This is a genomic window from Aeromonas sp. WP2-W18-CRE-05 (assembly GCF_014168615.1).
Classification (GTDB): Bacteria; Pseudomonadota; Gammaproteobacteria; order Enterobacterales; family Aeromonadaceae; genus Aeromonas; species Aeromonas caviae.
The window spans coordinates 675,172-730,658 of the sequence record NZ_AP021917.1 but is presented as its reverse complement, the minus strand read 5'-3'; the positions used below and the strand labels follow the sequence as shown (position 1 = coordinate 730,658).

Here is a 55,487-nt window from a genome sequence, read left to right as displayed (position 1 = left end):
GCTTGGTCATGGCCTGGTCCGGCTTGCCCTGTTTAAGCAGGATGGTGGCCAGCTCGATCCGGCTCCAGGCCAGGATCCCTTCCTGGTTTGACCCCAGATAATAGATCTCCGCTTCCACCATCAGGGGCAGCGCCTTGTCGTACTCTTCGGTGTCGATGTAGAGGAGTCCCTGCTGGCTGTGAATGTCCACCAGGTGCTCCTCGTCCCCGAGCTGCCGGTAGTCGTGCTCCAGCTCGTTGAAGTAGCTCTCGGCCCGCTCATAGAGCCCCATCCTGCGATAGGCATTGGCAATATTGGCGAGCACCTCGCGCCCCTTGGCCTCCTGCCCGAGCGCCTCGTAGCGCTGGTGGGCATCAATGAGATCCATCAGCCCCTCCGCCAGCTCCCCCTGGTAGGAGTACATCTCCCCCCGCAGGCTCAGGATGTCGGCACGCTGACGCTCATCCCCGAGTCGGCGAGCCAGGGTCAGGGCGGCGTCGTAATCCTCCCCGGCCCCGGCCATGTTGCCGAGCAGTTGCCGGTGATAGCCGCGACAGGCGAGCAACCCCACCTCGGTGACCCTGTCCTTGCGGGCACGGGCCTGCGCCAGCCCCTGCTCGGCAAACGCCACCGCGCGGCGAAACTCCTCGTCTCGTTCACTCGGCTGGGCCCAGCACTGCAGCCGGGCAAGGCGGCCCTGCACCTCGGGCGGATAGTGTGCCTGTCCGGCAGTCAGGGCGGCGACGCGCTCGCGAAACGCCTGCACCGGCATCGTCGACTCTTCCAGTCGCTGCAACGCCAGTTGCAACTCGTGCCCGGCCAGTGGCGTCGCCTGGGCCAGGGCAACCCCCAGCAACAGACCACCTCCCATCAGGATCTTCATGCGGACATTTTCTCCTCTTCACTGGCCGGACGCCGCGCTCACCGCTGTCATCATATCCCCACAGACTCTGGGCGCACAGCCGCCAGAGGGTAAGAAAACGCCTCATATCGAACGAGAGCCTCCCCTATCCCCTTCTTTACAGAAGGAGAGAGTGCATCGACTATATATGCTTTCGAACAGGGGAAGGGATGAGGAATGACCTACGAGGAGCTGAGGGAGGCTTACGACAGGTTATTGCTGGAGAACGAGCGTCTCAAACGCATCGCGGATGACGCGCGGGAGAAGCTGGATGCAGCCATGGACGGCACCGGCCTGTGCATCTGGCAGAACCATGTGCCCACCGGCAAACTCATCATCTTCAACCGACGCTGGGGCTCCATGCTCGGTTACCAGCCCAAGGAGCTGTCGGCCCACTTCGACGTCTGGCGCGCCCACCTTCACCCGGAGGACAGGGAGCAGGTGCTGCAGGCCTTCTTCGACCATCTGGAGGGCAAGAGCCCGTTTTATCAGGCGATGCACCGCATGATCGGCAAGGATGGCAAGACCACCTGGGTGCTGGACCGGGGCCGGGTGGTGGAGCGGGATGATCAGGGCAACCCCGTCCGGGTGATGGGCACCCACATCGACATCACCCACGAGAAGGAGTACGAGCAGCAGCTCGCCCAGCTTGCCCACCGGGATCCCCTCACCGGCCTGTTCAACCGCACCGCGCTGCACCGCCACTTTCCCGGGGAGTACCAGGCCATCTGCTTCATCGATCTCGATGACTTCAAGCTGGTGAACGACAACCTGGGCCACCGGGCAGGTGACGAACTGCTGGTCTCCCTTGCCCAGCGCCTTCGCCACTGCTGCGGCGAGGAGGTACGGCTGGGGCGCATCGGCGGGGACGAGTTCGTGCTGCTGCTGCCCTGGGCGTGCGACGATCCCCGCACCAGCCACCTCGCCCGCCAGTGCATCGATGCCATCGCCACCCCCTTCGAGCTGCCCAACGGGGACGCCTCGGTGGGGCTGAGCATGGGAATTGCGGCCATCCGGCCCCAGGACGATTTCGGCGCGGCGCTGGCCCGGGCGGATCAGGCCATGTACAGGGTCAAGCGCAGCGGCAAGCGGGGTTTTTATATTGCCCAGCCAAGCGGTCAGCCGCTGCTGGATCAGGAGCAGGTCAACGAACGGGGCCTCTACCACAGGCCCACTCTCTGAGCCTGAGTGCCCTCAATGGCGCTGCCAGCGCCGCAGCAGGCGTCCACGCAGGCCGCAATCGAGCAGCCAGCTGTTGTCGAACACCCGCAAAATGGCCGCCTTGGCGTGACGGGACATGGCGACCGCATGGAAGCGTGTCTGCTGCGCCCGTCGCCCGTTCATCCGCTCGAGCAGGGGGTGGGGCAGGTTCTGGGCGATGAAGTCGGAGATCACCAGCACGTCGGCCTTGGCAAAGGCGGGTTGTTCAAGCTGGGTCAGGGCCTGCTCCAGGCAGGGCACCAGATCGGTCCCTCCGTGAAAACTCATGGAGAGAAAGCGCTCCGCCTTCTCAAGCCCGGTGTCGGCGGTGATCTCCAGGGTCGCCACCTCGGTGGAGAAGAGCATCAGATAGCAGCCCCGCTTCTCCTCCATCGCCCCCTTGAGCAGGGCGAGAAAAAGCGCCTTGGCACACTCCTCCGGATAGCCCCCCATGGAACCTGACGTATCGACGCAGACGATGAAGGGGCCCCGCGGCTGCACCTCCTGCCCTCCCTGCTCGGGGGAGCGCAGCATCAGACGCTGGCGCGGCAGGGTGCCCCGCGACTGGTAGCTCAGCAGGCGCCGCTCCAGATAACGGCGATAGAACTCCAGCTCCAGCTCCGGCAGCGCCAGCATCACCGCCTCGCTCGGCAGGAGGCGCATCAGATCGCTGGCCGGGTGCACCCCCACCAGATCGTCGGGCACATCGTCACTTTGCACCTCCTCCAGCTCGTGCACAGGCACCGGCGGCAGCGTCCTGTCCTCGCTGCGCCGCTCCCGCTCGCTGCGCCCAAGCAGGGCGGCGATCTCCGCGAGCAGAGGCTCCTGCTGCAACATGCGGGCGTACTGCTTCACCAGCGCCAGGCTGCGCTTGTGCCAGCTCCCCTGGGCCAGATCCCAGAGCCCCCCGGCGGAGATCTGGTGCGGATCCAGGGCATCGGCCAGGGTCCGGTTGGCCAGCAGTTGATCCTCTATCTCCTGGCGCTGCTTCTCCCGCTCCGCCTCCGCTATCTGCTGCTGCAACTGCAACAGGCTGCCCACCAGGCTGGCGCGCCACTTCTCGATGAAGAGCTGGCGCAGCCCCTCGGTGGGCTGGGCCACTATCTGGCGCACCAGGCTGCGGGCATCCCCCGCGAAGGGGCTGTGCTGCTCAAGGGCTTCCAGCAAGGCGGGCAGGCGCCCCACCAGCTCCGGCAGGGGCAGTTGCCGGTGGGCCTGATAGAGCAGGTATTCCCGCTCGAGGGCCACCGGCACCGGCTTGTGGCGCATCTCCTCCCCAAGCTGTTCGCTCCAGGTCTGGATGCGCTTTCTGAGCAGCTTCCCCTGCAGGGGCGAGCGCTTGAGGAACTCGGAGATCTTGGGGGTGGAGGCAAGCAGCAGCGCCATCTCCCCCGCCAGCTCCCCCTCCCCCATGAGCAGCCCCAGGTCCATCATGCCGATCTCTAGCATGGGCCACCCCGGACGTTGAGATGTGATGGAGTATCATGCTGACTAAACATGTTTTTCATCCTGTTTATTTCACCAACCCCACGTCAGGCGCGACGTCACCCCTGTGCATCGAGAAGAGGCAGACGATCCCGCCACTGCTGCAGCTCGGCCCCCAGCCGCTCCAGGTCCCGGCTCAGCACGAAGAAGCTGTCCTCCACCTGACGCAGCCAGTTGTCCCCCACGAACAGATGGGGCTGGTGACGGTCGAACAGGTTGCGCTGGCCCTTGAGGTTTTGCAGCACCCGGTTCACCTGGCCCGTCAGGTCGTCCAGGGCCGACAGCCAGGGGGCCATCACCACCTCGGGGATGGGGGTGCGCTCCACCAGCATCAGGGGCACGGGCTGGCGCTGGATATCCAGCACGTGCAGCCGCAACTGCTCGTCCAGCACCAGCTCGTAGTGCCCCTCCTTGGGGTTGCCGAGGGGCCAGCCCACCAGCGCCTCCCCGGTGGGGTGCCAGTGAGAGAGCAGGGTGCGATCGAAAGTCAGGGTAGCGGTGAGGCGCTCGGGATCGCTGCCATCCAGAGGCGCCGGGGTGAGCAGCTGGAAGTGCACCAGCTTGCCGAACAGCCTGGCGTTGGCCAGCGGCAGTTCGGTGCCGCGGGCGCGACGGCCGAACCACTGCTTGCGCTTGACCGCCTTGCAGCCGATGCGCAAGGCGACCGCCCCCTGCAACTGCTTGAACTGCTCGCGCAGGGAGAGCAGCTCCCGGGTCAGCGCCAGTTGCTGGTAGCCGTAGAGGCGGGAAAACTCGCCGATCATCTCCAGCAGCGCGGTGCGGGAAGCCTCGTCGTGCCAGAGGCAATCCTTGAACAGCAGCAGATCCAGGGGCGCCACCTCGTCGCGGCCATTGAAGAAGGCGCTCGCCTTGATGAGCCGCACCGCCTTCTTCCAGCGCCGATCCGAGACATAGCAGCCGTGCCCGAGCTGGCTGTCGAGCTGCTGGCGCAGCTGGTAGATGAGTTCGAAACAGGCGTCCGGCAGGCGTACCTGCTCGATGGCATCCTGCCAGGCGTCGTACTCTTCCCCCCGAATCTGCACCGCCGGGGTCAGGTTCTGATGGGATTGGCCATCGCTCGCCAGCATGGCCTGGAAGTTGGATTTCTCCTGCACCCTGTCCATCCAGACCCGCACCAGCATGCGATCGTAGAGCGCCTCCAGCCCGCTGTCCGGGGCTGGCAGCTCGTTCGAGGCGGTGACCAGCAGCCGCATGGGAATGGGGTGCTGGCTGTCGCCGTTGCGAAACTGCCGCTCGTTGATGGCGGTGAGCAGGGTGTTGAGGATGGCGGGGCCCGCCTTCCAGATCTCGTCGAGGAAGACCACCTCGGCCTCCGGCAGGTAGCCGCTGGTCAACCGCAGGTACTTGCCATCCTCCTTGAGCGCCTGGATAGAGAGGGGGCCGAACACCTCCTCCGGCGTACTGAAACGGGTCATCAGGTATTCGAAATGGCGGGCATCCTGAAACGCCAGCTTGAGGCGCCGCGCGATCAGGCTCTTGGCGATGCCCGGGGGGCCCAGCAGAAAGACGCTCTCGCCACTCAGGGCCGCCAGCAGGCCGAGCCGCAGGGCATCCTGGCGCTCATACAGTCCCTCACCAAGGGCGGAAAGGAGCCGTGGCAGGCGCTCATGAATGGGGGTGGCACGAACAGTATTCTGGGCTAAAGGCGGCATAGGCACAGTTCCGAAGCTGATAGGTCATCCGTGGTGACGGGGTCCGGCCTCTGGCCCCGCCCCACTCTCATTGTCTGTCATCTCTGCCCCCGGGGGGCGCTCGTTTGCCATCGCCACAGGGCGAAAAGCGCACGTCCGGGGTGCAGCAAATCCCGCGAGAGTGTACTCTGCGCATCATTATTTACCCCAACGCAGATCAAGAGTGAGCCTTCGCCATGCAAGATCCCCTGCTGGACCCGCTGCGCCAGCGCATCCTGGCCCGCATGGGCATCCCCCTCTGGCAACAGAGAGGCCGACTCCTGGCGGGAGGCACCAGCCCCGACGGCGCCGCACAACCGGCAAACACGCCCGCCGACGAGGTGCTGGCCCCGCAGGAGACTGCCCCTCTGCCGACCGGCAAGCTCTGGCTGCTGGCAGAGACGCTGCCCGCGCCCTCCCTGCTCGGGGACATCTGCCGCTGGCTCGGCCTTGGCACCGACGAGGTCTCCCTGTTGTCCGAGATGCCTTCCCTGCCAGCAGGGGCCACTTCGCCCCTGCTCTGGCTGACGGCGCCGGACTCTCGCTGGCCCGATGCCCTGGTCTGCCCGCTCAAGCCCGATGGGGCGCACAAGCGCGCCCTCTGGCAGCAGTGCCGGCAGCGCCACACCCCTTGATGCTCACGACCATGGCACGGCCATGGTGTCCATCGCAAGCCTGAATCCCGTCCGGAGTGACCATGTCTGACCTCTTGCCCCATTTTCGCCCCCTGCTCGAATCGGACTTCGAAGCCATCTACCCCATCGAGCAGGCCGCCCACCAGGAGCCCTGGAGCCAGGCCAACCTTCTCTCCTGCTTCGGGCCGCGCTATCTCAACGGCCTGATGCTGGTGGACGGACGACCGGCCGGTTTCTACATCTCGGATCTGGTGGCGGGAGACAGCTCCCTGATGAACATCTGCGTACACCCCGACTTTCAGGGCAAGGGGCTGGGGCGGGCGCTGCTCAGGGAGTACCTGGCCCGCAGCAAGGCCAGCAAGGCCGAGGCCTGGTTCCTGGAGGTCAGGGCCGGCAACCGCACCGCCATCAACCTCTACGAGAGCGAGGGGTTTGCCGAGTATTGCCGCCGCGCCGACTACTATGGCACCGGGCAGGAGAGGGAGGATGCCGTGCTGATGTCCCGTCTGTTCGACTTCGGCTGACAACCCGCTGCAGACCGCCGTCAGCGGGCAACACCCTCTCTGGCCTCCCTGACTCCCCCGCTTCGCTTCTCCCTCAGGGCAGGGGCGCGTTGTCGATGGAGGGGTCTTCCAGGCTCAGGGTCACCCTCAGCACGGCCTCGAAGGCGGCTCCCGAGAGGGGCATGAAGAAGCCGCGACCATAGGTGACGCCGGGCATCCAGATCTGTTCGATATCCACCGCGATCTTGATGGGGCGAAGCGGCTCACCCGGTCGCTGGACATAGATGCCAGGGGCCGTCGCAACCTGGGGGAAGCGGCGCAGAATGTGCTCGCTGCCATCCCCCGCATCCGGGTTGAGTCGCACCTTCACCAGCCCCGCCAGGGCGGATTGCATCTCGGGGGCACGCCACAGCCTGGTATTCAGCGCCTTGCAGCGTCGGCACTTGGCGCGCTCGATCACGTAGAGCAAGGGGTATCCTTCCCTCAGCGCCAGCCGCTGCGCCTGCTCATAGCCCTCGGCGCCACTCAGCCAGGGATTATCCTGCTCCCCCGCGCCCCCCAGCAGATACCAGAGGGCGCCTGCCCCCGCCAACAGCAGCAACACGCCGGTGAACAGGCTCTTGATCCCGATATTCATGGTGCAACTCCCTGAATGAATCCGATCCCTGCCCCCTATCATGCCTCACTCTCATCTGGTTGACGACTTTGTGATCCAGGACAAATGGCGCACACTTGTAAGCTGTAATGTTAGAGTTTAAACTCCAGCCCCGATTTTGGTGCCCCTGCGGGCGCACAACTGTTACTTGAGGATGCGTGAGATGTCGCAGTTTCATCTGGTTAGAGTGATGCGTGAGCGTATTGCCCGCCTTGGCAACAAGGCCGCCCTGCGCGTCCAGCAGGATGGCCAGTGGCGCGCCATCGGCTGGCGAACCCTGGGTCAGGCCATGGATTATTGCGCCCAGGGACTGATCCGGGCGGGCCACCAGTCCGGCGAGATGGTCGGCATCTATGCCCGCAACATGCCCGAGTGGACCCAGGCCGACCTCGGCATCCTGGCCGCCCGTGGCGTCAGCGTGCCCATCTACCCCACCAGCACCCTCGATCAGCTGCGCTACATCGTCAAGGATGCCGGCATCAGGATGCTGTTCGTGGGGGAGCAGCCCCAGTTCGATCAGGCGCTGCACCTCATCGACAGCGGCGAGATAAGCCACATCGTCGCCCTGGACGGCACCGTCGATCTGCGCGGCTGCGCCTCGGCCAGCCACTTCCAGGCCTTCCTCGTCTCCGGCAACCACCAACCCAGCGAGCAGGTGCTGCGCGAGCGCGAGCGCCACTACCGCATGGACGACCTGCTGACCCTCATCTACACCTCGGGCACCACGGGCGAACCCAAGGGGGTCATGCTCGATTTCGCCAACATGGCCGCCTGCTTCGAGATGCATGACGCTCGCCTCGACCTCAGCGAGCAGGATGTCTCCCTCTGCATGCTGCCGCTGAGCCATGTGTTCGAGCGCGCCTGGAGCTACTACGTGCTCTATTGCGGCGCCGAGAACGTCTACATTCGCGACCCGCAGAAGGTGATGGATGTCATCGGCGAGGTGAAGCCCACCGTGATGTGCGCCGTGCCTCGCCTCTACGAGAAGGCCTACGCCATGATCCAGGCCAAGGTCGCCCAGGCGCCGCGCCTGCGCCGCGCCCTGTTCGGCTGGGCCACCCGGGTGGGCAAACAGATGGTCGCCACCCGTCAGGCGGGCAAGTCCGCCTCTCCCCTGCTCTATGGCCAGCTCTGGCTTGCCGAGCGCCTGGTGTTTCGCAAACTGCGCGCCCGTTTCGGCGGTCGCACCCGCTTCCTGCCGGTGGCGGGCGCCCGTCTCGCGGACGAGGTGAATCTCTTCTTCCAGGCCATGGGGCTCAACCTCAAGTACGGCTACGGCATGACCGAAACCACCGCCACCGTCTGCTGCTATGAAGACACCCAGTTCAGGCTGGGCTCCATCGGCACGGCGCTAAACGGCATCGAGGTGAAACTCGGCGAGAACAATGAACTGCTGGTGCGCGCCCCCACCGTGATGCGTGGCTACTACAACAAACCAGAGGCCACCGCCGAGGTGATGACCGAGGATGGCTTCCTGCGCACCGGCGATGCAGGCGAGCTGGATGACGAGGGCAACATCTACTTCACCGAGCGCTTGAAGGAGCTGATGAAGACCTCCAACGGCAAGTACGTGGCGCCGCAACTGGTCGAGGGGACCCTCGGCAAGGATCGCTTCATCGAGCAGATTGCCATCGTCGCCGATGCCCGCCACTTCGTGTCGGCGCTCATCGTGCCCTGCTTCGAGTCCCTGGAGGAGTATGCCCGCTCCATCAACCTGCAGTACCAGTGCAAGACCGAGCTGCTGCGCCACTCCCGGGTGATGGAGTTCTTCGAGGCCCGCATTCAGGATCTGCAAAAGGAGCTGGCCAAGTTCGAGCAGGTGAAGAAGTTCACCCTGCTGCCGAGCGCCTTCTCCATGGAGCTCGGGGAGATCACCCCCACCATGAAGCTGCGCCGCAAGATCATCGAGGCCAAGTACCAGCGCGAGATAGAAGCCATGTACAGCCACGTCTGATCGACGGGCCTGATATGAAAAAGCCGCTCATGGAGCGGCTTTTTGCTGGGGGTCTCTCCCTTATGGCAGCTTGACCAGGGGTTGCTCGCGCAGCTCGGTGGCCCGACCGCCCTGGATCTTCTCCACCTGGGCCAGGGCCTGCTTCACCTCGTCGGCATTTTGCAGCAGGCGATAGGTCAGATCGAAGGTCTTGGTCTCCCCCGGCTGGATCTTGGGGACCAGCCCGAGCGGGCGCTGGTACTTGGTGCTGTAGGCATAGCTGGTACCGGGTTCGATGCCGGTCACATAGCCCTGGGCCCGGGTGTCGGTGTTCTTCCACAGGGTCAGCACCGGCAGCTGTCTGATGTTGTAGCCCACCGCCACTCCGGCGTTGCCGGCCCGGTTGTTCAGCACTGCCAGGGTATTGCCGTCGGCGTCGCTGTAGGGCACCAGGTTGAACACCATCTCGTCGAAGCCCTTGGTGGGCCCCAGATAGGTTTGCCAACCCTTGAGTCCGGCCTTGGCGTAGTCATTGAACGGGGAGATCTGCTTCACCGGCGTGCTCACCCTGGCACCCTCCTCCAGAATGGGGGCCCCGAAGTTGCCGTGATAGATGATCTGGTACTCGTTCTCGTAGTCCGCGTGGTTGGTCAGCTTGTCCTGCAGGGCAAATTCCGCCTGACCGGGCACCACGCTCAGCTGGGTCCAGGTGACCAGTTCGCTCATCTTGAAGGTGCGCTCGTCCACCCGGCCCAGCACGTGGATGGCATAGGGCGGCTCTTCGTCCACGGTCACGCTGACCACGGAGGCGGGAATGTTCTGCACCCGGCCATGGAGGCTCTTGAGGCGGCCGTCGTCATCCACTCCGGGATGACCCGTCCACTCGTAGCCGCAGCGCACCAGCATCTCGTTGAAGCCGTCGAGCCAGCCGAGGCCGCCACGGCTCTCGAGATCGATGAAGGCGGGGTTGACCACCTCCTTGACCGGTGAATCCCAGCCGAGGCGCAGATCCGCCGCCTTGACCTCCTTGATCCCCATGCCGCGGGTCGGCACCAGGGTGATCTTCATGACGCCGTTGTCGACGATGAGCAGATCCACCCCTTCCTGGCGGCCGCCGTGCAGGCGTTTCTTCTCGATGGTGAAGGGAACCGGACTCTTGATGCCGAGCTTCTCGCTGGTGATCTTCCAGTCCCCCACATCCAGCCCTTGCTGGGAGTCGGTCAGCAGAAATTCGGCGGCGTGACCCGCGGTGGCGCCCAGGGCGAGCAGCACGGCAATGGAGAGTTTCTTCAACATGGATTTATCCTCGTGTCTCTTGTTTTTGTGAAAGCTGAATCGTTTCAGTTATCGAAAACTAGGCGTCTGACGCCCCGGACTCAAGAGACAAACGGAGGAAATGTGAGCCGATTGACAATAAAAACGGCTTCAGCCCTGCTGAAATGAAGGCTGACTCACAGTTATGAAAGGAGGAAAAAACAGGCGGGGCGCCGAGAGGGTCACCCCGCCCGCATCACATCAGGCAAGGGCCAGTGCCACCGCGGCTTCGGCGTGGATGGCGGTGGTGTCGTAGAGGGGCACGGCGGCCTGGCACGCCCCTACCAACAGGGCGATCTCGGTGCAACCCAGGATCACCGCCTGGGCACCGGCCTGTGCCAGATCGGCGATGATGGCCAGATACTCGGCCTGAGACGACTCGCGAATGTCGCCGAGGCAGAGTTCGTCATAGATGATGCGGTGCACCCGCTCCCGTGCAGCGTCATCAGGCACCAGCACCTCCAGCCCGAAGCGCTCCTGGAGCCGCCCCTTGTAGAAATCCTGCTCCATGGTGAAGCGGGTGCCGAGCAATCCTACCCGGGTCACCCCGTCGGCCTGGAGGCGATGGGCCGTGGCATCGGCGATGTGGAGCAGGGGAATGTCGATGGCGGCCTCGATCTCCGGCGCCACCTTGTGCATGGTGTTGGTCCCGATCAGCAGGAAATCGGCGCCACCGGCCTGAATGGCCCTGGCCTCGGCCGCCAGCAGACGGGCGGTGGCGGGCCAGTCACCGGCGTGCTGCAACCGCTCTATCCCGGCAAAATCCACGCTGCTCAGCAGCACCCGCGCCGAGTGCAGACCGCCGAGCCGCTCGCGTACCCCCCGGTTGAGGGCCTGGTAATAGCTGACGGTGGACTCCCAGCTCATGCCACCCAGCAGACCGATACATTTCATGGGATCTCCTTATGTCACCCGATGGTGCAAACCAATGCCGCAATCCCTCAGGGGGCGCGTTTGATCGCACCGCCCCGGCAATAAAAAAGGCCCCGAAGGGCCAACAAGACAGCCGGTAAAGGCTCAGGCCGAGGCCTAAACCCAGATCATCAGCACGCAGGCCGCCGTGGCGAGCCCCATGCCCAGATTGAAACGACGCCAGCCGGTGGCGGTGCGGATGAGGCGGCGCACCTGGGCACCGAACAGCACCCAGAAGGCACCGGTATAGAGGCCGGTCACGAAGAAAATGCCGAGCACCCAGCCCGCGGACGGCCAGTAAGCCTCCCCCGCCAGGGTGAAGCCGCTGATGGCGGAGAGCGCCATCATCCAGGCCTTGGGATTGAGCAGTTGCAGCATGGCCCCCTGATGGGCCGGGATGAGCGGCCGGTTCCCCTCCGCCGGGCCACTGGCGTTGGCCACCTTCCAGGCCAGCCAGAGCAGGTAGGCCGACCCCACCAGCTTGAGGCCGTCGTGCAGCAGGGGCAGACGCTCGAACACCACCCCGAGCCCCAGGGCCGTGGCCAGGATCATCAGGTTGATGCCCCCCACCACCCCCACCAGCAGAGGCACGGAGCGGCGAAACCCCTGGGCGGCCCCGGCACTGGTGAGCAGCATGTTGTTGGGGCCCGGCGTGCCACAGGTGATAAGGGCAAAGCCCGCCAGGGGGAGCAACCAGTTCAGATCCATCTCAACCTCGTTCAGATACGGCAAGCCTCCTAATATGCAGAGCCGACGCCCTGACGACAAGGTCAGCAATGCATTTTCTTTGCATGAATAATCAAGGTGCTGTTAATACCAGAGCATCACCACGCACAGGGCGGTCAAGGCACCCAGGCTGCCGTTGAGACGACGCCACCCCTTGTCCGAGTTGATCCAGCGGCTGAGCTGATGGCCAAACATCACCCAGGCGAAGCAGACCGGGAACCCCGCCATGGGGAAGACACTCATGATGCCCCACATGCTCGGCCAGTAGTCGCTCCCCGGCAGGCTGAACAGACTGATGGCCGAGATCCCCATCATCCACGCCTTAGGATTGAGGAACTGGAAGCCCAGCCCTTCAAGCAGGGTCAAGGGGCGGGCACGGCTGGCGGGATCTCCGGGGGCGCCTGCCACCGCGATGCGCCACGCCAGCCACAGCAGGTAAAGGCTGCCCAGCACCTGCAGGCTCAGCTTGAGCAGGGGCCAGCGCTCGAACAGCGGATAGAAGCCGAGCGCCAGCACCAGTTGCAGCACAGGCTGGCCCACCGCCACCCCGATGAGATGGGGCAGGGTGCGACGCACGCCGAAGTTGGCGCCGGACGCCGTCAACATCAGGTTGTTCGGCCCGGGCGTGCCGCAGGTGAGCAGGGCGAAGCCAAACAGGGTGGCATACCATTCGATGGTCATGGGGAGACTCCTTTCTCGCCACATTGTACCGATACAATGTGTGCTTATTGGTTGTGTAAAGACTGATAATCACGCTATATTGCGGACAATCTTGGATCAATAGATTTATTGTCACCATGACAATCTGGACGCCCGACCTCACCCCTTTCGAGGGGCCCCTCTACCTCAAACTGGTCAAGGCCATCGAGCAGGCCATCGCCACCGGCATCCTCTCACCCGAGACCCGGCTGCCGACCCACAGGGCCCTGGCAGACAAGCTGGGGGTCACCGTGGGCACCGTCACCCGCGCCTACACCGAGGCGGAGCGACGGGGCCTGCTGGCGGCCCGGGTCGGGCACGGCACCTGGGTCAGGGGAGCGGCGGATCCCGCCAACGAATGGGTGATCCGCAATGAAGACAGCCAGCGCATCGAGCTGTGGCAGAACCTCCCGGTCCAGCTGGACAGGGGCGCCATCATCCGGCCCCTGCTCACCGAGCTGGCGCAGGGGGATCTCAACGGCCTGCTCGGTTATGACAAGGAGGCCGGACGCCCCGCACAGCGCCAGCTGTTCGTCGACTGGCTCGCCGAGCAGGGCATCACGGCGAGCGAAGATCGCCTGCTGTTCAGCCATGGTGCCCAGCACGGCATCATGCTGGCCCTGCTGGCCACCGGCTGCGTGGGAGAGACCCTGTTTTGCGAGGGACTGAGCTACCCCGGCATGCTGGGCAATGCACGCCAGCTCAAGAATCAGGTGGTGGGACTGGCGATGGATGAGGAGGGACTGCTGCCGGAGGCGCTGGATGCCGCGTGCCGTACCCGCCGGGCCAAGCTGCTCTACCTCACCCCCACCCTGCAAAACCCCACCACGGCCACCATGAGCCTGGCGCGGCGCGACGCCATCGTCGCCATCGCCCGTCGCCACGATCTGCTGATCGTCGAGGATGACGTCAACGGCCTGCTGCCCGAAAGTGCGCTCCCTCCCCTGGTCAACCTGGCACCGGAGCGGGTCATCTACCTTGGCAGTCTCGCCAAGATCGCCTGCGGCGGCCTGCGGGTCGGCTTCGTGTTGTCCCCTCCCGCCCTTCGCAACAGCTTCGCCCAGGCGATGCGGCTGTCGAGCTGGATGGTGAGTCCGCTGCTCATCGAGCTGGCCTGCAAGCTGGTGAGCCAGCGCCAGATCATGCCGCTCATCGAACACCAGCGAAAAATCCTGGCGCGCCGGGGTGAGCTCCTGCGCCACCTGCTGCCGGGAGCGCGCTGGCAGCCGGGGTCCATGCACGCCTGGCTGCCACTGCCCGAGCCCTGGCGCAGCCAGGAGTTTGCGGAGGCCGCCAACGCCCTTGACGTGGGGGTCGCCAGCGGAGAACACTTCGCCGCCGGCCAGTTTGCCGCCCCGCAGGGAGTACGCCTCAGCCTGAGCCAGCCCGCCACCGACGCCCGCGTCGCCGAAGGGCTGGAGCGCCTCGCCGGGCTGCTGAGGGGCACGCCGCCCACCAATCCCCTGCTATAGTCATTGACCCTGGCACCCGAGGAACCTTCATGTCTGCCGTCCGTCCCGCCCTGCTGATCACGACCCTGCTGCTGGGAGGCTGCGCCTCCCCGGCCCATCAACAGCTAGGCGCCGCCCTGAGCGGACTGGAGGGGGAGCTGACGCGGCTGGAGGAGGAGTTGGCAGCCATGAACGGCCTTCACTATCAAAAAGCCATCGACGCCCCGGTGGCGCTGCGCCGCTATCTCAAGGCCCCCGCACCGACGGCGGAGGGGCTGGTGCCCGTGCAGAGCCGGCTGCAAGATGGCCCTCTGCTGCGCTACGACTACCGGCTGCCCGCCGGAATGACACAGCTGCCCACCGACAACCCCTGCCTGCGCTACGAGTTCGAGCTGCGCCGCCTCGGGCGCCTGGGCCAACTCGAGCTCGCCTGGCAGGGAGAGACGGGCGCCGGGGAGCTGCGTGTCCCGCAGCGGGACTGCCCCTTCTCGGCCAGGGGGCCCGGCCTTCAGTGATGCTTTCTTTGCCCTGCCCAAGGCCGGCACTGAGCCATCCCTGACCCAGGTGGGGTATTGACCCCCTCTGGCTCTCGCGGGAGAGTGGAGGCTAACTTTGAATCCAACCTCGCCACCCCCGACCGGCGAAGGAGCGTCAAAGATGCAGATCCTCCTCATCGAAGACGATGCCATGATGGGCTCGACCCTCACCCAGGGACTGAGTGATCTGGGGCTGCCCCCCACCGAACTGTTCCACTGCAAAGAGATAGCAAGCCTGCCCGCCCTGCTGCGCCAGCACGCCTTCGATGCCATTCTTTGCCGCCAGTATCACCACCAGGCCCACGAGGGCGTCAGGCTGCTGCATGAAGCACACCACCTGGGCCTGCTCGCGCCCGGCTGCGTGCTCCTGCTGCTGGAGCAGGACGAGGACACCGGCCAGTTCCCCCCCTCCGACCTCTATTTCGCCCTGCGTCTGGCCGTGCCCTTCACCACGGAGCAGCTGGCGCACAGCCTGCAAGCGCTGCTGGCACTGACCACGGTGACCCGCCCCCTGGCCACCCCCATGACGCTCAGGGAGTGGCGCAGCGCCTGCGCCCAGTGCGAGGATCTGCTTTACCGGCACGCCAGCCACAAGGGGCTGGAAGCACAGATGGACAGGGTAAAGGGCTACATGCTGCTGCAAGCCGGGGAACGGGTGCAGGCCGCCCAGCACTACGCCATCTGCACCACGGAGTACGATGCCTGGTGGCCACGCCAGGGGCTGAACCAGGCCCTGCTCGGGCTGAACCGGGTGGAGAGTGCCCACAAGGATCTGGCCCGCAACCGGGAGCGACTGCCCCCCGTCATCCATCAGGCGCTGGTTCTCGCCTGCCAACTGCACGAGGCGCTGTGGGATCCGGCCTGGGAAACCTTGTCAGGCTTACTGCAACGCTGCCCCTGGCAGCCGCAGTGGCGCCAGGTGGCCATTTTGCTGGCCTTGCTGCGAAGGGATGAAGATCAGGTGCTGGCGCAGGCCACCGATTTCATCCTGCGCTACTTCCCCAAACAGACGTTTCGCCACTCCGTCGAACGCTGCCTGCTGGATGCGACCCTGGCGGTGCTCTGGCATCCACCGGGAGAGGCCAGAGTTCATGGGCTGCAGCAGGCCCTGGAGGAGCTCGGTCAGCAGGCCGTGACCCTGCGTGCCCACGAGGAGGGGCTGCTGCGCGCCCTGATGCTGGGTCTGGATTATCGATTCGATGACGCCTTGATGCTGCTGGCCAAGCACCCGCCGGAGGCGGCGCGGGACAATCACCTCAACCAGTTGCTCGGGGTGGCCGTCAGCCAGTTCTGCGGGCTTCCCCACCATGCCCAGCGTTATCTGGCCCAGCTCGGCCAGTATCAGGGGCCGGTGGCACAGACCCCGCTGCTGCAGGGGCTCATTTTGCAGGTGGTCGACGATCTGGCGCGGCAACTGGCGCAGCGGGAGCAGCAGCTGACCCAGCTGCGCGAGGAGCGGCAACGGGCCATGACCACGGGTCAGCTCCAGCTCGCCGTGCAGAGTGCTCTGACCCTGCAGGAGCGATTCCCGGCCCAGGCGGGGGATGCCTGGCAACTGCTGGTATTGCTGACCCAGTGCTGGCCCGCCGGCATGGCGGCCCCGGCGGTGGCCCGCCTGGTGGACAGGCTGGAGCAGCGTCTCAACCACAGTGCCGCCTTCCTGGAGCACCATGGGAACGCCTATCGGGAGACACTGCAACAGGTGAGATCCCACCTGGCCCCCAAACTGCCGCCCCTCGGTCCCCATCAGGGCCTATAGCCAGCCAGGGCGGTGCATGCCGCCCTGGCAGGTGCGTTACAACAAGCCCCGCACCAGGATCCCCGCGATCAGCAGGGGGGCGACCAGCCGCCAGCACCAGAGCAGCGCGCCACGCATCAGCGGCGAGAGATCCGCAGGTACAATACTGTCCCCCAGCTTCCAGCCAAGCAGCAGGGTCAGCACCAGACCGAACAAGGGCATCATCAGGTTGGAGGTGAGGTAATCCAGCAGATCGAACAGGGTCTTGCCAAACAGGGTGTAGTCCGCCCAGGGCCCGAACGACAGACTGACCGGAATGCCGCAGGCCATGATGAGCAGGGTCAGCACCCGACAGGCATTGCGGCGCGACCAGCCCCACTCCTCGGTGGTGAAGCGCACCAGGTGCTCCAGCATGGAGATGGAGGAGGAGAGCGCCGCCACCAGCAGCAGCAGGAAGAAGATCACCGCCAGCCCCTGACCGAACGGCAGGTGGTTGAACACCGCCGGCATGGTCATGAAGGTGAGGCCGGGGCCGGCGGCAGGATCGATGCCGGTGGAGGCCAGCACAGGGAAGATCATCAGCCCCGCCAGCACCGAGATGCAGCTCGCCAGGGTGACCACCCAGACCCCGGAGCGCAGCGCCCCGTCACTGCTCGGCAGGTAGGCGCCATAGGTGGTGTGTACCCCGAGGCCAATGGAGAGGGAGAAGAACGCCAGCCCCAGGGCGTCGAGCACCCCTTGCCCCGTCAGGTGGGAGAAGTCGGGCATCAGGAACTGGCGTACCCCGGCCATGGCCCCCGGCATGGAGAGCCCGGTCACCACCAGGAGCAGCATCATCACGAACAGGGCCGGCATCATCCAGCGCAGCGCCCGCTCCACCCCCTGTTGCAGCCCTCCCTGCACGAACCACCAGGTGAGCCCGGCGAAGACGAGATGGGTGAGGGCCGGCCAGAGGGGATCGCTCACATAACCGGTAAAGAGTGCGGTGAGGGTGCTCGCCTCACTCAGGTTGAGCTCGCCGCCCACGGCCAGGGCTGCATAGCCCACGGTCCAGCCCCCCACCACGCTGTAGAAGCTGTAGATGAAGAAGCCACACAGGATCCCCATGTAACCCATCCAGCGCCAGTTCGGCCCCACCAGCTTGTGGAAGGCGCCGAGCACGCCGCGCTGGCTGCGGCTGCCGAGCAGGGTCTCCCCCACCAGCACCGCGACCCCCAGGGTGAAGCTGAAGAGCAGGAACACCAGCAGGAAGGCACCGCCCCCGTTGGTGGCTGTCACATAGGGAAACTTCCAGATGGCGCCAAGGCCGATCGCCGAGCCGGCGGCCGCCAGCACATGACCAATACGGGAAGACCACTGAACCTGGCTCATACAACCTCCGGGCAAGACAACATCAGTTCGATACTCCATGGCTAGACGCGGTGTGCGCCGCAACAAAAAAGGCCGCCTGAGAGCGACCTTTGCAATGAACAGTCAGACAAACGACACCTGCAAGGTCACCTCTCCAGGAAGGGGCTAAATCGGCCACAGAGAGCGATAAGGGGTGACATGGGAGGGCGACGCCTGCACGGTAAAAAGGAGCCACAGCCTAAACCATGGCAAGAGAAGTTGACAGGAAATAGTCTAAAACAGAACCAAAAACAGATTTAACCAAAATAAAATATCGAAATTTCAGATCATTACTCTGTTTATTTTTAATTAACAGATTTTTATAAAGAGTCAATCCTGCCACCCCACTCCCCGGCCAGCCCGGCCGGGGAGTGGCAGAGATGACCACCCCTCCCTACACCAGGCCGCGCACCAGAATGCCGCCAATGAGCAGGGGAGCCAGCCAGCGCCAGCAGCCCATCAGCAGGGCTCGCCAGTGGGGAGCCAGCCCTTCGGGCAGCGCCTGGCGACCGAGCCGCCAGCCCAGCAGCAGCGTCAGGGCCAGCCCGAACAGGGGCATCATCAGGTTGGAGGTGATGAAGTCCAGCAACTCGAAGATGTTCTTGCCAAACAGGGTCAGGGTGGCCCAGGGACCGAACGACAGGCTCACCGGGATGCCACCCGCCATCACCAGGGCAATGACCAGGTTGCACGCCGCGCGGCGGGACCAGCCCAGGCTCTCGCACAGGAAGCACTGTAAGTGCTCCAGCAGGGAGATGGAGGAGGAGAGCGCCGCCACCACCAGCAGGGAGAAGAACACCACCGCCAGCCCCTGGCCGAAGGGCAGTTGCTGGAACACCGCCGGCATGGTCATGAAGGTGAGGCCCGGGCCCGAGGCCGGGTCAATACCGGTCGCCGCCAGTACCGGGAAGATCATCAGGCCCGCCAGCACGGCGATGACGCTCGCCAGCAGCACTACCCAGAGGCTGGAGCGACCGACCCCTTCGCTGGAAGGCAGGTAGGCGCCATAGGTGGTGTGGATGCCAAGGCCGATGGAGAGGGAGAAAAAGGCCAGCCCCATGGCGTCCAGCACACCCGACATGCCGAGCTTGCTGAAATCGGGCATCAGGAAGTGGCGCACCCCGCCCATGGCGCCCGGCAGGGTGAGGCCGAAGGCCACCAGCAGCAAGATCATGATGAAGAGGGCCGGCATCATCCAGCGCAGGGTGCGCTCCACCCCTTGTTGCACGCCGCCCCGCACGAACCACCAGGTCAAGCCGGCAAACAGCAGGTGGGTCAGCACCGGCCAGAGCGGATCACCGACGTAGTCGTTGAAACGGGCTGTCAGTGCCGCGCCGTCCCCCTGTTGCAGCTCCCCCGCCAGGGCCATGCCCGTGTACCCCAGGGTCCAGCCGCCCACCACGCTGTAGAAACAGAAGATGAGCAGGCTGCACAGCAAGCCCATGGCACCGACCCAGCGCCAGCGCCTGCCCATCAGTTCACCAAAGGCGCCCACCACCCCGCGCCGGGTCAGGCTGCCGATCAAGGTCTCCCCCATCAGCACCGCCACCCCCAGGGTGAAGCTGAACAACAGAAAGACCAGCAGGAAGGCGCCGCCACCGTTGGCGGCGGTGACATAAGGGAACTTCCAGATGGCGCCGAGACCGACTGCGGAACCTGCGGCGGCCAGGATGTAACCGAGCCGGGATGACCATTGGGACTGCTTCATAAGAACTCCACGGGAAGGGCCTGCCAGCGAGGCACGAAATGGCGCTCAGAGTACGCCCGCAGGCGCGCAATCACTCGGCGTATATCCGATATAAAACTCAGCTTTTAGCATCATTAACCAATAAAATTCGGATAACTAACCAATCGTGCCACAAAATAAAAACCGGAGCGGGGATGCTCCGGTTTGTTGTCTGCTCGGGTCTGGCGGGATTAGATGACCCCCAGCTCCCGCAACCGCTCCATCAGATAGCTGTGGGCGGTGTGACGCTCCGAGAGCACCACATCCGGACGGGGGTGCAGGAAGAGCGGCAAGGAGATGCGGGACTTGGCGGCACTGCCCCCGGTCGGGTTGATGACCCTGTGGGTGGTGGAGGGGTAGTAGCCGCGGGAGGCCTCCTGCAGCATGTCACCGATGTTGATGATGAGGGTGCCGAAATCGCAGGGCACGTCCATCCACTCCCCGTCTGAACCTTTCACCTGCAGGCCCGGCTCGTTGGAGGCGGGCAGAATGGTCAGCAGGTTGATGTCTTCATGGGCGGCGGCGCGGATGGCGCCCGGCTCCTCGGTGCCGTCGAAGGGCGGGTAGTGCAGCACCCGCAGCAGGGTCTTGTGGCTCTCTTCGATCATGGAGGAGAGCGGGCAGCTGTAGTGGGCGGCGATGTCGCCCGGGGTGTGCTGCTCCACCCAGCCCAGCAGCTCGGCGGCCAGATCGTTGGCGAGGCGGTAGTACTCCATCGCCTGCTCTTTCAGCTCTGCCGGCATCTGGCCCCAGGGATAGATGTGGAAGTACTCCTTGATGTCCTTCTGGCTGTGACCCTTGGCCACCTCGGACACCGAGGGCGGGAAGTAGCCGTCCTGGGTCTCGCGATTGAACAGGAAATCCTGCTTCTGTTCGCTCATGAAGAAGCGATACCAGTTGTCATAGATGGACTGCACCAGCTCCTTCGGGATGGGGTGGTGAGTCAGCACCCCGAAGCCGGTGGTGCGCAGGGATTCGGTGAAGCGCTCGGCCGCATCGGGGGAGCGATAATCGACGGTCAGGACTTTCATTGTTTTTATGTTACATGCCAGTTAAAAGTAGGCGCAGTTTACCCTGCCTCCCCCGGCAAGAAAAGGCTGCCGGAAGCCCGTCTACAACGGCTTGAAAATACTGATAAAAACATCATGATACGGCCCCCTCGCCCGGTGCTTGTCCCGGACGGGCCTCCTCTTCTAGAATGCCCCACCCCCTTTGCTGTCGGAGCCCCCTCATGTCCCCCAAGATACTGTTGTTGACCCTTCCCTTCCTGCTCGCCGGGTGCAGTTCCCTCTCGGAGGAGGAGTGCCGTGCCATGAGCTGGTACAACCAGGGCTATCAGGACGGGGAGCAGGGCAAGACCCGGAGCGCCACCCGCGACTATCAGAAGACCTGCGGGGAATACGGCCTCAAGGTGGATGAGGCGGAGTGGCAGCGCGGCTACGCCAAGGGGCTGGAGCTCTATTGCATCCCCGAGCTGGCCTACAGCAAGGGACGGGAGGGGAGCGAATACCTGGGGGTCTGCCCCAACGACACCAGCTTCCTCACCCAGTTCGAGCGCGGCCGCAAGGAGTACCTGCTGGAGCAGCGCCTCGGCGAATTGCAGCAGGAGCTGGAGCGCACCGAGCGGAGCATCCACCAGCTGGATCAGCAGATCCGGGGCGAGAGCGACAGCCGCCAGCGCGACTACTACCGTGCCCAGCGCGAGCGCGCCATCCGTCACTACGAAGGGGTATACCGGGACTACAACCGGCTGCGCTTCCCGGATCGGGTGATCCAGTTCTCCTTCGGGAGCTGACAAAAAGGGGCCGACATGGCCCCTTTCTGTTTATGCCGCAGACTGTTTTTCCCCTCAGGCGGGCAGGACCCAGCGCTGCAACGCCAGGGCGATGCCATCCTCGTTGTGATCCGCGGTGACCCGATCTGCATGGGCCTGGATCTGGGGCGCCGCATTGCCCATGGCCACCGCCAGCCCCACCTGCTCGAACATGCTGATGTCGTTGTTGTTGTCGCCAAAGGCCACCAGGTTCTCCATGGCGATCCCCTCGCTCGCCGCCCACTGGGCCAGCCGGTTGCCCTTGCTGCAACCTGGCTGCACCAGCTCCACCGCATAGGGGGCCGCCCAGTCACGGGTGAAGGGCAGTCTCTCCACCACCTCCCCGACGAAACGGTGCAACCGGCCGGGGTCCTGGTTGAACAACTCCAGCTTCCAGATGGGGGACTGCAACCAGGACTCGATATCCTCGGCGGGCAGCAGGGAGACCTTGAGATGATCCGGCTGGGTTGCCGACCAACGCCGCATCCGGCCCACGTGCTCCTCGCAGCCCAGGTAGCCGATGCCGTCCCCCAGGTGGAACAGCGCCCCCATCTGCTGGGCCTGCACCTCCTCCAGCAGGGCAGTGAGGGGCGCCACGGCCAGGGGATCCCCGGCGAGGATCCTCTCCTGCACCGGATCATAGAGGTAGGCACCGTTGCTGCAGATGATGGGGGTGTCGAGGGCCAGCTCGTGGTGGAAGGGACGGGCCGTCATGAAGTGGCGACCCGTCACCAGCAGCACCTTGATGTCGTGGGCCCGGGCCTGGGCCAGGGCCGCCCGGGTAGCGGACGAGATCTTGTGATCCCGGTTCAGCAGGGTACCGTCCATGTCCAATGCAATGGCCTGATAACGACTCATATCACCTCCAAGAATGTCGAGACGGGTGCGGCGCCATCCCCTCCCGTTTCCAGTGCCATGACGACACATCTCACCGCCGGGAATGCGGACTGGGCATCGCAGGGTCCATGATGGGAGACGCGCTCACCGGGGGATCGGGAAAAGCGGAGCAAAGAGCCATACCGTCCCAGACTCGGCGCCGCGATGCAAGTCCGGCCCGCCATCCCGTCGCCGAACTGTGATCCCCGCGCCCTTCGTCAGCCCGCCTCGGCGCACCCGGCCACGGCGTTTCGCCTGTCCGCCCGTCTGCGCAATCCGTAGAAACCGAGGGCACAGATCACGCCGCAGAGGCCGGCCAGGTAGAAGGGCCACTCGGTCCCCGCCAGCAGCACCAGGCTGCCCAGCACCACCGCCAGGATCTCGCTGCCCACCGCCAGACCGCGGTAGAGCCCCATCGCCTGCCCCTGCTGGCTGGCATGGCTGCGGTTGGAGACCGCCACCGAGGTGGCCAGCTCCCCCAGACTCATGCCGATGCCCGCCGGGATGAAGGTGAGCGCGAGCCCCCACCACTGGGTCGGCAGGATGAACATCAGCATGCCCGCCGCCATCACCAGGTGGCCGACGATGCCAAGGGAGCTGCCGCGCCAGTGCCGTGCCAGCTGCTCACCGATCCAGGAGCCCAGCATCATGGGCACGCTCACCAGCACGGCGGCCTGGGCCAGTTGCACCGGATCCCATGCCAGCCGCTCCACCAGCCAGACATTGAAGTAGGTGAAGTAGAGCTGTACCGCCCCGTAGCTTGCCAGGGTCAGGGCAAAGTAGGGCAGGAGACGAGGTTGCAACAGCAATTGGCGGGTCGAGAGAGGAACCTCATCCCGGGTCGCCGGCACCGGGGGACGATTGGGCAGCAGCCAGAGCACCAGCAGCAGGTTGATCACCGTCATCCCCACCGCCAGCCAGGCCGCCAGGCTGTAATCCCCCGAGACCACGGCCGCATAGCCCCCGATCATGGGGCCCACCACCCAGCCCAGGTTCATGCCAATGTTGATGCGGGCGAAGTTGCGGGCCTTGGTCCTGGCCGTGCTCATGTCCGCCGCCATCGCCTGCACGATGGCGATGTCGCCGTTGAAGAAGCCCTCCACCACCCGGCTCAGCAGCAAGAGCGGCAGGGAACGCCAGGCGATGCCGAGGGCCATCAGCACATACCCCGCCAGCACCCCCACCAGACAGAGGGTCAGCACCGGCTTGCGCCCATGACGATCGGAGAGACGGCCAAGCAAGGGGGCCCCCAACAGTTGAAACAACGGATAGAGCCCCATGATGACGCCAAGCCACACCTTGCGGCTCCAGTCCGACGCCTGTGGCGTCAGCATGCCCTGGGCCGGATCCAGCAGCAGCGGCGCCAGGACGGGGGAAGGCAGGCTGAACCCCGCCACCGCCAGCGTCACCGTCATCACCAATACCCAGAGGGTCGCCTGTCCCTTGATCCCTTCCATCTTCGCCTCATTAAATAAAGTCATCGGTTTATTTATATTGTGAGGGGTCGTCCATTAAGTAAAGCAGATTGTTGATTTAAATCGCCCTGCTACCCATAATGACCTCATCCAGGCGGTCACCGCACCGATACCCACCACCGGAGCCCCCATGAACGCCAGTACCGACAAGATCCTCTATCTGCTGAAAACCCGCGGCCCCCAGAGCGCCGCCGAACTCGGCGACCAGTTGCAGATGACGTCCATGGGGGCGCGCCAGCACCTGATGGCCCTGGAGTCCGAGGGCTGGGTGGGGTTTAGCGACGAGGCCCGCGGCCGCGGTCGCCCGGTGCGTCTGTGGCACCTCACCGACCAGGCCTGGCAACGCTTCCCCGACACCCATGGCGATCTGACCCTGCAGCTGATCGACGATATCCGGCAGGTGTTTGGCGACGCGGGCATGGAGCAGCTCATCACGCGGCGGGAGCAGCAGATGCAGGCACGCTATGAATCCAGGCTGACCCAGCCGGCGCTGGCAGACAGGCTGATGACGCTCAAGGCGCTGCGCACCCAGGAGGGGTATATGGCGGACATGTCGCAGGAGGAGGACGGCAGCTGGCTGTGGTGGGAGAGTCACTGCCCCATCTGCAGTGCGGCCAGGGCCTGTCGGGGCTTTTGCCGCAGCGAGCTGGCGCTGTTTCGCCGGTTGCTGGCGCCGGCAGAGGTGGAGCGGGAGCAGTATCTGCTGGAGGGGGACAGCCGCTGCCTCTATCGCATCCGGCCGCCCCGCCCCTGAGCGGGCGGAACGCAAAAACAACAAAGCAGGCGCCGGGATGCCTGCTTTGTTGCCTTCGGGGAGGGGGTGCTCTCGTTCCAGCCCGTTGTTTCCCGATAAGGTCGAACGGCTGATGGGGCTCTTGACCCGGTAAGGTCCTTCACCACAGGTGCCTGGTCGGGCGCCTGTCTTGCCACCGGAAGATGAAACCATGGTACTCCTGCCGGTGCGGTGAGTGGTTGTGAAGTAGCAGGTATTTTCAGTTGTTTTTGCAATAATTCACCCTTAATCTAGGAAAAGTGAATTAGTAATTGCAACGAGGAACGGAGAATGCTGAAACTTGATCGTATCGACAGACATATTCTGGAGTTGATGCAGGAGAATGGCCGCATCAGCAACCTGGAGCTGGCCGAGCTGGTCGGGCTCTCCCCCTCCCCCTGCTCGCGCCGGGTCAAGGCGCTGGAGGATGCCGGTCTCATCGATACCCATGTCACCCTGCTCAATGCCCGCCAGCTGGGGCTGACCCTCACCGCCTACATTCACATCTCCATGGACAGGCACACTCCGGAGCGGTTCGAGAACTTCGATCGCGCCGTCAAGGATCTGCCCGAGGTGCTGGAGTGCGACCTCATCACCGGCAACGATGCGGATTACCAGCTCAAGGTGGTGGTGCGGGACATGGAGCACTACCAGCACTTCCTGCTGGACAAGCTGACCCACATCTCCGGCGTGACCGGGGTGCGTTCGAGCTTCGTGCTGCGCCGCATCAAACACAAGACCGCCCTGCCCCTCAACCACCTGGGCTGACAACCCACCCCGCATCCGGGGAGCACCAAAAGCAAGAGGAGGCCAGGGCCTCCTCTTCTTGTCTCTGCTATCAAGGGCATTCGCGGTCAACACAGCCCCGCGGGCGCCATCGCGCCGCCAGGTGGTGGACGCCTCGTCATGCCTCGACCTGGCTGACGTCCTGCACCTGCAGCAACCAGCCGTTCTGCTCCTGCAAGGGTTCGCCGCGCAGCCGCAGCCGCTCACCGGTCGACACCCACTGCCCTTTGGGCAGAGAGATTTCCAGGCTCTCGCTGCCGTTGTCGAACACCCAGCGATCGGCGCCCAACGACTCCATCAAGTACCCTTCCATCTCCACTCTGGACTCGGCCTGCCAGGAGGGGGAGGCGGTATCACGGCTCTCGATGAAATCCCCCTGAACACCAAAGCTGGCCAGCCCCCACAGAATGGAGAGCCCGACGATGGATGATTGCATCTCTCTCTCCTGTTGGTTTGCTACCTTGAGGGCCAGTATGGGAAGAGAAAAATGAGTGCACCATGAACAAGGTGCCAAAGTGCTGGCAAGATCGCGAAAAAAACCGGCCCCATGGCCGGTCATGTCATTTTATGTCGTACAGGTCACACTACTTGGCCGCTTCTTCTGCCATCCGTGCAGCCCTTGGTTTATTTGTCCACATGGCCACCCCGCGGTGATCCGCACAGATCCCCTCGTCGGTGACCGCCCGCACCCGGACCCCGTCCTTGCAGATGGCCTGCCAGGCATCGGCATCGTCGATCTGCAACTCGGAACGGGGATAGGAGGTATCGGCGCAGGCGCACAGCAGGATGGCAAACAGAGGGAGCAGGGATTGCATGGGTTTCATCGGGTCACTCCTGACGGGAAAAGGGATCAGCGCCCCAGCTGCGCCGCCACGCGATCGCAAAGCTGCTTGAGCTGGGCCAACTCAGCATCGGCCAGATCCACCTGATTGCGCAAGCTGTCCGCCAGACAGCACTCCCTGACCTCCTGCTGCAACTGGCGTCCCGCCTCGGTCAGGCTGATGCACTTTTGCCGCTCATCCTCGTGGGAGACGGTGCGGGTCAGCCACCCCTTGCTCTCCAGCCGCTTGACGATGGGGGTCAGGGTGCCCGCATCCAGTCCGGTCTCCTGCCCTATCTCCTTGAGGCTGACCTCGTCCCGGGCCCAGAGCGAGAGCATCACCAGGTACTGGGTATAGGTGAGATCCAGCTTGTCCAGCAGCGGCCGATAGGCACGCATCACCGCATTGGAGGCGCTGTAGAGGGCAAAACAGACCTGCTTTTTCAATTCGCTCATGGAGGACCTCGCTGACGACAAGGGGACAGTATACCCCATCAACTTCGGGGCTGAATAGTTTGCACACAAAACAGTTGCCAGCCCCCGCGTTCAGGACTACCCTGATTTTAGTTTGCACACAAACAAAAATACCAGGCCGCCGCCCGACGCGCGGCCCCACTGCCGGAGAATGCCCATGAATGCCATCAGCCATCAAATCCAACTGCTGCGTCGCCCCACCGGTCTCCCCACCCTGGAGGACTTCGCCCTCCGGGACGTGCCCCTGCCCGCCCTGCAGGAGGGAGAGGTACAGGTCGCCAACCAGTGGCTGTCGGTGGACCCCTACATGCGCGGCCGCATGAGCGAGGCAAAAAGCTACGTTCCTCCCTTCCCCCTCAACGGTCCCCTCGACGGCGGCGCCATCGGCACGGTACAGGCATCGCGCCATCCCGATTTCAAGGTGGGGGACAAGGTGAGCAGCATGCTGGGCTGGCGGGATGCCTTCGTGGCAAACGCCGCCCAGCTCACCCGCCTGCCCGACACCACCCTGCCGCCCCAGCGCTTCCTCGGCGCCCTCGGCATGCCGGGCATGACCGCCTGGGCGGGCCTGCACAAGGTGGCGCACCTGAAGGCCGGTGAAACCCTGCTGGTCTCGGCGGCCTCCGGAGCGGTCGGCACCATGGCGGTCCAGCTCGCCAAGCAGGCGGGGGCCAGGGTCATCGGCTCCACCGGCTCGGCCGACAAGGTCGCCTACCTCAAGACCCTGGGTGCCGATGCGGTGATCAACTACCGGGAGACCCCGGATCTCGACGCCGAGCTGGCCCGCCTCGCCCCCGAAGGCATCCACGTCTACTTCGAGAACGTGGGGGGCGCCATGCTGGATGCCGCCCTCAACCACCTGGTGGTGCACGGGCGCATCGTGCTGTGCGGCCTCATCGAGCAGTACAACAGCAACGGCCAGGCCAGCGGCCCGCGCAACCTCTCCCAGGTGATCCGCAAGCGCATCCTGATGCAGGGGCTGCTGGTCTCCGATCACTGGCAGCACTACGGGGCGTTCCTGGCCGAGGCCATGCCGGCCTTCGAAGCGGGCACCCTCCAGGCCGAGGAGACCGTCAGCGAGGGGCTGGCCAGCATGCCGCAAGCCTTTATCGGACTGTTCCAGGGCCGCAATACCGGCAAGATGCTGGTCAGACTGCCCTGATCCGGGGGCATTTCCCATCTATTTAACAGATAGAATGTCGCCAGACCCATCCGTTTAAGCGATGGAAAATCGGCATCCGATCGCCCTTGAACAGGCGGCTTGCGCAACGGGCCCATCCCCCCTAAGGTGGGCCCGTTTTCCCTGGCGCACCCCGCCGTCTCAGCAAGGAGCCTCCCCTATGTCTACCCCCTATCCCCGCGTCGGTGTCGGCGTCATTCTCATCAATGGCCAGGGCCAGGTACTGCTTGGCAAGCGCAAGGGCAGCCATGCCCCCTACTGGTCCATCGCAGGTGGTCATCTGGAATTGGGGGAAACCTTCGAGTCGGCAGCCATCCGGGAGGTGGCGGAGGAGACCGGCTTCGTCATCCGCCAGCCTCGCGTCATCGCCGTCACCAACAACCTGGAGACCTGGCGCGAGAGCGGCCTGCACTACATCTCGGTCACCCTGCTGGCAGAGGTGGACGGGGAGCCGCAACTGCTGGAGCCGGAAAAGTGTGAGGGCTGGATCTGGTGCGACCCGCACACTCTGCCCGAGCCTCACTTCGATGCCAGTCGCCAGTCCATCGCCTGCTGGCTGGCGGGACAATGCTACCTGCCCCAGGCACAACCTGCCCCCTGACCCTCACCGGCAGGCTGCTGCGCGTCACCCCGGCACCTCTCGTCAGCTGGCGGAGGCGACCAGCCACCCCGCCAGCCCCTGTTGATGGCAGGCAGCGCGGGAGGGAGTACCGTCACCAAAATGTCACTTTTTTGTCATATTATCCGGGCCAGGATGATGACGAGGAGGGGAAGATGGGACAGGTATTCGTGCAGTTCTTGTGGCTGGGATGCATCAGTGTTGGCGGGCCGGCCGCCCATATCGGCTATTTTCAGCGCACCTTTGTCCAGCGGCTGGGCTGGCTGAACCAGGGGGAGTTCGCCCAGTTGCTGGCCCTGTGCCAACTGCTGCCGGGTCCGGCCTCCAGCCAGCTCGGCTTTGCCATCGGCCGCCACCGTGCCGGCATCGGCGGCGCCCTGGCCGCCTTCGTCGGCTTTACCCTCCCCTCCTTCCTGCTGTTGCTGGCGGCCGCCGTCGGTCTGGGTCAGCTTGCGGGCAACTTCTGGCTGGACGCCGCCCTGCACGGCCTCAAGCTGCTGGCGCTCGTCGTCGTGGCGGATGCCGTGCTCACCATGAGCCGCCAGTTCTGCAAGACGGCGCTGCAACAGGGGGTCATGGTGGCCACCGCCGCCGCCCTCTGGTGCGCCCCCGGGCTTCTGACCCAGATCGCCATACTGCTCGGCGCGGCCCTGCTCTGTGCCCTGCGCGAGCCCCGCCCGGGGAGTCAGGGCCTCGCGTCCACTCCGGATCGCCAGCCTCACTGGCCGACCCTGCTGCTGTTCGCCCTGCTGTTCGTCGGCCTGCCCCTGGTGGCGAGCGGCCCCGTCAGCCAGTTGCTGGCCGACTTTTACCGGGCAGGCAGCCTGGTGTTTGGCGGTGGTCACGTGGTGCTGCCCCTGTTGCAGGAGAGCCTGGGTCACCACCTGAGCGAGCAGCAGTTCCTGACCGGCTACGGCCTGGCCCAGCTGGTACCCGGCCCCATGTTCACCCTGGCCACCTACCTGGGCGCCGTGCTGCTGCCCGCCACTCCCCTCATCGGGGCACTGCTGGCGACCCTGGCGCTCTTCCTGCCGGGATTCTTGCTGCTCTGGGCGCTGGGCCCCTGCTGGCAGCACTGGCTGGCCCGCCCCCGTCTGGCGGGGGCCGTGGCCGGCATCAACGCCGCCGTGGTGGGGCTGCTGCTGGCGGCCCTCTATCAGCCGGTGTGGCAGAGCGCCGTGCTCTCCCCCACCGATCTGGCGCTGGCCGCCGTCGGCTTCTACCTGCTGCGGGTGCCACGGCTCCCCGTTCTGCCCCTCGCCGCCCTGCTGACGGGGGCAGCCCTGCTGCTGGCCTGACGAACCCGCGACAAGTCAGGCAGCGCCCGCCGGGCTGTCGGTCATGGCTCTTCTCCCCGAGGGGAGGCAAAGAGAGCAAGATCCGTCAGGACAGCTCGGGCCCGTTGGCCGATAGTGGGCAGCACAGAGGAGAGACCATGGATCACAACCAGACAGAGGCCTACCGCCGACGCTTTCAAACGGTAACAGAGCACATCGAGCGCCATCTCGACGACGACCTGTCGCTGGAGCGGCTCAGCGCCGTGGCGCACTTTTCGCCCTTTCACTTTCATCGGCAATTTGCCGCTTACTGCGGCGTGCCGCTGGGGCGTTACATCCAGCTGCTGCGGCTGAAGCGGGCCTCTTACCGGTTGGCATTCGCTCCTCTGGACAAGGTGACTGATATCGCCCTCGATGCCGGCTTCCAGCATGGCGAATCTTTCAGTCGCGCCTTCAAGCAGACGTTCGGCCTGACGCCCAGCCAGTTCAGGCAGCAGCCGGACTGGGCCAGCTGGCATCGCTGCCTGCCACGGCCCCCCACCAAGAGGATTGACCCCATGCGAGTCGACATCATCCAGTTCCCGCAGACCGCCGTCGCCGCCCTGACCCATCAGGGCCTGCCCGAGCGCATCAACGACACCGCGGCGCGCTTCATCCAGTGGCGCAAGGCCACGGGCGGCTCCCCGGTCGCCACCAGCCGGACCTATGGCCTGGCGCCGGACGACCCCGCCACGACGGAGGGTGCGGCGTTTCGCTTTACCCTCTGTGGCAGCGTCGAGGCCCCCGTCGCCGAGGACAATGAGTGGGGCGTGAAGAATGCCCTCATCCCGGCCGGGCGCTGCGCCGTGGTACGCCACCACGGCTCCCACGACCTCCTGGCCGACTGCGCCCGGGCGCTCTACCGCGACTGGCTGCCCGCCAGCGGCGAAGAGCTGCGGGATTTTCCGCTCTTCTTCCACTACCACAACTTTGTACACGAGGTGCCCACCCATGAGCTGGTCACCGACATCTACCTGCCGCTGGCATAGCCCAGCACCTGACAGGGGGAGATAAAAAAGCGGCGCCTCCGAAGGGAGGCGCCGCTGGTCGTGTCGGGGATCAGGCGTCGGGCTCGAAATCCAGGCTCAGGCTGTTGACGCAGTAGCGCTGGCCGGTCTCGGTCGGCCCGTCGGGGAAGACGTGGCCGAGGTGGGAGCCGCACTGGCTGCAGGTGATCTCCACCCGCTTCATGCCGTGGCTGTTGTCCTCGGTGTAGGTCACCGTCCCCTCGATGGCCCGGTCGAACGAGGGCCAGCCGCAGCCCGCGTCGAACTTGGCGCCTGAGTGGAACAGCACCTGCTTGCAGCAGACGCAGTGGTAATCGCCGCTCTTGCGGTTGTGCAGCAGGGCACCGCTGTAGGGACGCTCGGTCCCTTTCTCCCAGCAGACGTGGAACTGCTCTGCACTCAGCTTGTCGCGCCACTGTTCAGGGTTGTTACTGCTCATTCCGGCTCCTCACCACTGATAACGGTGCCCAGCATACCCAGTCAGGGCGCCTGGCTCTACCCCGCCAGCGGGAACTGTGATCCCGTTGGCAACACGGCGACAACATCCGCTGCCACCACCCCTTCACTCGCCAGCACCGCCGCCGGCAGGGCGACCCGCTCCAGCAGCTTGAGGGAGTGGGCACGCCCCACCGCCACCTGCCGCTTGATGTCGTCCGGCAGGAAAGGCAGGCCGTCGTTGGTGGCGGTGTCGATGGTCTGGATCCACTCCATGCCCTCCCCCGGCGGCGGCAGGCGGAACTGGATGTCATAGTCGCTGGCGTTGAACAGCACGTACCAGCGCTCCCCGGTGCAGCCGATCATGCCGATGTCCATGGCAAACGCCTGCCCCATGGGGGCGTGCCAGTCCTGATCGGTGAGCTGATGGCCGTCCGGGTGATACCAGTTCACCTGGTGGCAGCTGGTCGCCTTGCCGTTCCAGCCGTCGTCGCTCAGTTGCAGGTTGGAGAAGACCCCGGACTCCGCCCGCAGCGCCATCATCTGGCGGGTGAAGGCGAGCAGCCGCTCGTCCTCCGGGCGCAGTTGCCAGTTCACCCAGCTTATCTGGTTGTCCTGACAGTAGGCGTTGTTGTTGCCGAGCTGGCTGCGGCCCATCTCGTCCCCGGCGAGGAAGTGGGGCGTCCCCTGTGACAGCAGCAGGGTGGCGATCAGGTTGCGCTTCTGCTGCTGGCGCAGGTTGTTGATGCGCGGGTCCAGGGTCGGCCCCTCCACCCCGTGGTTGCTGGAGAGGTTGTTGCCGTGACCGTCCCGGTTGTCCTCGCCGTTGGCCTGGTTGTGGCGCTGGTTGTAGGAGACCAGATCCTCGAGGGTGAAGCCGTCGTGATAGCAGAGGTAGTTGACGCTGGTATGGGGGGAGCGCCAGTTCTTCGGGAAGAGATCCCGCGAGCCCACCAGACGGGTGGCAAAATCCCCCATCTTGCCCGCATCCCCGCGCCAGAAGGCGCGCACCGTGTCGCGGTAACGATCGTTGATCTCCAGCCATTGGCTCGGAAACCGGCCGAGACGATAACCGAAGGGGCCGATGTCCCAGGGTTCGGCGATGAGCCTGACCCGCGCCAGCACGGGATCCGCCATCATGGCCTTGAAGAAGGCGCTCATGGGATCGAACTCCCCCGCTTCCCGCGCCAGGGTGACCGCCAGATCGAAGCGAAAACCGTCCACCTGCATCTCGGTGACCCAGTAGCGCAGGGCATCGAGCACCAGTCGCAGGGTATTGGGGTGATCCAGATTGACGCTGTTGCCGCAGCCGGTGACGTTGGCGTGGCGATGGTAATCCGGACCGTGGGCCCCCGACTCGAAGGCGTAGTAGCCCGCGTTGTCAAACCCCTTGAGGGAGAGCATGGGGCCGTCGAAACCCGACTCCGCGGTGTGGTTGTAGACCACGTCCAGGATCACTTCGAGCCCCGCCCGGTGCAGCTCGCGCACCATGGTCTTGAACTCGGTCACCGCGTCCTTCGCCCCGTAGCGCGGTTCGGGCGCGAAGAAGGCGATGGGGTTGTAGCCCCAGTAATTGGTCAGCCCCAGCTGCTCGAGCCTGGGCTCGGACATGAAGGCCGCCACCGGCATCAGCTGGACCGAGGTCACCCCCAGCCCCTGCAGATGCTCGATCATCAGCGGGTGGCTGATGCCCAGATAGGTGCCCTGCAGCGCCTTGGGGATGCCGGGGTGCTGGCGGGTGAACCCTTTGACGTGGGTCTCGTAGAGCACGACCCGCTCCGGCGGGATGCCGGGCTTGCCGACTCCCTGCCAGTCGAAGGCATCGTCCACCACCACCGACTTGCCCACCATGGCCGCGCTGTCCCCGTCGTAGAGGGTATCGTCCCAGTGGGTGGCACGGCTGAGCGCACGGGCATAGGGGTCTATCAGCAGCTTGTCCGGGTCGAACAGCAACCCCTCCTGGGGAGAGCCATGCACCCGGTAGCCATAGCGCTGACCGGCCTTGACCCCGCGCACGTGGCCGAACCAGTACTGGCCGCGCCGACCGGGCAAGGGGAGACGCGCCAGCTCCTGCTCCTCGTCGTCGAACAGGCAGAGCTCCACCTTGTCCGATTGGGGAGCCCAGACACAGAAGTGGCAGCCCGTCTCGTCCAGACGGGCGCCAAGCGGGTGATCTACCCCGTTTTCCATTTCAAACATCAGGACTCCTGTTTGATGAACAAGGTCGCGAGCGGCGGCAAGTCCAGCACCAGGCTGTGTGCCATCCCCTGCCAGGGGGTCGCCTCGGCGACGAAGACCAGACCCACATCATAGTTGCTGCCCCAGTAATGCTCGCTGTCGGTGTTGAGCACCACCCGATAGCGACCGGCAGCCGGCACCCCGAGACGGTAACCGATGCGCGGCACCGGGGTGAAGTTGCAGGCCACCACCAGCGGATGGGCCCCCAGCTTGTCGGCCCGCAGCCAGGCGAAGATGCTGTTGTCCGCGTCCTGGTGATCCAGCCAGCGGAAACCGGCCTGTTCATAATCCGCCTGATACAAGGCAGGTTCATGACGATAGAGGTGGTTGAGATCCCGGATCAGCCGCTGCTGGCCGCCGTGCCTGGGGTACTGCAACAGGTGCCAGGGCAGCTGGGCATCGTGATTCCACTCGTTGCTCTGGGCGATCTCGGTACCCATGAAGTTGAGCTTCTTGCCGGGGTGGGCATACATGAAGCCCATGTAGGCGCGCAGGTTGGCGGCCTGCTGCCACTCGTCCCCCGGCATCTTGTAGAGCAGTGAGTGCTTGCCGTGGACCACCTCGTCATGGGAGAGGGACAGAATGAAGTTCTCGTCATAGTGGTACACCATGGAGAAGGTCATGTCGTTGTGGTGGTAGCGACGGTGAATGGGCTCTTTTTGCATGTAGCTGAGGGTGTCGTGCATCCAGCCCATATTCCACTTGAAGCCAAACCCCAGGCCGCCAAGGAAGGTGGGACGGGAGACCCCGGCAAAGGCGGTGGACTCCTCGGCGATGGTCATGGCGTGGGGGTACTTGCCGTACACCTCCTCGTTGGTCCACCTCAAGAGGCTGATCGCCTCGTAGTTGTGGTTGCCGCCATCGACGTTGGGCACCCACTCACCGGCGTTGCGGGAGTAATCCAGATAGAGCATGGAGGCGACCGCATCCACCCGCAGGCCGTCGATGTGGAACTTGTCGAGCCAGAACAGGGCGCTGGCCACCAGGAACTGGCGCACGGTGTCGCGACCGAAGTCATAGATGTAGGAGTTCCAGTCCGGGTGCCAGCCACGGCGCGGATCCTCGTACTCGTAGAGCGGCGTGCCGTCGAAGCGGGCCAGGCCGTGGGCATCGGACGGGAAGTGGGCGGGCACCCAATCCAGAATCACGCCGATCCCCGCCTGGTGGCACTGATCCACGAAGTATTTGAAATCGTCAGCCGTGCCGTAGCGACTGGTGGGGGAGAACATGCCCACCGGCTGGTAGCCCCAGGAGCCGCTGAAGGGGTGCTCGGAGACCGGCAGCAGCTCGATGTGGGTGTACTCCATCTCCTTGATGTAATCCACCAGTTCCACCGCCAGCTCGCGCCAGCTCAGGCTGTCGCCGTTGGAGTGACGCTTCCAGGAGCCCACATGCAGCTCGTAGATGGAGAGGGGCTGCTCGCGCTTGTCATTGAGCTGACTCTCGCGCCAGGCGGCGTCCTGCCACTGGTACTGGCCGTGGTCATAGACCACGGAGGCGAACGAGGGGTACTGCTCGCTGTAGAAGCCTACCGGGTCGCTCTTGTGGGGCAGGCGGTTGCCCGCCGGGTCTTTCAGTTCGAATTTGTAGCGATCCCCGGCCTTGAGCCCCGGCACGAACAGCACCCAGTGGCCGCACTGGCTGCGCTGCATGGGGTGACGGCGGCCATCCCAGAAGTTGAAATCGCCGATGAGGCTCACCGCCGTGGCGCTCGGCGCGTAGACGGCAAAGCGTACCCCTTCCACCTGCTGGCCGAGGTGCGTCACGGTGCGCAACTGGGCGCCGAGGGTGTGGTAGAGGTTTTCCGGTTGCCAGGTGAGTTCCGCCAACCCTTCCCAGGCGGCAGCCTGGAACTGATAGGGGTCGATGATGTCGGCACTGGCGTCGGCGTAGGTCGCGATGAGCTGGTAGGGGAAGGGATTCTTGCGGCGGGTGAAAACAGTTTCAAAGAGGCCCGCTTCGTCAGCGGCGGTCAGGGTGGCAACTATCTTGCCTGACTTGAGATCCCTGACCCGGACCTCGAGTGCATCGGGCAACCAGGCGGTGAGTTTCAGGCCTGGCCCATCCGGATTGGCCAGCAGGCCTAGATGGGAGAAGGGATCGGCACAGCGGGCGGCAACCAAACGTTCAACGGGCATCGACATTTCCTTTGATGGCTGAACATCCGCTTCGGCCGAAGCCGAAGCGGATGAAAGTGAGTCACATGTTGGCGTTCAAGGCTCAACGGCTGGCCTCGTCACGGGCCCGGCTCATCTTGCCCGCCAGATTCTTGAGCGCCTCGTCGGCGAAGATATCCTCCAGATCCCGGGAGAGCTTGCGACGCCAGTTGGGGTACTCGTAGCTGGTACCCGGCACGTTGACCGGCTTGTCCATCTCCAGCCAGTCTTCGAGCTGGGTGCTGAACAGGGCACAGCTGCCGCGGGACATGTGCAGTTGCAGACCGTGGTTGAGCTCGGTATTCATGCCGACCCAGTTCACGTCGTGACTGATATTGCCAGAGATGACCCCATGAGCATGCAGGCTGTCAAGGATCCGCTGCTTGGCCTGGTGGCGATCAGCATACAGGGTCTTGAGTACGTCTTCATCCGGGTACAGGCCCAGTTCGCGTCCCAGCGCCAGATCGTCGCAGTGCCAGAAGCCTTTGAGGGTCGGCATGTCGTGGGTGGTCAGCGCCGACATCGCCTGCTCGGCGTAGTGAGCCGGGGAGATGAAGCCACCATCGTCCTTGGAACGCTCGAAGAAGAACACCTTGTAGGAGTGGACGCCGTTCTCTTTCAGGGTCACGTCGATCCCCTCCGGCACGGTCCCCAGATCCTCGCCGATCAGCAGACACTGGTTGCGGTGGGACTCGAGGGCCAGGATCCCCAGCAGATCGTTCACCGGGTAATAGATGTAGGCCCCCTTGGCGGCGGACTCTCCGGGCGGCACCCACCACAGGCGCAGCAAGGCCATCACGTGGTCGATGCGCAGGGCGCCGCAGGAGCGCATGTTGGCACGGAACAGATCCACCATGGGCTGGTAGGCGGCCTCGAACAGCTGGTTCGGGTTCATGGGGGGCAGGCCCCAGTTCTGGCCGAGGGGGCCGAGGATGTCGGGCGGTGCACCGACCGAGGCTTTCGGGCAGTAGAGATCCCGGTTTGCCCAGATCTCGGTGGAGCCTTCGGAGACGCCGACCGCCAGATCCCGGTAGATCCCCATCACCATGCCGGCGGCCTTGGCGCGGGCATCGGCCCGGGCCAACTGCTCGTCAGCCAGGAACTGCAGATAGAGATAGAAGGCCACATCCTGCTGGTGCTCGGCCATCCAGGCCGCCACTTCGGGGTTGTGGTAATCGCGCAGCGCCTCGGGCCAGACCGGCCAGCCCCAGGCATTCTCGCCCTTGGCATAGAAGTGGGCCTGCAGGGCGTCAAACGCTGCCTGCTGTTGCAGGCTGTCACCGCCGGCAGCCACGAAGGCATCGAACGCAGCCTGACGCTCGGCGCTGAAGCTGGCCTGGTCGAACACCTGGCGCAGCATCCCGATCTTGGTCTGGATGACGCCGGTGTAATCCACGTTGTCCTTGACCCGCAGGGAGGTGAGGTGCTGCTGGAAGGCCGGGCTCGCCACCTCCGCTTTCAGGCGATCGTTGCCCAGGAATTCGGGCACCGCTTCCACGTCGATATAGGCGACGTTGAGCCAGCGACGGGAAGAGGGGCTGTAGGGGCTGGCACTCTCCGGGTTCGCCGGATAGAGGGCATGAATGGGGTTGAGACCGACGAAGTGGGCTCCCCAGGCGGCGGCATTCTCAACCAGCTGGCCGAGATCGCTGAAATCGCCGATGCCCCAGTTGTGGCGGCTGCGCAGGCAGTAGAGCTGGACGCTCGGGCCCCACACCTTGCGACCATTGGCGATGGGCGCCTGCTTGTAGCAGGACTTGGGGGCAACGATGAGACGCATGGTGGCCAGCGGCTCGTCATTGCCCTCTTCCAGCAGGATGAGCTGGTGATAACCCAGCGCAGGCTGCACATCCAGGGTGACGCGATAGGCCTGGCACTCCATCTCCTCGAACTCGGCCACCCCGACCAGCTCACCCTCGATGGGAGTGAGTTGACCGGACAGCACTGCACCCTGCTCCTGCTGGAGCTGCCAGGTGAGGGCATCGTTGACGAATTCGATGGGGAGGCGAACCTCAAGAGTAACGGCGTCGCCGCTGCGTACCACCATCACGGGATCCAGCGCGCGCAGCCAGTGCTGGCGGTGCTCCTGCTCAAGCTGTTCGGACAGGGCGGCCTCGTCGTCGACGCGGTAGCCCATGGCGCCCAGCATGGCGGCCTTGCTCTCTTCCGATACCAGGGCCGGCTGGCCCCAGGCATCAACATACTCACTGGCAATGCCTTTGGCGGCAGCCAGCTGTTCAATCAGGGTGGTCATAGTTTGAGAATTCCCGCTGTGGATTCTGTCTACGCTATTTTGTGATTAATTTTTATGGTTGGTACTTGAACAGTGGCTCTTTGGCCATGCTAAACCGCGCACATTTTTACATATCTCCCCGGCTGGATGTGTGACCGGGCAGGCACTATTGTTGTTCTCTGCCACCGACTTTGCTGATGATGCATTCAACAAAAGTTGGTAGCCAGTTACATAAACCGAAAATAAATTTCACAGTTTTTCATGATATAGCGCAATTTCGCGCAGATTGTTGGTTGACTCGCGAGGGAGTTCTAGTAAATTTACAAACGGAATTTTCTTTGACTACTGAACAGTTAGGTAACCAATTATGACTATCAAAGTAGGTATTAACGGTTTTGGCCGTATCGGTCGTTTCGTTTTCCGTCTGGCCGCTGAGCGTGCTGACATCGAAGTGGTTGGTATCAACGACCTGATCGACGTTGACTACATGGCTTACATGCTGAAGTACGACTCCACTCACGGTCGCTTCAAGGGCACTGTTGAAGTCAAAGACGGCAACCTGATCGTCAACGGCAAAACCGTACGTGTTACCGCTGAACGTGACCCGGCCAACCTGAAATGGGGCGAAATCGGTGTTGACGTTGTTGCCGAAGCAACCGGTCTGTTCCTGACCGACGAAACCGCTCGCAAGCACATCGCTGCCGGTGCCAAGAAAGTCGTACTGACCGGTCCGTCCAAAGACGCTACCCCGATGTTCGTCATGGGCGTCAACCAGGATTCCTACGCTGGCCAGGACATCGTTTCCAACGCTTCCTGCACCACCAACTGCCTGGCCCCCATCGCCAAGGTTCTGAACGATACCTTCGGTATCGAATCCGGCCTGATGACCACCGTTCACGCTACCACTGCTACCCAGAAGACCGTTGATGGTCCGTCTGCCAAAGACTGGCGCGGTGGCCGCGGTGCGGCTCAGAACATCATCCCGTCCTCTACCGGTGCTGCCAAGGCTGTTGGCGTGGTCATCCCGGAACTGAACGGCAAGCTGACCGGCATGGCCTTCCGCGTTCCGACTCCGGACGTGTCCGTTGTTGACCTGACCGTCAACCTGAAGAAAGAAGCGTCCTACGCTGAAATCTGCCAGGCCATGAAGGCTGCCTCCGAAGGCGCCATGAAGGGCGTGCTGGGCTACACCGAAGACGAAGTGGTTTCCACCGACTTCCTGGGTGAGCGTCAGACTTCCGTGTTCGATGCCAAGGCTGGTATCCAGCTGAACAAGACCTTCGTGAAAGTCGTCTCCTGGTACGACAACGAAATGGGCTACTCCAGCAAGGTTCTGGACCTGATCGCTCACATCTCCAAGTAATTTGGGATGCGCAATCGCGTAGCTTGAAAAAAGGCGGCCAATGGCCGCCTTTTTGTATTCTGAATCACGGACCCTTTCTGAATGTCCCCGAGCACTGGAGCCTTTATGACACCGACACGTACGCTGACTGCCCACTGCACCCTGAGCCAGGATGGCCTGCCCCTGCTGACCATAGACAATGAGCACGCCAGGGCCGAGATAAGCCTGTTTGGCGCCCATGTGCTGCGTTACCAACGCCATGGTGAGCCGGCCTCTCTCTGGCTCAGCGACAAGGCGATACTGGATGGCAGCAAGCCCATTCGCGGCGGCATTCCCCTCTGCTGGCCCTGGTTCGGCCCCTCCCCCGCTCGCGTTGGCAGCGGCAAGCCGGCTCATGGCTTCGCACGCAACTGCCTGTGGACGCTGGATGGGGTCTCCGATCACGGGGATGGCACACTCGTCCACCTCTCCCTGCGTGACAACGATGCCAGCAGGACGCTCTGGCCCCATGCCTTCGAGCTGGAGCTGGACGTACTGGTCGGCAAGGAGCTTTCCCTGGTGCTGACCACCCGCAACACCGGCAAGTCAGCGCTCACCTACAATGCCGCCCTGCACACCTACCTGCAGATCAGTGCGCCGGAAGCGGTAACCGTGACCGGCCTCGGCGAACCCTATCTGGACAAGCTGACCGGCCGCAACGAACTGCAACAGGGAGCGCTGACCGTCACCGCAGCCATGGATCGCATCTACCGCCAGCCCGATGCCATGGTCAGCGTGCAGGATGGTGAGCGCACCACCCGGGTGGTCAGCGGCAACCACGACAGCGTGGTGGTCTGGACCCCCTGGCAGGAAGGGGCCAGCGCCATGGCCGACATGAGTGACGACGGTTATCGCACCATGCTCTGTGTCGAGGCAGCCATCACCGCCGAGGACGGGATCACCGTCGCGCCCGACGAGGAGCACAGCTTCTCCACCGTCATCATCTGACGATACGGCTGACGGATAAATTAAAGAGGGCTCCCGCGGGAGCCCTCTTTGCATCTTGCCATCAGCGACGATCAGGCGTTGCCCTGGGTCTTGAGCTTGAGCTCGGCGGCGAAATCCAGCATGCGATCGAGCGGGACAAGCGCTTTGAGACGCAGTGCCTCATCCACATGGATCTCGTGACGCTCGGCACCGTCGGTCAGGGCTTCCTTGATGGCCACCAGGCCGTTCATCGCCATCCAGGGGCAGTGGGCGCAGCTGCGGCAGGTGGCACCATCGCCGCCGGTGGGCGCTTCCACCATCTCTTTCTCCGGGCATGCCTGCTGCATCTTGTAGAAGATGCCGCGATCGGTCGCCACGATCAGTTTCTGCTGGGGCAGCTCTTTGGCGGCCTTGATGAGCTGGCTGGTGGACCCCACCGCATCCGCCAGCTCGATGACGGAGGCCGGAGACTCCGGGTGCACCAGCACGGCGGCATCCGGGTTCTGGGCCTTGAGCTCGCGCAGCGCCTTGGCCTTGAACTCGTCGTGCACGATGCAGTGCCCCTGCCAGCGCAGCATCTCGGCCCCCGTCTTCTTCTCGATGTAGGCGCCGAGGTGTCTATCCGGGCCCCAGATGATCTTGTGACCCTGACTGTCCAGATGTTCGACGATCTCCAGCGCAATACTGGAGGTGACCACCCAGTCGGCCCGTGCTTTCACCGCTGCCGAGGTATTGGCATAGACCACCACGATGTGATCGGGGTGGGCATCGCAGAAGGCGGAGAACTGGTCGATGGGGCAACCCAGATCGAGGGAGCACTCGGCCTCCAGCGTCGGCATCAGCACCCGCTTGTGGGGGCTCAGGATCTTGGAGGTCTCTCCCATGAAGCGCACACCGGCCACGATCAGGGTCTGGGCCGCATGGTCGCGACCGAAGCGAGCCATCTCCAGGGAGTCACCCACGAAGCCACCGGTGGCTTCTGCCAGGGCCTGGATCTCGGGATCCGTGTAGTAATGGGCAACCAGCACGGCCTGGCGCGCCTGCAGCAGCACCTTGATCTCGGCGATCAGGGTCGCCTTCTGCTCGGGAGTCAGGGGCTGTGGTTTGGCCGGGAAGGGGTAGTCCATCTCGACTACCGGCGGAATACTGCTCAGTGCATTGCTCATTGCGACTGTTCCATCAACGCTCGGGAAGGCCAAAATTATAACCAGAAGCCGTGCACAAACCCATCAACAAATCCAGTACAGTACAACTGTCAGGACCCGCTCCGACCATATCGTTGTCATTCTTGCCAAAAGGAGTTGTCGAATGAAACAACGTTCGCTCAAGACCAAGTTGTTGTTGCTCACGCTGGGACTTTTTCTCGCCAGTGGCGTCGCCATGACATGGATACAGTCCTCCTCGCTGAACGGCCTGCGCTATGACATCATGGCGCAGACCCGTGGCGCCCTGGAGCAGGAGGTTTCCCGTTCCCTGCAATTCCAGGCAGAGCGGTATGCCGTGCAGATCGAAGACCAGTTGCAGCAGGCCTATCAGATACCGCTCGGCATGGCGGCGCAGCTTGAAGGAAGCATGGCCCAGCAGGACCAGCGGCTGAGTCGCCCGCAAGTGGAGCTCCTGCTTGGCAGCCGCCTGCGCCAGGCAAACGGGATCAGCTCCATCTACGCCCAGTTCGAACCCAACGGTTACGACGGACAGGACGCCGACTGGCAGACAGGCGCCAGCCATTCGGTTGCCGGCAAGGGCAGCCTGGAGGTCTATTTCACCCGGGAACAGAACGGAAACATCGCGCAGCAGACCATAGATGCCGACACCAGTGACGCCAAGTTCGACACCTCGCGCAATGAATTCGGCATTCGCAACAGCGAGTGGTATCTCTGCGGTCGCGAGACTCGTCGCCCCTGCCTGATGGAACCCTACCTCTACGAGATAAGCCCTGGCCAGAAGATGCTGATGACCAGCCTGACGGTGCCCGTCCTCAAGGATGGCAAGTTTGCCGGGATCACCGGGGTCGACATGAACCTGCCCATCTTCCAGCAACTGGCCGAGCACCTTGGCAAGAGCCTCTATGACAACCAGGCCGAGGTCACCCTGGTCAGCAAGGCGGGCTTCATCGTCGGCAGCAACCGCCATTCGGACAAACTGGGGCGTCCCCTGACAGAGGCCGGACTGGTTGCCCCGAATGGACGCCCCGCCGATACCGACAGCGATTTCATCCTGCAGCAGCCCATACGGATCGATGCCGCCGACAACCAGTGGTGGCTGATGATCAAGGTGCCCAAGGCTCTCGCCCTCAGCCAGGCCAACACCATCAGCCAGCAGCTCGGCAGCCTGTTGCAGGCGACCCAGCAGCAGCAGCTGGTTGCCATCGTTGTCATCACCCTGGTGGCCCTGGGCCTGCTTGTCTGGTTCATCCAGACCATCACGGCGCCCCTCTCCCTCATCAGCCGCCACGTCTCCCACCTCGCCAGCAATGAGGGCGACCTGACCCAGCAGATGCGTATCGACACCCACCAGGAGCTCATCGAGCTGGGCAGGCATCTCAATGCCTTCCTCGGCAAGCTGAGGGCCATGGTGCAGGGCAGCAAGCAGATTGGGCAACAGGTGCATCAGCAGGCCAGGGGCATGAAACAGACGGCCGATGCCATGCGCAGCAGCCTGGATGATCAGAGCCTGGAGCTGGAGAGCGTGGTCAGCGCCATGCACGAGATGAGCACCACGGCAGTCAGCGTGGCGGGCTATGCGGAACAGGCGGCGCAGGAGTCAGAAGCGGCGACCCACCATGTCAGCACGGCCCAGCAGACATTGAGCAGGGCCCGCAGCGAGATCCATACCCTGGTCGAGGACATGCATCAGGCCGACAAGGCGGTCGCCCAGGTCGCCCAGCGCAGCACCAATATCAGCCACATTCTCGATGTGATCCGGGCCATTGCCGAACAGACCAACCTGCTGGCCCTCAACGCAGCCATCGAGGCGGCGCGGGCCGGCGACATGGGCAGGGGCTTTGCCGTCGTGGCGGACGAGGTGAGGGCGCTGGCCAACAAGACCCGCTCATCCACCGACGAGATAGGGCAGCTCATCGGCAGCCTGCAAACCGAGGTCACCAGCAGCCAGCAGCTGATGAGCACAGGGATCGCCCGCTCGGTGAGCACGGTTGAAGGCACGGAGCAGGCCTTCGAGGCACTCAATCAGGTGGTCACCCAGATCCAGCAGATCCATGATCACATCAGCCAGGTGGCGACCGCCGCCGAGCAGCAGAGTGCCGTGAGCGACACCATCAACCAGAACCTGATGCGCATCGGTGACGCCGCCACCACCCTGGGACAAGAGGCCAATGCCAGCCAGCGCCTGAGCGAGGCACTGGAACAGGCGGCCACCACCCTGGCAAGCGAGCTGGATCGACTGCAAACCTGATGGCAGACGGAAACGAAAAAGCCCGCATCGCTGCGGGCTTTTCAATATGGTGGTCGTTACTGGGCTCGAACCAGTGACCCCCTCCTTGTAAGGGAGGTGCTCTCCCAGCTGAGCTAAACGACCTGGGATATGACTGAAATGATGGTGGGTCGTGCTGGATTCGAACCAGCGACCAATTGATTAAAAGTCAACTGCTCTACCGACTGAGCTAACGACCCATCGAAATCATTTTTAAAACATGGTGGTCGTTACTGGGCTCGAACCAGTGACCCCCTCCTTGTAAGGGAGGTGCTCTCCCAGCTGAGCTAAACGACCTGGGACAAGACTGAAATGATGGTGGGTCGTGCTGGATTCGAACCAGCGACCAATTGATTAAAAGTCAACTGCTCTACCGACTGAGCTAACGACCCATCTAAATCATTTTTAAAACATGGTGGTCGTTACTGGGCTCGAACCAGTGACCCCCTCCTTGTAAGGGAGGTGCTCTCCCAGCTGAGCTAAACGACCTGGGATATGACTGAAATGATGGTGGGTCGTGCTGGATTCGAACCAGCGACCAATTGATTAAAAGTCAACTGCTCTACCGACTGAGCTAACGACCCATCGAAATCATTTTTAAAGCATGGTGGTCGTTACTGGGCTCGAACCAGTGACCCCCTCCTTGTAAGGGAGGTGCTCTCCCAGCTGAGCTAAACGACCTGGGATATGACTGAAATGATGGTGGGTCGTGCTGGATTCGAACCAGCGACCAATTGATTAAAAGTCAACTGCTCTACCGACTGAGCTAACGACCCATCGAAATCATTTTTAAAGCATGGTGGTCGTTACTGGGCTCGAACCAGTGACCCCCTCCTTGTAAGGGAGGTGCTCTCCCAGCTGAGCTAAACGACCTGGGATTCAATGTTCAGAGTGGTGGGTCGTGTAGGGTTCGAACCTACGACCAATTGATTAAGAGTCAACTGCTCTACCGACTGAGCTAACGACCCACATCCTGAACTTTTCACCAACCGCATGTGGCGGCCAGTGTTACAACATGGTGGTCGTTACTGGGCTCGAACCAGTGACCCCCTCCTTGTAAGGGAGGTGCTCTCCCAGCTGAGCTAAACGACCTGGGATTCAGTGTTCAGAGTGGTGGGTCGTGTAGGGTTCGAACCTACGACCAATTGATTAAGAGTCAACTGCTCTACCGACTGAGCTAACGACCCACATCCTGAACCTTTCACCAACCGCATGTGGCGGCCAGTGTTACAACATGGTGGTCGTTACTGGGCTCGAACCAGTGACCCCCTCCTTGTAAGGGAGGTGCTCTCCCAGCTGAGCTAAACGACCTGGGAATATTGTCTTCACCTGCTGTGAAGAAATGGTGGGTCGTGCTGGATTCGAACCAGCGACCAATTGATTAAAAGTCAACTGCTCTACCGACTGAGCTAACGACCCTCACCACGACCAGTGCCGACTGCATTACTGCTCCGGCTCTGACGGCGGCCTATATTACGGATTTATCATCCTGGCGCAATAGAAAAATCTTAAATTAAATCTGATTGTTCACTGCGCATACAAAGCACGGCGGTATTTACAAGAGTGTTACGAAAACAGTGACATGCAGCAATGTCACAGCTTGGCCAGACTCTGTTTGGCCAGCTGGGCCGGCGAGGTGTTGGGGTAACCCTTGATCACCTGCTCATAGAAGGCCTTGGCCTCTGTTTTTTTGCCGTCAAGCTGGGCGAGCATGCCGAGTTTCAGCAGGGCATCGGCCCGCTTGGGTGACTTGCTGTATTTATTCGCCACCGTGGAGAACTGGCTCGCGGCCCCCGCCCTGTCGCCCTTGTTGAACATCAGCTGGCCAAGCCAGTAGTGGGCATTGGGAACATAGCTGGAGTTCGGGAACTGCTTGATGAACCCTTCGAAGGCAGGAATGGCCTTGTCGTAGTTCTTCTCCTTGAGCACCATGTTCACGGCCGCGTCGTAGGCCTGGTTCTCATCCTGGTTGGTGGAGTAGTTGGCAGCCGCGGCAGGAGGCGTTGCAGCACCTGCAGCAGGTGTTGCGGGCGCGGCGGCAGGCTGGCTGTTGGCCACCTTGTCGAGCTCTTGGTAGAGTTGGCGCTGGCGCTCCTGGGACTGCTCCATCTGGTAGGTCTGCTGTTCCAGCTGACCACGCAGCTCGGAGACCTCCCCTTGCAGGGAGTCGACCTGTTGCTGCAGTTCGGCCTGCAGACGCAGACGGGCGTTGAGGGTACGCTCCAGCAGAGCAACCCGGTCTTCCAGGCTGCCGGTCGGTACGATGGCACCATTGTTGCCGCTCAGCACCACGCCACTGCTGCCAGAATCCCCGCTCAGATCGCTCACCGGTGCCGCCGCTTGCGCATTCAAAGCAACCAACACGGCCAGCGCAACACCAGCTTGCTTGTACACAGATTTCATTCGGATCAAACCTTAGCGTTTAGTGCAAATAAAACGGCCAGCGCATAGTCGCTCGCTGATACAGATTTCATTCGGATCAAACCTTGACGTTTAGTGCAAATAAAACGGCCATCGAAATGGCCGCTTGCATATAAACGAACGTCGTTCGACTCAAACCTTAGTAAACCAGGACCGCACGGCGGTTCTTGGCAAAGGCTTCCTCGGTGTGGGACAGATCCAGCGGCTTCTCTTCGCCATAGCTGACGATGGAGAGCTGCTCGGCCTGCACACCCAGGGTTTGCAGATACTTGGCAACAGCCTTGGCACGACGCTCACCCAGCGCGATGTTGTATTCCGGCGTACCGCGCTCGTCGGCGTGGCCTTCGATCAGTACCTTGACGCTCGGACGTTCACGCAGGTAGCTGGCGTGGGCATCCAGCAGGTCGGCGTACTGACCCTGAATGTCGTAACCATCGTACGGGAAGTAGATCACGTTGTCGCGTTGCAGCGCTTCGAACTTCTGACGCATCTGCTCTTCCGGGGACAACATGCCGTTGGCGCCGCCGGTTTGTACACCGCCCATGCCGTCAGTCATGCCGGACTCGGCGCCAGCGGCGTCGGAGTCGGAAGAGGAGCTACAGGCAGCCAGGGTGAACAGTGGCAGTGCGATGGCCAGACCCTTGAGCAGTTTATTGAGTTGCATGCTATTTCCTTAAACCTTTATAACAAAACAAAAAACAATCGATTTTTATCAATTCAAGAAGGGCGACCAAGCTGGTGCACGAATTTCACCGCTACTGGTCGGAAGCACTGCCTTGAAGCGACCGTCGGTCGACACCAATGCAAGACTCTTACGACCCTGATAGATGGTGGCATAAATGATCATGCTGCCATTGGGAGCCACACTTGGCGATTCATCCAGAGCACTCTGGGTCAGTACCAGCATGGCTCCATTTTCCATATCCTGGCGAGCGATGCGATATTGTCCCTGAACCCGGGTCACCATCACCATGGACTTGCCGTCCGGTGTGATGGATGCCCCCTGGTTGGAATCCCCTTCCCAGGTCATCCGGCGAGTCATGCCAGTCGCCAAATTTACGCTATAAATCTGGGGTTTGCCACCACGTTCAGAGGTGAACAGCAAAGTTTGACCGTCCGGCATCCAGGAGGGTTCGGTGTCGATGGTGCGGTTATTTGTGACTCGAGTGAGTTGCTTGCTAGCAACATCAACGACATAGATGTCAGGCTGCCCATCTTTGGACAGAACAATAGCCAAACGACGACCATCTGGAGACCACTCCGGCGCACCGTTGATGCCACGGAAGCTGGTGATCAGACTGCGCTGCTGGGTGTAGATGTCCTGCACATAGATCTCGGACTTCTGGTTCTCGAAGCTCACGTAAGCCAGCTTGCTGCCATCCGGCGACCAGGCCGGGGACATCAGGGGTTCACGGGAGCGCAACAGAGTCTTCTCGTTGTAGCCGTCGTAGTCGGAGATCCGCAGCTGATACGGGAACTGGGTGCCCTGCTGCACGGAGACATAGGCCAGACGGGTCAGGAAGGCACCACGCTCACCGGTCAGACGCTCGTAGACGATGTCGGAGATGCGGTGGGCAAACTGGCGCATCTGGGCACCCGGGATGGTCGCCATGCGGCTGTCCAGGATGTAACCGTTCGCTTCACCGCCCTGAGTCTTGGCCAGTTGGCCTTTCAGGACGTCGACCAGCTCGAAGTTGATCTTGTAGGTGCCATCACCCACGGCGGCGATGGAGCCGACCACCACGGCTTCGACCCCCTGGGAAGCCCAGGGCGCGAAGTTGATCTCGCCGCTGGTGCTCGGCGTCTGCGGCATCTGGCCACGGGCCAGCGGCTTGAACTTGCCGCTGCGCATCAGGTCGTTGGAGACCACTTCCGCGATATCCTGCGGCAATTGGCCATTGCCCTCCCACTTGAAGGGGGCGATGGCGATGGGGCGCGCACTGTCGATACCGCCGGTGATGACGATGTCCAAGGCCGCCTGAGCGCTCTGGCCTAGCAGAAGGCAGCCAACCAAAGCAAAAAACACTTTTCTTATCATGGCTTAAATACTCTGTTCCAAAAAAATGAGAGGTGAAATCCCTTTATCAGCAGATGCTGCCAACCACGGTCATTGACCCCGTTCTATCACGCTTAGATGCTCGGTTCTAACTTGAGGTTAAACTCCTTCAACATCTCGAATGCCGCCGGATCCTTCGGCACCGGCAACTGGTTGGCCTTCAGTACCGCCGCCTTGCCGGAGCGGCAGACCGCCGGATCACCTTGACCGTTGTCCACCGAGATGACGAAGCCGCTACTGGCCAACTTGACACCGATAGTACATGTTTTGCCCCGCATGGTGGGATCCAAAATCATGTAGCGCTCGACCGTGGCCTTGATGAGGGCGGCATACTTGTCGACCTCGCCCTTGGCGGCTGCCGATGCTGCCTGACTGCGCGCATTGGCCTCGGCGGCCAGCTGCTGCTCCATCATGGCTTCCATCTCTTTTTGCAACTTGGCCTCTTCGGCCGCCTTGCGCTTGCGCTCCGCCTCAATCTTGGCCTTTCTGTCAGCCTCGGCCTTCGCCTTCTTCTCTGCGTCAGCTTTTGCCTTCTTGTCAGCCTCTTCCTTCGCCTTCTTCTCGGCCTCGGCCTTGGCTTTCTTCTCGGCTTCCGCCTTCGCCTTTTTCTCGGCTTCGGCCTTGGCCTTCTTCTCGGCTTCCGCTTTCTTGGCTTTGGCCTCTTCCGCCTTGGCCTTCTCTTCAGCCTGCTTCTTCTCCAGCTCTTCTTTTTTCTTCTTGAGCGCCAGCGCCTTGGCCTCTTCCGCCGCCTTGCGTTCGGCTTCGGCCTTCTTGGTCTTCTGCTCTTCCAGCTTGCGGGCTTCCTCGGCTTTCTGGGCCTTCTCTTCCGCCTGCTTCTGTTCAGCCTCTTTCTTCTGCTTGTCGGCTTCGGCCTTGCGGGTCGCCTCTTCGGCCTGCTTGCGCTTGGTCTCGGCGATACGCAGACGCTCCTGCTCCTGTGCCAGCTCGCGTTTGACGCGCTCAGCGTCTTCCTTGTCCTTCTGCTGCTGTGCAGCCTTGGGCTGGGCCTGCTTCTGCTGCTGGACCTGCTGCATCTGCTGCTCCAGCATTTCGCTGTCCATCATGACCGCATTGACGATCTGTCCCTTGGACTCGGGGCGCTTGGGTTTGCTGAAGTCGACACCGACCAGCAGGATGATGCCGATGATCAGATGCAGCAGCAGCGACGCGACGAGATAACCGGAAATACCACGCTTCACATCCATCTCCGTCAGTTCACCGGATCCGTCATCAGACCAACCTGAGGCACACCGGCTTTCTTGAGGGCCACCATCAGCAGGATCACCTCCTCGTAGCGTACGGACTTGTCACCGGCGACCACCACGGGCGCGTTCTGGTTGATGGCCAGATAGCCCATGGCCTTCTCGGTGATGTACTGCTGCATCGCCTCTGGGGTGCCGCTCGGTACGGGTTCGTCATCCGCCTCGCCGGCCTTGATGACGTACTCACCCTCGGTATTGACGCTGACGATGAAGGGCGGCTTGGAGTCTTCCGGCAACTGCTCGGACTCCGCCTGGGGCAGGTCGACCTTGACCCCCTGCGTGATCACGGGCGTGACCGCCATGAAGATGATGAGCAGCACCAGCATGACGTCGATATAGGGCACCACGTTGATCTCGGCGACCTTCTTGCGTTTGAGCCGCTGATAGGTTTGCATTACTTCTCACCCTGCTGTGCGATTTGGCGGTTCAGGATGGTGGTGAACTCGTCCATGAAGTTGGCGTAGGCGTTTTCCAGCCGTTCGACCTTGTTGGTGAAGCGGTTGTAGAAGATAACGGCCGGGATGGCGGCAAACAGACCCATGGCGGTGGCGATCAGCGCCTCCGCGATACCCGGTGCCACCATCTGCAGGGTCGCCTGCTGAACCTGGCCCAGAGCGATAAAGGCGTTCATGATCCCCCAGACGGTACCGAACAGACCGATATAGGGGCTGATGGAACCGATGGTCGCCAAGACCGGCAGGTTGGACTCGAGATCGTCCACTGCACGGGACAGGGAGACGCGCATGGCGCGATAGGTACCGTCCATCACCGCATCCTGACCGCGGGCACCGGCCTTGAGCAGGCGGGCATACTCCTTGAAGCCGGAGTAGAAGATGTCTTCCATGCCTTCGATGTCGTCACGACGGGAGGAGGACTCCTGGTAGAGACGATTGAGGTCGACCCCGGACCAGAATCTGTCTTCAAACTGCTCCGAGGCGAGGTTGGCCGCCTTGATGGCCTTGGAGCGCTGGATGATCAGCGCCCAAGAGACGACCGACATGCCCATCAGGGTCATCATGACCAGTTTCACCAACAGACTGGCTTGCCAGAACAGGCCAATAAACGAAATTTCAGCGTGCACTTAACAGCACTCCCTTGATTTTTTCAGGTATTGCAACAGGTTTCATTTGCGGATGACTGACACAGGCGATCTGTACCATGGCCTGAGTGATCAGCCGTCCATCAGCCGCCAGGATCTGCTGTGAAAAACGCATGGAAGCGCGTTTCACTTCAGTTACTTGCGTCATTACGGTCAGCAGTTCATTGAAGCGGGCCGCCGCGCGGAAGTCGATTTCGGTGCGACTCACCACAAACGCGATCCCCGCCTGCAGCAGGACATCCTGTTCGATGCCGCCTGCGCGCAGGAATTCGGTGCGGGCCCGTTCCATAAACTTGAGATAATTGGCGTTGTAGACGATGCCTCCGGCATCCGTGTCTTCGTAGTAGACACGCACCGGAAACTCAGAGACTTCCCCCATAAAAATCTGTGATCCATTCGACAGTCAGATGGGGGGCTATCATAGCGCAGGGCTGAATAGGAAAGAAGCAGGGGGAGACAGGGAAATCCCCTCTCCCCCTGTTTTTTATGGCGTGCTGCGGCGCCGACAGGCCGAAGACCACAGGGCTGTCAGCATCGCAAGAAAAGCGGACAAGAGCAGTGGCTGCGAGCGGCGTGACGAGCGAGGTTCTGTCGCTCTGACCGGGCGACGGCACGCCCCTCAAAAAAGAAGAAGGAGGTGGGCTGATGCCGACCTCCTTCATCATTTATGGCAGGTAGTAGCTGCTGGTCAGCCAGAGCCCGCAGAGCAGGCTGGGCAGGGCGAGCCAGGGGAAGAACAGCACGCGACCCACCAGGCTGCGCGGGTGAAACCCCAGTCCATGCATGACACCGCAACAGACCGCCCACATCAGCCAGGGCGCAAGCCAGAGGCCGTGCTCACTGGTGTTGGCCGCGACCAGGTTGGGCGCCTGCAAGATGGCGACAGCCAGCAGGGCCGCCGCCAGCAGCATCAGACCTTGCCATGGCTGGCGCTCCAGAGGAGCGGCCAGCCGGGCGAGCCTGTCACTTGTCTTCATCAATCTGACGATCCAGGTTCTCGGTGTGCTCCAGCCAGAGCGCATTGATAATCCCAAACGCACAGGCCAGCAGCAGCCCCAGGATCCAGGTGAAATACCACATATCAGGGCACCTTCTTAGTAGAGCGATTGTTGGTTGTCTTCGATGTGCTTGTTACTCACCCGGCCGAACATCTTGATGTAGGTCCAGATGGTGTAAGCCAGCACGGTCGGCACGAAGACGACTGCGACTACCGTCATCACCTTGAGGGTGTTGAAGGAGGCGGTGGAATCCCACATGGTCAGGCTCTGGGACGGCTCGAGGCTCGAGGGCATCACGAACGGGAACATGGAGAAGCCCGCGGTCAGGATGATGCCGGCGATGGCCAGGGAGGAGAACAGGAACGCCACCCAACCCTTGTCCAGCTTGGCCGCCACGGCGGTCAGCAGACACATCACCAGACCCAGCACGGGTGCGGCAATCATCCAGGGATAGAGGCTGTAGTTCTGCATCCAGGCACCGGCCTGCACCACCACTTCCTTGTGAAGGGGGTTGGTGACGGCGTCGGTGGCGACGGAGCCCACAATCACATAACCATCCATGCCGCTCACCCAGACACCGGCCAGGGCGAACAGCACCAGGGTCAGCAGGGAGAAGATCATGGCGGCGGTGCGAGAGCGCGCCAGCACTTCACCTTCGGTCTTCATCATCAGCCAGGTTGCACCCTGGGTGATGATCATGAAGAGGCTCACCAGACCGGCCAGCAGACCGAACGGATTGAGCAGACCGAAGAAGTTGCCGTGATAGGTCATCATCAGGAACTGGTTGAAGCTGAACGGTACACCCTGCAGCAGGTTGCCGAACGCCACCCCGAAGATGACAGGGGGAATGGCGCTACCGGCAAACAGAGCCCAGTCCCAGTTGGAGCGCCACTTGGCATCTTCCTGCAGGGAGCGGTACTTGAAGCCGACCGGACGGAAGAACAGCGCCATCAGGGTCAGGATCATGGCAATGTAGAAGCCGGAGAAGGCCGCCGCATAGACCATGGGCCAGGCGGCAAACAGGGCACCACCGGCGGTCACCAGCCAGACCTGGTTGCCTTCCCAATGCGGCCCCATGGTGTTGAGCATCACGCGACGCTCCACATCCTTCTTGCCGACGAAGGGGAGCAGGGCGCCCACCCCCATATCGAAACCGTCGGTGATGGCAAACCCGATCAGCAGCACGCCGACCAGCACCCACCAGACCAGACGCAACAGTTCGTAATCAAACATGGGTCACTCTCCTTATGCCTTGCTCTGTTCGAAGTGGTACTTGCCCGTCTTCAGGCTGCTTGGGCCCAGGCGCGCATACTTGAACATCAGGTACATCTCGATGATCAGCAGTACGGTGTAGAACAGGAAGATCCCGATCAGAGAGAACCAGATCTCGGACGCAGGAATGTTGGATGCAGAGACATAAGTCGGCAGCATCTCGGCGATGGTCCAGGGTTGACGACCATACTCAGCGACAAACCAGCCAGCCTCGATGGCGATCCAGGGCAGCGGAATGCCGTACAGCAGCGCCTTGAGCAGCCACTTGCGCTCACCGATCTTGTGGCGGGTGCTGTCATAGAAGGCCAGACCGATCAGCACCAGCATCAGGATGCCGCAGGCAACCATGATGCGGAAGGCGAAGAACAGCGGCAGTACCTGCGGGATGGAGTCATCCACGGCGGCCTTGATCTGCTCGTCGGTGGCGTCGGTCACGTTGGGGGTGTAACGCTTGAGCAGCAGACCGTAGCCCAGATCCTGCTTCACTTCGTCGAAGCGGGCGCGGGTATCGTCGGACTTGTCACCGGATTGCAGCTTGGTCAGCAGGTCGTAGGCGGTCATGCCGTTGCGCACGCGCAGCTCATGCTCGCTCTTGAGATCCTTGAGACCAGTTACCTGACCGTCCAGGGAACGGGTGGCGATGATGCCGAGGGCATAGGGGATCTTGATGGCGTAGTCGGTGCGCATCTCCTCCTGGTTCGGGATCCCGAACAGGGTGAAGGATGCCGGAGCCGGCTCCGTGTTCCACTCGGCCTCGATGGCCGCCAGTTTCACCTTCTGCACTTCCCCGGTCTCGTAGCCGGACTCGTCACCCAGCACCAGCACGGAAAGGATGGAGGCCATGCCGAACGCGGCCGCGATGGCGAAGGAGCGACGAGCGAACGCCACATCACGATTCTTCAGCAGGTAATAGGAGGAGATCCCGAGCACGAACATGGCGCCCGTGGTATAGCCTGCCGCCACGGTGTGGACGAACTTGACCTGGGCAACCGGGTTGAACACCAGGTCGGCGAAGCTCACCATCTCCATGCGCATGGATTCGAAGTTGAACTCGGCACCCACCGGGTTCTGCATCCAGCCGTTGGCGACCAGGATCCACAGTGCGGAGAGGTTGGTCCCGAGCGCCATCAGCCAGGTAGCCGCCAGGTGCTGGCGCTTGCTGAGACGATCCCAACCGAAGAAGAACATACCGACGAAGGTGGACTCCAGGAAGAAGGCCATCAAACCTTCGATGGCCAGCGGGGCCCCGAAGATGTCGCCAACATAGTGGGAGTAGTAAGCCCAGTTGGTACCGAACTGAAACTCCATGGTGAGCCCGGTGGTAACCCCGAGGGCAAAGTTGATACCAAACAACTTGCCCCAGAACTTGGTCATGTCCCGGTACACTGTGTTGTTGGTCATCACATAGACAGACTCCATGATCGCCAGGATGAAGGCCATCCCCAGCGTCAAGGGTACAAACAGGAAGTGATAAAGGGCCGTCGCAGCAAATTGGAACCGCGATAGGTCTACCACATGCTCAGCAATCATGATGTTTCCTCACCGATTATTGGCACGGCTATTTTAAGTTTTAAGGACAAAGCTTCCATTGGAAGTCCCCGAACGGTCGGTCACCCCTCGCGGACTGACCGGATTCGACTGCCACCACATTAACAACAAGGCAATATACAGGAACAAAAAAAGCTAATGTTTAACATCTAATAAACAATAACCAGGGTTCTATTCCCGCCTATAATGATCGCTGTTTTATATCACCTTTATTTGATTGAAATCAATGTAAAACCACCCTCAATACATGTTTTTTCAAGGTAACTTATGGGGCTTTTCCCATTAATTATGGGAGCTTCATCACAAAAAACGCCAAGCCGTAAATAATTGATTTAAATCAATTTTATGACACATAAAAATAGTTTCAATTCTGTTAAACAAATACGCAACCCCGGAAATAAAGCCCTCGCATCTCGATTATTTCAATAAATGGCCAGACTCATCCAAAAATCAATTTAAACCCAGTAAAAACACATGTTTATGCGGATTGACACCCCCACCAAAATCATTAGTTTATCTAATCAAAAGCCCATAGATTTTCTTGTTTGCCCCACCCGGAAAGAGCTCCTACAATGCGCCTCGCAGTGAGGGCATACCTCTGAATACAGGCCGGTCATTCCGGGTTCCCGGTACGTATTCGATGAACATTTCGAACCTGTTTGTTGGGATTAATGATGAAAAAGTTTGTTGCCAAGACCATCCGTTACTACAAGCTTTCTTTCGTTCAACTCTATCAAATGAACCGACTCTGAAGCCTCGCGACGGCTCCTCTGTTTTTTCCCGACCGGTCTGCAGACGCGCTCACTGTCTGTGAACATCCATCCTGAATTGTCTTTGCCCACCGCCTGTGCCGTGGGCTTTTTTTTGCCCGCAAAACAAAAAGCCGCCTCAAGGGCGGCTTTTTGGTTCATATCGCAACGTCTACTGATCTGCCGGTCGTTCCAGGCCAAAGTGTGCGTAGGCTCTCTGAGTTGCGATCCGCCCTCTGGGTGTACGTTGCAGATAGCCTTGCTGGATCAGATAAGGTTCCAGCACGTCTTCTATGGTGTCCTTCTCCTCACCGATGGCGGCGGCCAGGTTGTCGAGCCCGACGGGCCCCCCCATAAACTTGTCGATGACGGCCAACAATAGCTTGCGATCCATGAAGTCGAAACCTTCGTTGTCCACGTCCAGCATGTCCATGGCACGGGCCGAAATGGGTCCGTCAATTCGCCCGTCAGACTTCACCTGGGCAAAATCCCGTACCCGCCTTAACAAACGGTTAGCAATCCGCGGTGTCCCCCGGGAGCGACGGGCTACCTCGAGAGCGCCGTCTTCCGTCATGTCGAGCCCGAGGCAACGGGCGCTGCGAGAGACGATGTCGGTCAGGTCCTTGACGTTGTAAAACTCGAGGCGCTGCACGATGCCAAACCGGTCAC

51 protein-coding genes and 14 tRNA genes (2 of these 65 only partly in view) are annotated in these 55,487 nt (G+C 62.6%); 17 read left to right on the top strand and 48 right to left on the bottom strand.

Going from position 1 to position 55,487, the window contains the following annotated elements; all coding sequences use genetic code 11:
- Positions 1-862: the start of a GGDEF domain-containing protein gene (locus tag H7R73_RS03605; RefSeq protein WP_103260796.1), read on the bottom strand. The gene continues 1,001 nt to the left of window position 1, outside the view; only the first 862 of its 1,863 coding nucleotides appear in the window; its start codon is at positions 860-862; the stop codon falls past the left edge of the window.
- Between the two features lie 195 nt (positions 863-1,057).
- Between H7R73_RS03605 and H7R73_RS03600 the strand changes: the two genes are divergently transcribed.
- Positions 1,058-2,062, top strand: a complete 1,005-nt coding sequence (locus H7R73_RS03600) for a sensor domain-containing diguanylate cyclase (RefSeq protein ID WP_010672915.1) — start codon at positions 1,058-1,060, stop codon at positions 2,060-2,062.
- A 12-nt stretch (positions 2,063-2,074) separates the two neighbouring features.
- Here H7R73_RS03600 and viaA read toward each other — a convergent pair whose 3' ends face one another.
- Positions 2,075-3,529 carry an ATPase RavA stimulator ViaA gene (gene viaA / locus H7R73_RS03595; RefSeq protein ID WP_103260797.1) on the bottom strand — a complete coding sequence of 485 codons (1,455 nt, stop codon included), beginning with the start codon at positions 3,527-3,529 and terminating at the stop codon, positions 2,075-2,077.
- Between the two features lie 95 nt (positions 3,530-3,624).
- A complete protein-coding gene (locus tag H7R73_RS03590; protein WP_103260798.1) occupies positions 3,625-5,238 on the bottom strand; it encodes an ATPase RavA domain-containing protein in 1,614 nt (537 codons plus the stop codon).
- Between the two features lie 215 nt (positions 5,239-5,453).
- Between H7R73_RS03590 and H7R73_RS03585 the strand changes: the two genes are divergently transcribed.
- Entirely contained in the window at positions 5,454-5,891 is a 438-nt protein-coding gene (locus H7R73_RS03585; RefSeq protein ID WP_103260799.1) for a DNA polymerase III subunit psi, read from the top strand.
- Between the two features lie 74 nt (positions 5,892-5,965).
- Entirely contained in the window at positions 5,966-6,415 is a 450-nt protein-coding gene (gene rimI, locus H7R73_RS03580) for a ribosomal protein S18-alanine N-acetyltransferase (protein WP_103261185.1), read from the top strand.
- A 73-nt stretch (positions 6,416-6,488) separates the two neighbouring features.
- Here rimI and H7R73_RS03575 read toward each other — a convergent pair whose 3' ends face one another.
- Positions 6,489-7,031: a hypothetical protein gene (locus H7R73_RS03575; protein WP_042016521.1), complete on the bottom strand. Its 543-nt coding sequence runs from the start codon at positions 7,029-7,031 to the stop codon at positions 6,489-6,491.
- Positions 7,032-7,212: 181 nt separating this feature from the next.
- On the opposite strand from H7R73_RS03575, the gene H7R73_RS03570 reads away from it, so the two are divergent.
- The gene (locus H7R73_RS03570; protein ID WP_103260800.1) at positions 7,213-9,003 is read left to right on the top strand and encodes an AMP-dependent synthetase/ligase; all 1,791 of its coding nucleotides are present in this window, start codon (positions 7,213-7,215) and stop codon (positions 9,001-9,003) included.
- Between the two features lie 60 nt (positions 9,004-9,063).
- On the opposite strand, the gene H7R73_RS03565 is transcribed toward H7R73_RS03570, so the two are convergent.
- The 4 genes from H7R73_RS03565 to H7R73_RS03550 all read right to left on the bottom strand — a co-directional run bounded on the left by H7R73_RS03565 (position 9,064) and on the right by H7R73_RS03550 (position 12,615).
- Positions 9,064-10,278: an aldose 1-epimerase family protein gene (locus tag H7R73_RS03565; RefSeq protein WP_103260801.1), complete on the bottom strand. Its 1,215-nt coding sequence runs from the start codon at positions 10,276-10,278 to the stop codon at positions 9,064-9,066.
- Positions 10,279-10,497: 219 nt separating this feature from the next.
- Complete coding sequence (locus H7R73_RS03560) at positions 10,498-11,190, bottom strand: aspartate/glutamate racemase family protein (protein WP_103260802.1); 693 nt, start codon at positions 11,188-11,190, stop codon at positions 10,498-10,500.
- A 135-nt stretch (positions 11,191-11,325) separates the two neighbouring features.
- Positions 11,326-11,916 carry a LysE family translocator gene (locus H7R73_RS03555; RefSeq protein WP_010672906.1) on the bottom strand — a complete coding sequence of 197 codons (591 nt, stop codon included), beginning with the start codon at positions 11,914-11,916 and terminating at the stop codon, positions 11,326-11,328.
- A 102-nt stretch (positions 11,917-12,018) separates the two neighbouring features.
- The gene (locus H7R73_RS03550; RefSeq protein ID WP_039039402.1) at positions 12,019-12,615 is read right to left on the bottom strand and encodes a LysE family translocator; all 597 of its coding nucleotides are present in this window, start codon (positions 12,613-12,615) and stop codon (positions 12,019-12,021) included.
- A gap of 116 nt (positions 12,616-12,731) precedes the next feature.
- Between H7R73_RS03550 and H7R73_RS03545 the strand changes: the two genes are divergently transcribed.
- The 3 genes from H7R73_RS03545 (at position 12,732) to H7R73_RS03535 (ending at position 16,379) form a co-directional block, all read left to right on the top strand.
- Positions 12,732-14,105 carry an aminotransferase-like domain-containing protein gene (locus H7R73_RS03545; RefSeq protein WP_182951472.1) on the top strand — a complete coding sequence of 458 codons (1,374 nt, stop codon included), beginning with the start codon at positions 12,732-12,734 and terminating at the stop codon, positions 14,103-14,105.
- Positions 14,106-14,134: 29 nt separating this feature from the next.
- Positions 14,135-14,599 carry a hypothetical protein gene (locus H7R73_RS03540; RefSeq protein WP_103260804.1) on the top strand — a complete coding sequence of 155 codons (465 nt, stop codon included), beginning with the start codon at positions 14,135-14,137 and terminating at the stop codon, positions 14,597-14,599.
- A 142-nt stretch (positions 14,600-14,741) separates the two neighbouring features.
- Positions 14,742-16,379, top strand: a complete 1,638-nt coding sequence (locus tag H7R73_RS03535; RefSeq protein WP_103260805.1) for a hypothetical protein — start codon at positions 14,742-14,744, stop codon at positions 16,377-16,379.
- Between the two features lie 36 nt (positions 16,380-16,415).
- On the opposite strand, the gene H7R73_RS03530 is transcribed toward H7R73_RS03535, so the two are convergent.
- The 3 genes from H7R73_RS03530 to H7R73_RS03520 all read right to left on the bottom strand — a co-directional run bounded on the left by H7R73_RS03530 (position 16,416) and on the right by H7R73_RS03520 (position 20,504).
- Positions 16,416-17,729 (bottom strand): sodium-dependent transporter, encoded by a 1,314-nt coding sequence (locus H7R73_RS03530; RefSeq protein WP_041211033.1) that lies wholly within the window; start codon positions 17,727-17,729, stop codon positions 16,416-16,418.
- Between the two features lie 412 nt (positions 17,730-18,141).
- Complete coding sequence (locus tag H7R73_RS03525; protein ID WP_010672900.1) at positions 18,142-19,455, bottom strand: sodium-dependent transporter; 1,314 nt, start codon at positions 19,453-19,455, stop codon at positions 18,142-18,144.
- Between the two features lie 209 nt (positions 19,456-19,664).
- Positions 19,665-20,504 carry an isopenicillin N synthase family dioxygenase gene (locus H7R73_RS03520; RefSeq protein ID WP_010672899.1) on the bottom strand — a complete coding sequence of 280 codons (840 nt, stop codon included), beginning with the start codon at positions 20,502-20,504 and terminating at the stop codon, positions 19,665-19,667.
- A 200-nt stretch (positions 20,505-20,704) separates the two neighbouring features.
- Between H7R73_RS03520 and H7R73_RS03515 the strand changes: the two genes are divergently transcribed.
- Positions 20,705-21,268 carry a DUF2799 domain-containing protein gene (locus H7R73_RS03515; RefSeq protein WP_010672898.1) on the top strand — a complete coding sequence of 188 codons (564 nt, stop codon included), beginning with the start codon at positions 20,705-20,707 and terminating at the stop codon, positions 21,266-21,268.
- A 54-nt stretch (positions 21,269-21,322) separates the two neighbouring features.
- On the opposite strand, the gene H7R73_RS03510 is transcribed toward H7R73_RS03515, so the two are convergent.
- A complete protein-coding gene (locus H7R73_RS03510; RefSeq protein WP_010672897.1) occupies positions 21,323-22,144 on the bottom strand; it encodes a Cof-type HAD-IIB family hydrolase in 822 nt (273 codons plus the stop codon).
- 236 nt (positions 22,145-22,380) lie between these two features.
- Complete coding sequence (locus H7R73_RS03505) at positions 22,381-23,619, bottom strand: MFS transporter (RefSeq protein ID WP_069652460.1); 1,239 nt, start codon at positions 23,617-23,619, stop codon at positions 22,381-22,383.
- Between the two features lie 148 nt (positions 23,620-23,767).
- Here H7R73_RS03505 and H7R73_RS03500 point away from each other — a divergent pair, with 148 nt between their 5' ends.
- A complete protein-coding gene (locus H7R73_RS03500) occupies positions 23,768-24,391 on the top strand; it encodes a helix-turn-helix transcriptional regulator (protein ID WP_041214535.1) in 624 nt (207 codons plus the stop codon).
- Positions 24,392-24,700: 309 nt separating this feature from the next.
- Positions 24,701-25,177 carry an Lrp/AsnC family transcriptional regulator gene (locus tag H7R73_RS03495; protein WP_010672894.1) on the top strand — a complete coding sequence of 159 codons (477 nt, stop codon included), beginning with the start codon at positions 24,701-24,703 and terminating at the stop codon, positions 25,175-25,177.
- Between the two features lie 136 nt (positions 25,178-25,313).
- On the opposite strand, the gene H7R73_RS03490 is transcribed toward H7R73_RS03495, so the two are convergent.
- From H7R73_RS03490 to H7R73_RS03480, 3 genes are all read right to left on the bottom strand, one after another.
- Positions 25,314-25,631: a hypothetical protein gene (locus H7R73_RS03490; protein ID WP_010672893.1), complete on the bottom strand. Its 318-nt coding sequence runs from the start codon at positions 25,629-25,631 to the stop codon at positions 25,314-25,316.
- A gap of 148 nt (positions 25,632-25,779) precedes the next feature.
- On the bottom strand, positions 25,780-26,010 hold the full coding sequence (locus H7R73_RS03485) for a hypothetical protein (RefSeq protein ID WP_029313696.1): 231 nt from the start codon (positions 26,008-26,010) through the stop codon (positions 25,780-25,782).
- Positions 26,011-26,045: 35 nt separating this feature from the next.
- On the bottom strand, positions 26,046-26,471 hold the full coding sequence (locus H7R73_RS03480) for a MarR family winged helix-turn-helix transcriptional regulator (RefSeq protein WP_029313694.1): 426 nt from the start codon (positions 26,469-26,471) through the stop codon (positions 26,046-26,048).
- A 175-nt stretch (positions 26,472-26,646) separates the two neighbouring features.
- Here H7R73_RS03480 and H7R73_RS03475 point away from each other — a divergent pair, with 175 nt between their 5' ends.
- The 4 genes from H7R73_RS03475 to H7R73_RS03460 all read left to right on the top strand — a co-directional run bounded on the left by H7R73_RS03475 (position 26,647) and on the right by H7R73_RS03460 (position 30,593).
- Positions 26,647-27,651, top strand: a complete 1,005-nt coding sequence (locus H7R73_RS03475) for an NADP-dependent oxidoreductase (RefSeq protein WP_049635933.1) — start codon at positions 26,647-26,649, stop codon at positions 27,649-27,651.
- 178 nt (positions 27,652-27,829) lie between these two features.
- Complete coding sequence (locus tag H7R73_RS03470) at positions 27,830-28,270, top strand: nucleotide triphosphate diphosphatase NUDT15 (RefSeq protein ID WP_048206916.1); 441 nt, start codon at positions 27,830-27,832, stop codon at positions 28,268-28,270.
- 173 nt (positions 28,271-28,443) lie between these two features.
- Entirely contained in the window at positions 28,444-29,586 is a 1,143-nt protein-coding gene (gene chrA / locus H7R73_RS03465; protein ID WP_103260806.1) for a chromate efflux transporter, read from the top strand.
- Between the two features lie 137 nt (positions 29,587-29,723).
- Positions 29,724-30,593: an AraC family transcriptional regulator gene (locus H7R73_RS03460; RefSeq protein ID WP_103260807.1), complete on the top strand. Its 870-nt coding sequence runs from the start codon at positions 29,724-29,726 to the stop codon at positions 30,591-30,593.
- 70 nt (positions 30,594-30,663) lie between these two features.
- Here the strand turns inward: H7R73_RS03460 and msrB are convergent, their stop codons facing one another.
- The 4 genes from msrB to malQ form a co-directional block, all read right to left on the bottom strand.
- The gene (gene msrB / locus H7R73_RS03455; protein WP_010672886.1) at positions 30,664-31,050 is read right to left on the bottom strand and encodes a peptide-methionine (R)-S-oxide reductase MsrB; all 387 of its coding nucleotides are present in this window, start codon (positions 31,048-31,050) and stop codon (positions 30,664-30,666) included.
- 56 nt (positions 31,051-31,106) lie between these two features.
- Positions 31,107-33,245 carry a glycogen debranching protein GlgX gene (glgX, locus tag H7R73_RS03450; protein ID WP_182951471.1) on the bottom strand — a complete coding sequence of 713 codons (2,139 nt, stop codon included), beginning with the start codon at positions 33,243-33,245 and terminating at the stop codon, positions 31,107-31,109.
- Positions 33,245-35,422, bottom strand: coding sequence for a 1,4-alpha-glucan branching protein GlgB (gene glgB, locus H7R73_RS03445; RefSeq protein WP_103260809.1), 2,178 nt, complete (start codon positions 35,420-35,422; stop codon positions 33,245-33,247). The genes glgX and glgB overlap by 1 nt, the downstream gene beginning before the upstream one ends.
- An 82-nt stretch (positions 35,423-35,504) precedes the next feature.
- On the bottom strand, positions 35,505-37,694 hold the full coding sequence (gene malQ / locus H7R73_RS03440; protein WP_010672883.1) for a 4-alpha-glucanotransferase: 2,190 nt from the start codon (positions 37,692-37,694) through the stop codon (positions 35,505-35,507).
- Between the two features lie 346 nt (positions 37,695-38,040).
- Between malQ and gap the strand changes: the two genes are divergently transcribed.
- Together gap and H7R73_RS03430 are read left to right on the top strand one after the other, a co-directional pair.
- Positions 38,041-39,036: a type I glyceraldehyde-3-phosphate dehydrogenase gene (gene gap, locus H7R73_RS03435; protein WP_010672882.1), complete on the top strand. Its 996-nt coding sequence runs from the start codon at positions 38,041-38,043 to the stop codon at positions 39,034-39,036.
- A 105-nt stretch (positions 39,037-39,141) separates the two neighbouring features.
- Positions 39,142-40,002 carry a D-hexose-6-phosphate mutarotase gene (locus tag H7R73_RS03430; RefSeq protein WP_042015770.1) on the top strand — a complete coding sequence of 287 codons (861 nt, stop codon included), beginning with the start codon at positions 39,142-39,144 and terminating at the stop codon, positions 40,000-40,002.
- Positions 40,003-40,073: 71 nt separating this feature from the next.
- On the opposite strand, the gene nadA is transcribed toward H7R73_RS03430, so the two are convergent.
- On the bottom strand, positions 40,074-41,147 hold the full coding sequence (gene nadA, locus H7R73_RS03425) for a quinolinate synthase NadA (RefSeq protein WP_010672880.1): 1,074 nt from the start codon (positions 41,145-41,147) through the stop codon (positions 40,074-40,076).
- Positions 41,148-41,289: 142 nt separating this feature from the next.
- On the opposite strand from nadA, the gene H7R73_RS03420 reads away from it, so the two are divergent.
- Positions 41,290-43,395 carry a methyl-accepting chemotaxis protein gene (locus H7R73_RS03420; RefSeq protein ID WP_103260810.1) on the top strand — a complete coding sequence of 702 codons (2,106 nt, stop codon included), beginning with the start codon at positions 41,290-41,292 and terminating at the stop codon, positions 43,393-43,395.
- A gap of 47 nt (positions 43,396-43,442) precedes the next feature.
- Here the strand turns inward: H7R73_RS03420 and H7R73_RS03415 are convergent.
- The 27 genes from H7R73_RS03415 to ruvB form a co-directional block, all read right to left on the bottom strand.
- Positions 43,443-43,518: transfer RNA gene (locus H7R73_RS03415), tRNA-Val, on the bottom strand.
- 19 nt (positions 43,519-43,537) lie between these two features.
- Positions 43,538-43,613 (bottom strand) — tRNA-Lys (locus H7R73_RS03410).
- Between the two features lie 21 nt (positions 43,614-43,634).
- Positions 43,635-43,710 (bottom strand) — tRNA-Val (locus H7R73_RS03405).
- A gap of 19 nt (positions 43,711-43,729) precedes the next feature.
- Positions 43,730-43,805: transfer RNA gene (locus H7R73_RS03400), tRNA-Lys, on the bottom strand.
- Positions 43,806-43,826: 21 nt separating this feature from the next.
- Positions 43,827-43,902: transfer RNA gene (locus H7R73_RS03395), tRNA-Val, on the bottom strand.
- A 19-nt stretch (positions 43,903-43,921) separates the two neighbouring features.
- Positions 43,922-43,997: transfer RNA gene (locus H7R73_RS03390), tRNA-Lys, on the bottom strand.
- A 21-nt stretch (positions 43,998-44,018) separates the two neighbouring features.
- A tRNA-Val gene (locus H7R73_RS03385) sits at positions 44,019-44,094 on the bottom strand.
- Positions 44,095-44,113: 19 nt separating this feature from the next.
- Positions 44,114-44,189, bottom strand: a tRNA-Lys gene (locus H7R73_RS03380).
- A 21-nt stretch (positions 44,190-44,210) separates the two neighbouring features.
- Positions 44,211-44,286 (bottom strand) — tRNA-Val (locus tag H7R73_RS03375).
- Positions 44,287-44,305: 19 nt separating this feature from the next.
- Positions 44,306-44,381 (bottom strand) — tRNA-Lys (locus H7R73_RS03370).
- A gap of 48 nt (positions 44,382-44,429) precedes the next feature.
- Positions 44,430-44,505: transfer RNA gene (locus tag H7R73_RS03365), tRNA-Val, on the bottom strand.
- A gap of 19 nt (positions 44,506-44,524) precedes the next feature.
- Positions 44,525-44,600 (bottom strand) — tRNA-Lys (locus H7R73_RS03360).
- Positions 44,601-44,648: 48 nt separating this feature from the next.
- A tRNA-Val gene (locus H7R73_RS03355) sits at positions 44,649-44,724 on the bottom strand.
- A 32-nt stretch (positions 44,725-44,756) separates the two neighbouring features.
- A tRNA-Lys gene (locus H7R73_RS03350) sits at positions 44,757-44,832 on the bottom strand.
- Positions 44,833-45,006: 174 nt separating this feature from the next.
- Positions 45,007-45,816: a tol-pal system protein YbgF gene (gene ybgF / locus H7R73_RS03345; RefSeq protein ID WP_042014605.1), complete on the bottom strand. Its 810-nt coding sequence runs from the start codon at positions 45,814-45,816 to the stop codon at positions 45,007-45,009.
- Positions 45,817-45,973: 157 nt separating this feature from the next.
- On the bottom strand, positions 45,974-46,498 hold the full coding sequence (pal, locus tag H7R73_RS03340; RefSeq protein WP_010672877.1) for a peptidoglycan-associated lipoprotein Pal: 525 nt from the start codon (positions 46,496-46,498) through the stop codon (positions 45,974-45,976).
- A gap of 48 nt (positions 46,499-46,546) precedes the next feature.
- Complete coding sequence (tolB, locus tag H7R73_RS03335; protein WP_010672876.1) at positions 46,547-47,872, bottom strand: Tol-Pal system beta propeller repeat protein TolB; 1,326 nt, start codon at positions 47,870-47,872, stop codon at positions 46,547-46,549.
- Between the two features lie 92 nt (positions 47,873-47,964).
- Entirely contained in the window at positions 47,965-49,095 is a 1,131-nt protein-coding gene (tolA, locus tag H7R73_RS03330) for a cell envelope integrity protein TolA (protein ID WP_042014603.1), read from the bottom strand.
- A 5-nt stretch (positions 49,096-49,100) separates the two neighbouring features.
- Positions 49,101-49,547, bottom strand: a complete 447-nt coding sequence (gene tolR, locus H7R73_RS03325; protein WP_010672874.1) for a protein TolR — start codon at positions 49,545-49,547, stop codon at positions 49,101-49,103.
- Positions 49,547-50,233, bottom strand: a complete 687-nt coding sequence (tolQ, locus tag H7R73_RS03320) for a protein TolQ (protein ID WP_010672873.1) — start codon at positions 50,231-50,233, stop codon at positions 49,547-49,549. Before tolQ ends, tolR begins: the two co-directional genes overlap by 1 nt.
- Entirely contained in the window at positions 50,223-50,630 is a 408-nt protein-coding gene (ybgC, locus tag H7R73_RS03315; protein ID WP_010672872.1) for a tol-pal system-associated acyl-CoA thioesterase, read from the bottom strand. The genes tolQ and ybgC overlap by 11 nt, the downstream gene beginning before the upstream one ends.
- A gap of 286 nt (positions 50,631-50,916) precedes the next feature.
- On the bottom strand, positions 50,917-51,228 hold the full coding sequence (locus tag H7R73_RS03310; protein WP_039039483.1) for a cyd operon YbgE family protein: 312 nt from the start codon (positions 51,226-51,228) through the stop codon (positions 50,917-50,919).
- Positions 51,215-51,331: a cytochrome bd-I oxidase subunit CydX gene (gene cydX, locus H7R73_RS03305; RefSeq protein ID WP_005331536.1), complete on the bottom strand. Its 117-nt coding sequence runs from the start codon at positions 51,329-51,331 to the stop codon at positions 51,215-51,217. Before cydX ends, H7R73_RS03310 begins: the two co-directional genes overlap by 14 nt.
- Before the next feature lie 14 nt (positions 51,332-51,345).
- Positions 51,346-52,482 carry a cytochrome d ubiquinol oxidase subunit II gene (cydB, locus tag H7R73_RS03300; protein ID WP_042878756.1) on the bottom strand — a complete coding sequence of 379 codons (1,137 nt, stop codon included), beginning with the start codon at positions 52,480-52,482 and terminating at the stop codon, positions 51,346-51,348.
- Between the two features lie 12 nt (positions 52,483-52,494).
- Positions 52,495-54,051, bottom strand: a complete 1,557-nt coding sequence (locus H7R73_RS03295; RefSeq protein WP_010672869.1) for a cytochrome ubiquinol oxidase subunit I — start codon at positions 54,049-54,051, stop codon at positions 52,495-52,497.
- Between the two features lie 686 nt (positions 54,052-54,737).
- Positions 54,738-54,980, bottom strand: a complete 243-nt coding sequence (locus H7R73_RS03290; RefSeq protein ID WP_029313687.1) for a hypothetical protein — start codon at positions 54,978-54,980, stop codon at positions 54,738-54,740.
- A gap of 10 nt (positions 54,981-54,990) precedes the next feature.
- A protein-coding gene (gene ruvB / locus H7R73_RS03285; protein ID WP_041214526.1) for a Holliday junction branch migration DNA helicase RuvB crosses the window boundary here: on the bottom strand, positions 54,991-55,487 show its final stretch. Its footprint extends 514 nt past the window's final position; 497 of the gene's 1,011 nt are visible here — the last part of the coding sequence; the start codon falls outside the window, past its right edge — the gene reads right to left on this strand; it ends in the stop codon at positions 54,991-54,993.

Coding starts and splice junctions, on each gene's coding strand:
- H7R73_RS03600 (WP_010672915.1), top strand. CDS start 1,058: ATGACCTACGAGGAGCTGAGGGAGGCTTACGACAGGTTATTGCTGGAG.
- viaA (WP_103260797.1), bottom strand. CDS start 3,529: ATGCTAGAGATCGGCATGATGGACCTGGGGCTGCTCATGGGGGAGGGG.
- H7R73_RS03590 (WP_103260798.1), bottom strand. CDS start 5,238: ATGCCGCCTTTAGCCCAGAATACTGTTCGTGCCACCCCCATTCATGAG.
- H7R73_RS03585 (WP_103260799.1), top strand. CDS start 5,454: ATGCAAGATCCCCTGCTGGACCCGCTGCGCCAGCGCATCCTGGCCCGC.
- H7R73_RS03575 (WP_042016521.1), bottom strand. CDS start 7,031: ATGAATATCGGGATCAAGAGCCTGTTCACCGGCGTGTTGCTGCTGTTG.
- H7R73_RS03570 (WP_103260800.1), top strand. CDS start 7,213: ATGTCGCAGTTTCATCTGGTTAGAGTGATGCGTGAGCGTATTGCCCGC.
- H7R73_RS03565 (WP_103260801.1), bottom strand. CDS start 10,278: ATGTTGAAGAAACTCTCCATTGCCGTGCTGCTCGCCCTGGGCGCCACC.
- H7R73_RS03560 (WP_103260802.1), bottom strand. CDS start 11,190: ATGAAATGTATCGGTCTGCTGGGTGGCATGAGCTGGGAGTCCACCGTC.
- H7R73_RS03555 (WP_010672906.1), bottom strand. CDS start 11,916: ATGGATCTGAACTGGTTGCTCCCCCTGGCGGGCTTTGCCCTTATCACC.
- H7R73_RS03550 (WP_039039402.1), bottom strand. CDS start 12,615: ATGACCATCGAATGGTATGCCACCCTGTTTGGCTTCGCCCTGCTCACC.
- H7R73_RS03545 (WP_182951472.1), top strand. CDS start 12,732: ATGACAATCTGGACGCCCGACCTCACCCCTTTCGAGGGGCCCCTCTAC.
- H7R73_RS03540 (WP_103260804.1), top strand. CDS start 14,135: ATGTCTGCCGTCCGTCCCGCCCTGCTGATCACGACCCTGCTGCTGGGA.
- H7R73_RS03535 (WP_103260805.1), top strand. CDS start 14,742: ATGCAGATCCTCCTCATCGAAGACGATGCCATGATGGGCTCGACCCTC.
- H7R73_RS03530 (WP_041211033.1), bottom strand. CDS start 17,729: ATGAGCCAGGTTCAGTGGTCTTCCCGTATTGGTCATGTGCTGGCGGCC.
- H7R73_RS03525 (WP_010672900.1), bottom strand. CDS start 19,455: ATGAAGCAGTCCCAATGGTCATCCCGGCTCGGTTACATCCTGGCCGCC.
- H7R73_RS03520 (WP_010672899.1), bottom strand. CDS start 20,504: ATGAAAGTCCTGACCGTCGATTATCGCTCCCCCGATGCGGCCGAGCGC.
- H7R73_RS03515 (WP_010672898.1), top strand. CDS start 20,705: ATGTCCCCCAAGATACTGTTGTTGACCCTTCCCTTCCTGCTCGCCGGG.
- H7R73_RS03510 (WP_010672897.1), bottom strand. CDS start 22,144: ATGAGTCGTTATCAGGCCATTGCATTGGACATGGACGGTACCCTGCTG.
- H7R73_RS03505 (WP_069652460.1), bottom strand. CDS start 23,619: ATGGAAGGGATCAAGGGACAGGCGACCCTCTGGGTATTGGTGATGACG.
- H7R73_RS03500 (WP_041214535.1), top strand. CDS start 23,768: ATGAACGCCAGTACCGACAAGATCCTCTATCTGCTGAAAACCCGCGGC.
- H7R73_RS03495 (WP_010672894.1), top strand. CDS start 24,701: ATGCTGAAACTTGATCGTATCGACAGACATATTCTGGAGTTGATGCAG.
- H7R73_RS03490 (WP_010672893.1), bottom strand. CDS start 25,631: ATGCAATCATCCATCGTCGGGCTCTCCATTCTGTGGGGGCTGGCCAGC.
- H7R73_RS03485 (WP_029313696.1), bottom strand. CDS start 26,010: ATGCAATCCCTGCTCCCTCTGTTTGCCATCCTGCTGTGCGCCTGCGCC.
- H7R73_RS03480 (WP_029313694.1), bottom strand. CDS start 26,471: ATGAGCGAATTGAAAAAGCAGGTCTGTTTTGCCCTCTACAGCGCCTCC.
- H7R73_RS03475 (WP_049635933.1), top strand. CDS start 26,647: ATGAATGCCATCAGCCATCAAATCCAACTGCTGCGTCGCCCCACCGGT.
- H7R73_RS03470 (WP_048206916.1), top strand. CDS start 27,830: ATGTCTACCCCCTATCCCCGCGTCGGTGTCGGCGTCATTCTCATCAAT.
- chrA (WP_103260806.1), top strand. CDS start 28,444: ATGGGACAGGTATTCGTGCAGTTCTTGTGGCTGGGATGCATCAGTGTT.
- H7R73_RS03460 (WP_103260807.1), top strand. CDS start 29,724: ATGGATCACAACCAGACAGAGGCCTACCGCCGACGCTTTCAAACGGTA.
- msrB (WP_010672886.1), bottom strand. CDS start 31,050: ATGAGCAGTAACAACCCTGAACAGTGGCGCGACAAGCTGAGTGCAGAG.
- glgX (WP_182951471.1), bottom strand. CDS start 33,245: ATGTTTGAAATGGAAAACGGGGTAGATCACCCGCTTGGCGCCCGTCTG.
- glgB (WP_103260809.1), bottom strand. CDS start 35,422: ATGCCCGTTGAACGTTTGGTTGCCGCCCGCTGTGCCGATCCCTTCTCC.
- malQ (WP_010672883.1), bottom strand. CDS start 37,694: ATGACCACCCTGATTGAACAGCTGGCTGCCGCCAAAGGCATTGCCAGT.
- gap (WP_010672882.1), top strand. CDS start 38,041: ATGACTATCAAAGTAGGTATTAACGGTTTTGGCCGTATCGGTCGTTTC.
- H7R73_RS03430 (WP_042015770.1), top strand. CDS start 39,142: ATGACACCGACACGTACGCTGACTGCCCACTGCACCCTGAGCCAGGAT.
- nadA (WP_010672880.1), bottom strand. CDS start 41,147: ATGAGCAATGCACTGAGCAGTATTCCGCCGGTAGTCGAGATGGACTAC.
- H7R73_RS03420 (WP_103260810.1), top strand. CDS start 41,290: ATGAAACAACGTTCGCTCAAGACCAAGTTGTTGTTGCTCACGCTGGGA.
- ybgF (WP_042014605.1), bottom strand. CDS start 45,816: ATGAAATCTGTGTACAAGCAAGCTGGTGTTGCGCTGGCCGTGTTGGTT.
- pal (WP_010672877.1), bottom strand. CDS start 46,498: ATGCAACTCAATAAACTGCTCAAGGGTCTGGCCATCGCACTGCCACTG.
- tolB (WP_010672876.1), bottom strand. CDS start 47,872: ATGATAAGAAAAGTGTTTTTTGCTTTGGTTGGCTGCCTTCTGCTAGGC.
- tolA (WP_042014603.1), bottom strand. CDS start 49,095: ATGGATGTGAAGCGTGGTATTTCCGGTTATCTCGTCGCGTCGCTGCTG.
- tolR (WP_010672874.1), bottom strand. CDS start 49,547: ATGCAAACCTATCAGCGGCTCAAACGCAAGAAGGTCGCCGAGATCAAC.
- ybgC (WP_010672872.1), bottom strand. CDS start 50,630: ATGGGGGAAGTCTCTGAGTTTCCGGTGCGTGTCTACTACGAAGACACG.
- H7R73_RS03310 (WP_039039483.1), bottom strand. CDS start 51,228: ATGAAGACAAGTGACAGGCTCGCCCGGCTGGCCGCTCCTCTGGAGCGC.
- cydX (WP_005331536.1), bottom strand. CDS start 51,331: ATGTGGTATTTCACCTGGATCCTGGGGCTGCTGCTGGCCTGTGCGTTT.
- cydB (WP_042878756.1), bottom strand. CDS start 52,482: ATGTTTGATTACGAACTGTTGCGTCTGGTCTGGTGGGTGCTGGTCGGC.
- H7R73_RS03295 (WP_010672869.1), bottom strand. CDS start 54,051: ATGATTGCTGAGCATGTGGTAGACCTATCGCGGTTCCAATTTGCTGCG.
- H7R73_RS03290 (WP_029313687.1), bottom strand. CDS start 54,980: ATGAACCAAAAAGCCGCCCTTGAGGCGGCTTTTTGTTTTGCGGGCAAA.